Origin of the sequence: Legionella sp. (assembly GCF_965140895.1) — a bacterium.
Lineage (GTDB): Bacteria > Pseudomonadota > Gammaproteobacteria > Legionellales > Legionellaceae > Legionella.
Genome location: NZ_CBCSKT010000113.1, coordinates 1 through 57,671, shown reverse-complemented (window position 1 = coordinate 57,671; position 57,671 = coordinate 1). Strand labels below are relative to the sequence as shown.

Here is a 57,671-nt window from a genome sequence, read left to right as displayed (position 1 = left end):
GTTAGTCGTACTAGAAGCTAAGGCCAAACAAGATAGAAAGACATATCTTGACAAGGAACAAGCACAAAAGAAAAAAGAGGTTACCTCTGAGCCACTTACCGCTAAAGGTGAGGAGGTTGGTAAGAAAACATTGTTTGGAATGCTCAGTGAATTAAAGCTTTCTCAATCAGTGGATAACTTTTTGCAGGATAAATTCCAAAATTATTTAAAAGAGAATTTATCGCCAGAGGTATGGAAGCAGCTACCTAAAGAAATAGGCACTGATAAACTTGATTTGGATCCAAAAAATCTACCTTACACGCCTCTTCATAAAGATAGCGAAGAAGTAGTAATGTACAAACAGCTAATCAACTCGCTGCATTACATGCGTGTTGGTTTGAAAGAGCTTGAAGCATTAAATAACACGGCGGATTCTACGAATATTTTCACGCGTGCTTGGCATCTGTGGGGGGCTTTTAGCGCTTTACTCCAAAATATTAATACGAGTAAATTCCATTTGCTTGAAGCTGCCGGAAATCCTGGATTGAAAGCGATTCTTCACGAAGGGCTTGATTTACTTGAGCCTATAAAAAATATTCCTATCTTGGGTGATTACGTAAAAGAGCCTATGGCGAAAAGTGGGGACTATTTAAACGCTCCTAATGAAGCCTCTCAGATTGATGTGATTCAGGCTTGGAAAGATCAGCAAAAAATTGTAGAACGAGGCTTAGCAGATAGAGCTCCATCTGAAACGACGGTTGCTATTGCCGTGGAAGAGCAAGGACCTGAAGATGGTCCTGAGCCTAAACCAATCTCATATGTGCAATTAATTGCAGAAAAACTATATCAATTGCCTGTAGCTCTTAATCGCCTTAATGGCGTAGATGATGTTTCTTTAGATTCCAAAGAAGAGGTAAACAAGCAAATTAAAAGTTTTGTTGATGGTTTAAATGGCCTGTCATTTGGTCCTGGCACAGCCAATAAAGTATTAAATACCATTGCTAAGTTCCAAATGCAGGTTTCAGAAATTGGTGCTCTAAGCCATGCTTTAGCGCTGGCTCGTTTGAAAGAAATTCGCTCTGAATTTGGTGCTATTTTTATGGAAGCTGCGGATAGTGCCGAGTTTCATTTAGGCTTAAAACCAGGGGCCTACTCTGATGTTGTTAAGGAGCGTTTTGACCGATTCTACGAGGCACTTATAGTCAATGTGTCTACTGAGTTTAAAAAGGACCAGGATGGACTTGCATTGCTCTTGGATCTTTCTGATAGTCAAAAACGTTTAACCAGAGAGGAAAATCGAAAAAAAGACGTTGATGCTACGAACTTTGCTGAAGTGGCTCAAGGAATGTTAACGAGTGCAAATTATAATGAGCTCGCCAAACAAATTAGTGCTTTTGATAATCTTGCAGAGATTAGTGCTTTTGATAATCTTCCAGAGATTAGTGCTGAATCTGACGTTCCTAGCTCTGCACTTACTAATGATTTTCCAGAGTTACAAGAAAAAGCATCAAGAGCTTATGATTTGATCCAACTTTTGTTAGCTGAGGTTGATCCAAAATTTACAGCAGATTTTATTGATAATGCTTATGATGAATCGAACTTACAGGGCTTGTTGGAGCAAGTAATCGCTGTACAAGATCAAGTGTTTAAACCAACAACTACATTTGAACAGTTCCAGCTTTTCGTAAGAGAGTCTGATTTTAAGTCAGAAGAGGATCAGAAAAAGTTTTTAGAATATTATGTAGAATTTCAGCCTTATCTTAGAAAAATAGATTCGCTATATAATTTTAACTCTTATTTAAGGGAGTTGCAGGATCCTGCGGATTTCAAAGCTCAAGGGAAAAAAATCGTTGCGGAAGCTCCTAAATTGCAGGAGCTAATTCAAGGGCTTGCGGATGCAAAAGAGCTAAAACTGAAATTATGTGATGAACGTATTAATCATCTTCATGGCATGATCAAGGCACAACAAGAGGTTATTGGCCCCCAAAAAATCGAAGCATTTAAAGAGAAGTTTTTTAGTAACTATGTAAATGCTAATTTAAAAAGATTAGAGGCTGAACTTGGTTCTCATGCAGAAGCATTTTTTGACTATATTTTGCCTGAAATTTCTAAGAAAAAAGCGGAAATAGTTGCGGGCATTGATATTAACCTTGATATGGAAGCCGTAATCACGCAGCGAATAGATGATGCTTCTAAGATTACTATTAGTGAGCAAAAAGAATCATTCAAGTCAGTATTGTTTGAACAACAGGTGCAAGAGGCAGTTAAAAGATCAGAAGGAGAATCCTTAGGTTTTTATACTGAGGTATTTCTTAAAGAGATACAACCTGATTATAAGCAAGCAAAAACAGTAGCTCTTAATGGCATTGAGTTCAATGAGAAGATGGGAGAGAAGATTGCATCCTCCGTGGGTACGGTTGTTCCTCTTGTGCTTGATATAAATAAAAATATGCAAGAGGCTTTATCTAAGTTAAATAAAACCTTGGATAAAGTTAATGAATTGATTAAGCAAGAACAAGTTTTTGCAGATAATAATCCTTGCAGAGGAACAAAACTGGCTACGTTAATGAAGGTTAACGATGACTTAACGGCACTTGATTTGAGCGGGCAAGAAAATAAAGTCGATTATATAAATGAGGCTAATGCTCAAGCAGAAAAGACTATAACTGAAGCAGTAAGTTATGATGCGATTATCAACATCTATGATGTACTTAATGAATTAAAAGAAAAGATTGCAACTGAATCAATGGCGCCACTGGAAAAAGAAAAACGACTAAAAGTAATTTCTGCGATTCAAGTAGGTTTAGCTGATGAAACTTCATTACCTTCTGAGCGGTTAGAAGTGGCTTTGAGTAGGTTAAGTGCTGCCTCCGAGCAGAATGTATTAAGAAGCGCTAATCATTATTTGGTTGGAGATGCTTATAAAGGACAACTGTTTGATAATCATTTAAACATTACTCTGGCAGAGCAAATGCAAAAAGAGTTAGGTCCTTATACTACTGCGTTTATCCAAAAGGTAAGCTCTGATTTTATGACTAAAAAATCGGAAATAATTAAGGACTTAGCGGTTGATGATAAAACTGAAGAGCAAATTGCAGAGAAGTCTAAAAAGGATTGGGTTGATGTTTGTTCTAAGAATCAGGATGCAAAAGATTTATGTATTTTATTGAGTCAATCTCTAAAAATAATAAGTCAGGTGATTGAGCAGGAACAGCGTATAAGTAACGCAAATCCAGGTAATCCAGGGCGAGCAGAAAAAATCAGGCAATTGGAAAATTATCAACGTATTCTTAAGGATGAAAATATTCCTAGGCATGAAGGGATGCAGCATTTACAAAGACGCAAGGAAGAGCTACAAGACTTTTTGGCACGCGTACCTCAGTATGACTCGATCATTAAAGTACATGACGGCCTTAATGAGATGAAATCCTATGTTAATAGTAAAGAAACTTCGGTACTGATTAAAGACAAAAAAATAGAAGAAATCTCTAAGATGCAAGCAATGTTAGAGGTCGATTCGAAAGATCCTTCTGAGCGTTTGGCAGAGGTTAAGAGTCATGGTTTGAGTGAGAAGTGCCAGGAAGTATTACATCAAAACTCAGATAATCCGTTTGTTAAGTTGATTAAAAAGTTTGTCTCCTTCTTTACAGGACCATCTCAGGAAGAAACGATGATGTCTTCGTTCAAGCAACGCCTACAAGATATTAAAGTTCCTGCTGTAGAAGCGCCAAAGGAGCAAAATAATATTAATCTTGGGATGTAGTTGGGTGCTTGCAACCAATCTTAAGAGATTTATCGGAGCCGTAGCCCCTATTAGCGCAGCGTAATAAGGGCTACAGTTCTGACGCTCATGTGAATGAACGTACATCTAATTTGCTAGCGTTCTCCCCCGAATATTCTCACGAATTACTGCGACTTGACTGCAGTATCTATAAACCTCGGAGTGATATAGGTAAGTTAAGTCTGAATACTGTGGTCAAGCGGTGGAATTCGGGAGGCACGTGCTCGCTGATGACGTGCCTTGATTGTCAATGCTTTTTAGCAAAAAACCATGGGATTAGAACGAATAAAATCAAACCACCCACAAGGAACGATTCAAATAGGAATACATCACCGATAGGAATTTGTGACGGGGGCGCAAAGCCAACCAGCATCGCACTGAGACAACATAAAATACCTAATCCAGAGATAAACCACATCATCTTATTTCCGCCTGGTATTTTATACCCACGTGGCTGATCAGGTCTGGAATATCTCAGTTTAATCGCTGCCGCGAACATAATGACATAAACCAATAAAGCCATTTGCGCGCTTAAATCACTCAACATCCAATAAGCAGCATTGATTGAATTTAATAAAATAAAAACGGTACTTAATATAGTAACAATGATTGCTTGCGTAAATAGAATAGTCGTTGGTGCACCATACTTATTGGTGCGGGCAAATCGTGCCGGCAAAGAGCCATCACGAGCAGAAACAAGCAAACCCTTGGTTGGACCAATAATCCAGGCGGAAACACCACTTAAACCGCCAAGAATGATTAACACGGCAATTATTGAGGTCATCCAAGGCATATGATAAGACTTAAAGAAAACCGCATAAGCGTCAATCAAGCCTGATACAACACTTAGGTTATCATTAGGAACTACGACAACAATGGCTAATGAGCCTAATGAAAGGGTAGAGATGATTAGCATGGTTGAGTATAACAACGCCCTAGGGTAGTCACGTTGAGGGTTTTTTACCTCTTCGGCATGCACCGCAGACATTTCCATACCAATTAAGCCAAATAAAACTGCAGCAAATAAGGAAAGATTGCCTAAAGACTCAAAATTAGGGAACCATGATGAGGGATAGTCGACCGCCATTGGTTTACCTTGCAGTGCCCACATAAGCGCTAATCCAATAATCACCAACATGGGGAGGACTGTTCCTAGTGTCGCGCCGACAATGCTCACAATACTTGATATCTTCATACCAAAGCAATTTAAGAATGTAAACAGCCAAAAGAGTCCAATAACAGTACCTAATAGATAAAACTTATTGTTTGCCAGTTCAGGGGCAATTAAATAAGACAGAGTAGAGGCAATAAAGGCAAGGATGGTGGGGTACCAAACAACGTTGTAGATCCACTGCAACCATATTGTAATAAACCCCGCTCGCTTACCAAAAGCTTCTCTAACCCAAACGTATAATCCGCCGGTATTTGGGTAGGCAGTGGCTAGTTCCGCTGCTACAAGAGCAACAGGAATAAAAAAAGCAAAAGCAGCAATCACATAATAAGAGACTAGTGATAAACCTAGTTTGGCGCTAATCGGTAAGGTACGTAAGCTATCAACAGCAATTACGTTAATCATTACCAAGGAAAAAACGCTCAAAACCTTTTTTGGTTGACTCATGATTAATCCTTAACGTACAAATAAATCATTAGGTTACTTGGGTACAAAGCTATTTTAATTAAGGATTAAGAAAGCAAAAAATTCTCCACGCACCTATCTGAATTCATAGTAAATAAGCAGTCGCGCAGTATAACAGTGGGGGGTAGCTAAGACAATAACCAGGGGGGAAAAACATAGGGGCATATTGAAAAAAGATATTACAGGGGCATAGCTTGGATGCAGCCTCTCATTTTTAGATGTCCCGCAGTTTGTTCTCGGGGCTAAAATGAGAGGCTTTTTCAGGTGTAGTCTGGTTGCTTGCAACCAGATTTTCCATTAAGCGATGTTTCTTAATACGTACTGTAGAATTCCACCATTTTTGTAGTATTCCAATTCGTCAGCAGTATCAATTCGGCATAGAGCTTGAATTTGCTCACTCTTACCATTAGCACGTTCTATGGTCACATTAACCATAGCGCCAGGAGCTAATGACTCAGAAACATCAATACTGATGCGCTCATCACCAGTTAGCTCAAGTGTTTTACGTGTCATATCTTGAGTAAACTGTAAAGGTAATACGCCCATACCAATTAAGTTAGAACGGTGAATACGCTCGAAGCTTTCAGTAATTACCGCTTTAACACCAAGTAAGTTCGTACCTTTCGCAGCCCAGTCTCTTGATGAACCAGTACCATACTCTTTACCTGCAATGACAACTAAGTCGTGATGATCTTTTTGATAGAGCATCGCAGCATCATAGATTGGCATTACATCGCCAGTAGGAATATAACGAGTGATACCACCTTCTTGACCAGGAGTCATTTCGTTACGAATACGAATATTCGCAAAAGTTCCTCGCATCATCACTTCATGATTACCACGACGTGAGCCATAAGAGTTGAATTCTTTCTCACTAACTCCTTTAGATTTTAAATACAAGCCCGCAGGTGAGTTGGCTTTAATTGAACCCGCAGGAGAAATATGGTCTGTAGTTATGGAGTCACCAAAAAGAGCCAATACATAAGCTTGTTTGATTGGCTTAATTGGATCTGGAGTAGCTTTTAAGTTATCGAAGAATGGAGGATGTTGAATGTATGTTGAATCAGCATTCCACTCATAAGTTTTGCCAGTGCTGGTCTTGATTGCTTGCCAGTGCGCATCACCTTTGAATACTTCTGCATATTCTTTACGGAACATGCTGCCAGTAACTTTAGAAACTTCAGCTGCAATTTCTGCATTTGTTGGCCAAATGTCTTTTAGGAATACATCATTTCCTTTGTTGTCTTTGCCAATTGGCTCTTTGGCTAAGTCAATGCAAGTAGTGCCGCAAAGCGCGTAAGCAACAACTAATGGAGGAGATGCCAACCAGTTTGTTCTTACTTGCGGATGCACACGACCTTCAAAGTTACGGTTTCCAGACAGTACAGAAGCAACAACCAAATCATGATCGCTGATTGAATGTGAAATCGCATCAGGAAGAGGGCCTGAGTTACCAATACAGGTAGTACAACCATAACCAACCAAGTTAAAACCTAATTGATCGAGGTACGATTGTAGACCAGCTTGTTTCAGGTAATCAGTAACTACTTTAGAACCAGGAGCTAATGACGATTTAACCCAAGGTTTACGTTGTAAGCCTTTTTCAATCGCTTTTTTAGCAACAAGACCGGCAGCCATGAGCACGCTCGGGTTTGAGGTATTGGTACAGCTGGTAATTGCAGCAATAACTACATTACCATGTTTCATTTCAAAGTCATGACCTTTTACTGGGAATGATTTGTCTTTTTCCTGTTCTTTACCTGATTCTTTTAAGAATGCAGTAAATTCAACAGGTAATGTGTGTAGATTTACTTTATCTTGTGGGCGTTTAGGACCTGCTAAAGAAGGTTCAATAGAGCCTAAATCCAAGTCTAAAGTATCAGTAAATACTGGATCTTCACTGTCTTTGTCGTACCACAAGCCTTGAGCTTTTGCATAAGCTTCAACCAGAGCAATTGTGTGGGCGTCACGGCCTGTTAACTCAAGATAACGAATGGTTTCTTTATCAACTGGGAAGAAGCCACAGGTAGCGCCATATTCTGGAGCCATGTTAGAAATGGTTGCACGGTCAGCAAGTGGTAAATCATTTAAACCTGGGCCATAGAATTCAACAAATTTGCCTACAACGCCTTTCTTTCTCAACATTTGAGTTACGGTGAGTACTAAGTCGGTCGCGGTGATTCCTTCTTGCATCTTACCATGTAACTTGAAGCCAATAACTTCTGGAATTAGCATAGATACAGGCTGGCCTAACATAGCAGCTTCAGCTTCAATACCTCCCACACCCCAGCCTAAAACACCTAAGCCATTGATCATGGTTGTATGAGAGTCAGTACCTACTAAGGTATCAGGATAGGCATATAATTGGCCATCGTCACTGCTGCTCCATACGGTTTTGCCTAAATATTCCAGGTTTACCTGATGACAAATACCTGTTCCAGGGGGAACAACTTGGAAATTGTTGAACGCTTTTTGTCCCCAACGTAAAAACTCATAACGCTCGTTGTTACGCTCCATTTCAATGTCGGTATTAATTGTTAATGAGTCACTAGTACCAAATTTATCAACCATAACAGAATGGTCAATGACTAAATCAACTGGAGATAAAGGAGAAATCTTATCTGGATTACCTCCCATTTTAACAATCGCTGCACGCATAGCAGCTAAGTCAACAACAGCAGGAACCCCTGTAAAGTCTTGCATAAGTACGCGAGCTGGGCGGAATGCAATTTCATGCTGTGATGTTTTTTTGTCTAACCATGCAGCAATTGCTTCAATGTCTTTGGTAGTTACGGTGTTGTTGTCTTCAAAACGTAATAGGTTTTCGAGAAGTACTTTAAGAGAGTAGGGAAGACGGCTAACCCCTTTTAAATTTTTATTTTCAGCTTCTTTTAGGCTGTAGTAGTTATAGGTCTTTCCACCTACGTGCAATTGACACTTGGTGGATAGACTGTCGTGGCCAACTTTCATAAAAAACTCCTGGAATTAAAAGTTGAATCATAGCTCAAATTTTAGAATTTTTCATGTGACTACATCATGAAAACAAATAAAATGTGGGCTTTAAAAGCTGCGAAGGAAATTTTGTTTGGGTTGCAGTTTTCATGTAACCCAAGGTGTGCTTTTTTATGCCACCATGCTTTTGCGTTCTTCACCCGATTTTTTTGATGAGAAAAAGAGTATCATCTCTATTCGCATTTAAATTTAAATGCGAATAGCTCTCCTTACAAAGTTTTACGCTCAAGTAATATTTATTAACGTGGTCTTAATTGTCTTTGCCGTTCGTTTGCAGTGAATAGAGATATCGCTATTACTTCGCTTTGTTGATTTTTTTGTCGACCTATTTGCGAATTGGGGGCTGACTAAGTAAAGGACGAATCATCAGTAGTTGCTCCTATCTTTTTGATAAAAAAAGAGTATCATCTTTGTTAAATGCGAATAGATCTCTTTACAAAGTTTTATGCTCAAGTAATATTTATTAGCGTGGTTTTTTCAGTTCGTTTGCAGTGAAGAGGGATATCGCTACGATGATTCGTAGTAAACGAAGGAGTGTTGGATGCTGGATTTAAATAGTTCATTGTTTATATTTAATAGCCAAGAGAGTATTGAACCGGAACAGATAACTGCAACTCAAGAAAATGAGCTGAAAGACGATGATTCAATTGATCCTGGCACCTTTCTATTTTTATTAGCGCAAGTCACCCCTGAGTTTGTTGAAGAAACCCAAAAAGATTCAGCAAAATCAGATTCGGTAAATTTTATTGACTCAGAGGCTGCAAAAAGTAAATCAGTTCAAGAGCCTAATCCTGAGACGTTGAACACAGAACTTAATACCAATTTAGAAGATAATGTTGCCGTAAGCTGGATTAATTCTGAGTATTATCAAGCCGAACGAAATTCTGGCTCTGTTATTTCAGTTACAGAAGCGGGACAAATAGCGCAGGTTACAGAGTTTTCCAAGAGTCCTATTCCTAAGACACAAATAATTCAAACTGAAGAGCACTCTTTGACGGAGATGCCTTCTGCTTTATTTGCATTGGCATCAGATGCTGAAGTAAAAATTAATGAGCAAGTGCAATTAAGTACGTATAATGTAGAGCCTGAATTAGCTGAGGTGAGCATCGATAAAGTACTATCGAATGATCTTGATGCACACAAACAAGGGGCTACAAGTGTGGCTTTGGCTGAGGATGGTCAGTTCTCAGTCGAGCGCAGCAATGCATTATCAATAACGCCAGCGAACCCTAAGAATCAAAGTGATTTATCCTCCAAAGAAGAAGATATTGAGTATTTTGAATCCTCTGATTTTGATATTGGAAATTTACCTCAAGCTAAAACGGAACAACAACTTTCCGAGTTTATTTTCTCTCGGGCAGAGGTTAACATACTGGAGCACTCAGGGGCAGTTGATCGTTCTGTAGTGAGTCATGTAATTAATAATCCAGAGCCTAATTCGATTGTCAGCTCGAAACAGGTTGAGCGTAGCAGTTCCCCCTCGACAGCTCTTTCTATCCCATTGGATATTGACGATCCAATGTGGTCAAAGCAATTTTCTGAGCATGTAATGTGGTTGGGACAGCAAGGGATTAAAAATGCGACTATTAAAATACATCCTGAAGAGCTAGGGCCTTTAGAGATTAGTATTAAAGTGATTAACGATTCAGCATCGGTAAATATCATCAGTCATAGCCAGCAAGCCCGAGATGTTATTGATCAGTCAGTTTCCCGATTACATACGATGATGGCAGAACAAGGCCTTAATCTGTCTGAATTTAATGTCGACTCTGAAGATGGCTCACGTCAGTTTGCACAACAGCATGAAGGCTTCTCTCAAGAAGAGGTTGGTTACTTAAATGAAACTGAAGAGGAAATACTGTCCACACCGGTAAAAAATAAGATGAGGCCACAGGGTGTGATTGATTATTTTGCTTAGAATGTGGCTGGGCTGAAACGGCCAGTATCCGGAGTAAAATGAACTATATTTGCTGGGCTGTTCAGCCCAGCCTACTCGCGAACAATACGGTTTAACAATTATCTACGACAAGTACGGTTGCATCGTATAACCCGTCCAGTCCAACGATCTACTAAGCAATTTTGACGACAACCATGACCGATGTATCTCCAACCTGTCCAGCGAACACTTCTGTGGCGATGTTGAACTTGAACACGGGGACCAACGTAAACAGGCGCATTGGTATGGTAGCCTACAAAATAAGCAAGTTGTTGTCCGGCTAAGGGTGATGTTGCAGCCTTAGCAGTGTTGTATAGTCCTCCGCCAATTAAGAGTACAAAAGAAAAAAGAAGTATTGATAAAGCCTTACTGTTTTTAGTTTTTGCTCGTTCCATGATTGAGGTCCTTTTTTGTTGTTCTATGAGAATTATAGACTATAAATTGAAATGATTAATTTTTTCACAGGTGATTTTAATAATGACTAAAAAAACAATATTAATAACAGGTTGCTCAAGTGGTATTGGATTAGATGCCGCGCAAGCGTTACAGAAAAGAGGATATCAAGTAATCGCATCGTGTAGGAAAAAGGAAGATCAACAACACCTTATTGCTTTAGGATTGGATGCGGTTCTTTTAGATGTAAATGACTCCGGCTCAATCAAAACCGCTTTTGCTGAAGTGCTCACGAAAACAGGTGGTCACTTAGATGTCTTAATTAATAATGCAGGTTATGGGCAGGTTGGTGCGCTAGAGGATGTCTCTCGTGAGGCATTACGCCAGCAATTTGAAACGAATGTTTTTGGCTTGATGGAGCTTAGTGCGTTAGCAATACCCGTAATGCGTCAACAGGGACAAGGGCGGATAATTAATATTAGCTCAATCCTTGGTATTATAAGTATACCTTTTCGTGGGGCATATAATGCATCCAAGTATGCTGTAGAGGGTATAAGTGATACGTTGAGACTGGAGCTTAAATCTTCGGGCATCAAGGTAATTGCCATAGAGCCTGGCCCCATAGAGAGTCGTTTTCGCGACAATTGTGTTGAGAGCACGTTTACAACCATTCATCCAGAAAAGAGCCATTTTAATGCACAATACACCAAGCTTATTCAGAGCCATAAAGAAACGGGTTCTAATTCATTATTTACTAAAACACCCGAGGCCGTAATTGCTAAGTTGATTCATGCAATTGAGTCTAAACGACCCCGTGCAAAATATCCTGTTACGTTTCCTGCACATGTTATGATTTTTTTAAAGCGGATATTAAGTACAAACATGTTGGATAGATTTTTGTTACGGGTATCGAAAAGTGAATTGGCTCCGGTGGATAAGAATGGATAAAGAATATTGGCACCAAAAATGGCAATCCCAAGAAGTTGGGTTTAATCAATTGCAAGCCAATAAGCTGATGCAACGTTATTTTTCATCATTGAGCCTTGCGCCTGGTTGTCGTGTTTTTGTCCCCTTATGCGGTCAAAGTATTGATATGCTTTGGCTTGTAGAGCAAGATTATCAGGTGGTTGGTATTGAGCTCAGTCAAATCGCGTGTAGCGCTTTTTTTGAAGAAAATAAAATCTCAACTAAGATAGAGGAAACAAATGATTTTATTTGGTATCGAAGTGATAGAGTTAGCATTTTTGCAGGTGATTTTTTTAAACTCAATCGATCAATTCTTGGTAAAGTGGATGCAGTATATGATCGAGCAGCATTAATTGCGTTACCTATGGATGTTCGTAAATCTTATTCTAAACATCTAATCGGATTAATGGATCCAGCAGCAGCGATGTTTTTAATTACAACAGCGTATAATCAAAATGAGATGCAAGGACCACCATTTTCTGTAGATGAGAATGAGGTTAGTGCACTTTATAGCGCTTATTTTGATATTAATCAGTTGTATAGTAAGCCATTCGAAACTCCAGCCCACCTTAAGGATAAAGGGTTATTAAAAGCCACCGAGCAAGTTTATTTATTGACCAGGAAAAAAACTGGTGAATAAGGATGGATGGGCAGAACTGACCCTGAAGTCAATCCAAGCATCAGCTCAATCATTGAATTCTTGATTTATCATATTCAGTGCGAGGCCAATGGGAGCGTATTGCCTCCCTTATTCTATGTCATCACTTCAATCGTAAGCAACATCGAGCTGACCTGATTTTCCTTATTTGTAATATGTTATAAACTCTATAGGATTTTTGGCTCCATAGAGGAAGATATGTTGTATTTTAACAAATTGTGCGTCAGTTAAATGTAACTCATATTTAAATGACTTGTTTTCTAATAAAATGGGTTGTATATCAAGAAAGTTATTCTGAAGTAAGATAGTCAGCAATCATACGCTGTAATTCATCAATATCACTGGCTTTAATATATTTCTTAAATTGCTGATTTATATTAAGCGCATAAATAGATGAATCAATATAATACAATTCAAAGCAGTGCATATATTCCTTTTGATTTCATTACTATTATAGCCATATTACTAGTCGATATTTTTAAACTAGGCGGGCCGATTTTAAAGGGTCTCATTGCTAATTATATCCGATGTGATTATTAACTTGTTTTAAAATATTACAAGACAACTCGTTTCCCTCCTCATCAAAGATGAGTAGATCAACAAGGCCACCAGAAGCTAATTTTTATACAAAAGAGAAGAAAACTTACAAATTCTTTGCTAATATCAGTTTTGAGTTCAGACTCATTAACCATCAAGGAACGTTATACTATGAAAAAAACAACAATGGCTGTAGCTGCCTTGTTAACGGTGTTGGCCGCACCTGTGCTATCTGTTGCTTATGCTGATGAGGCCACTACAGCAGCTAGCTGCAAAACGTGTAAAGGCTGTGCAGGTAAACATGATTGCAAAGGCTGCACAGGTTGCAAAGGCGATGCCGGTTGCAAAGGCTGCAAAGGCTGTGCTGGTGAGAATCACTAATTTTTATTCTTTAAGGGGGTAGTTTACTACCTCTTTTTCTTATGAATACAAGTACTAACGCTATAAGATTACATCAACCATTGATGTAATGGGATTCTTTGACAGTCTTGCTTCTTTTCAAGATTTTGCGGGATATTCAATAGCTTCTTCAAAAAAAATACATGAGCTTGGTGGGTTGGTTTCAGTATACTTAGCATCAAATCTTTATTATCAGGAAGAAATAAAAAGTTATTTTAATGATTTGACTAATTTAATCGATGTTTTAGACATACCTACTGATGATACTGCAATGCTCGTATCTATTGCTGCTCAAAATACGTCTGATCCTACCTTGAAAGAACAAACTGAATTTGTTGATAAAAGGATTTTTCCAAGTCAATTGAACTAGTTAATCTGTACTATACTTTATGAGCACACCACAATAAGCGGAGCTATTGCATGTCCCTTCACGGCAAAAACGTATATAAAAAAGATGAAATTGAGGCCATCAATCATTATTACATGGAGATTATCAACGCAATGCCTAATATTGCTTATTGGGTTGATCTGGAATGTAATTTGAAAGGGTGCAATAGTAATTTTCGCGATTTATTAGGTTTGAAAAAGCTAAAGGATTTTAATGGCACTCCTTATCAAAAAATGATTGAGTTTGGTCATTGGGATGAGGTTCGGATTGAGGCTTTAAAATTAGAAGACATGAAGGTCCTTTTTTCCGGTGAGTCACAGCATCACATCGAAGAAGAACCCATTCAAAATCAAAATGGCAAAGTATTTTATTTTCATACCTCACGAGTACCTATCTTTGATTTACAAAAAGAGGTCATTGGTTTAGTTGTGGTCTTAACGGATGTGAGCATGAGTAAAGCCGTTGCTGCATCGACACCAGCTATTGATGACGCTGATCAAGAGGTACAAGCAGCTATTAAAGAAGGGCACTTACCTACAGTTCTGATGGTTGAGGATAATGTAATTGCCCAAAATGTTGAAAAAGCATTACTTACTTCCCTAAATTGCCATGTGGATATTGCCGAAACCGCGGATAATGCGTTGAAATTGTTCCAACCTGGAAAATATGACTTAGTTTTGATGGATATTGGTTTAGAAGATTCATCAGGCTATATCGTGGCGAAGCAATTAAGACAAAAAGAAAAAGACACGAGATTTCATGTGCCAATTATTGCTTTAACGGGGTATGAGGCCGATGTAGTGAAATACGATTGCCAGCATTATTTTATGGAAGGGGCAATTAGCAAGCCTCTAACCAGTGAGCAAGCGGAGCAAATTATCAAACACTACGTGTATAATTTGGATATTTCCGTTCGTGGTTTGAAGAGCATTTAGCATATGCTATGATGGCATTATTTTAGTGATTGCTTGGGGCTTAACGTACGTCGTTTAGTCTTATGGTTTTTTATTTTGCAAGATCCGTTCGAATCGATCCCGCGGTTAAGCGGCTCGGAATTCAGGTCTTGTGAGAATGTGAAACTGAGAGCTAATTGGAGCGATTTAGGTTGACGATCCAATATGAGCTATTACCCACTTAATGGTGAAATAATCCCCCATGAACGGAAATTCCGAACGTATATTATCTTTAGACGTATTTCGCGGTTTAACTATGGCGTTAATGGTATTAGTGAATAGCCAGGGAACCCACGAAGCTTATCCTTTGCTCGACCATGCGGTCTGGAACGGTTGTACTTTTGCCGATTTAGTCTTCCCATCTTTTTTATTTATTGTCGGGGTAACAACGGTCATTAGTTTAAAAAGACAAGTAATAGCAAATGCTCAAGTCTCTTTAGATGTTTATAAAAATATTTTTAAACGCAGTGTATTGCTCTTTTTATTTGGACTCTTTTTAAATGCGTTTCCTTTGCATTTTGATTTTGCAACCATTCGTATTTATGGCATTTTGCAACGTATCGCGATTTGTTATTTTGTGTGTTCTCTTCTTTATTTAAATACTTCTGTCAGAACCCAGGCTGTGCTTTTCGGAGCTATCCTTCTCGGTTATTGGTACCTGATGGTTTTTGTGCCAGTGCCAGGAGGAATAGGGGATGCATTAAGTATGACCAATAATTGGGTGCTTTATATTGATCAAAAATTTTTAGCACCGCCACATTTTTATAAAAATTTTGATCCGGAAGGTTTATTAAGTACGATTCCCGCAATAGCGACTACTTTGGCCGGACTCTTGACGGGAAGCTTGCTACTTACCTCACTTGGCAAACAAAAAAAATGTGCCTTAATGGTGTTAGCAGGCTTGGTTTTTCTTTTATTAGGCTGGCTTTGGAGTTATAGCTTCCCCATTAATAAAAATTTGTGGTCTAGTTCTTTCGTTTTATGGGTTGGGGGCATTTCTCTTTGGGGCTTTGCCTTGTGTTTTTATGTGATTGACATTCTAGGCTACAGCAAATGGGCTGTGCCCTTTAAAATTTTTGGCATGAATGCGCTGCTTATTTTTATTTTTCATGTATTGTTACTTAAGTTGCAAGCTGTATTCAATGTTACGATGCCTAATGGAACTTCGGAGAATTTGCGAGTAGCAATTTCCGAGTATTTATTTGGTAGTTTTAGCCAAGAAAATGCAGGGCTATTTTATTCGTTAATTTTTCTTTTTTTAAATTTTCTTTTTGCAGCGTTCTTGTATAGACGGAAAATGTTTTTTAAATTATGAGGTTTGTGTTGTTGCAGTACAGAATGAATCCCGCAGTCAAGTCACGGGAATTCGGCCGTTCATTTTTTAACAACATCCAAAGCGATTTGTATTTCCTTATTCGTAGCATCTTTTTACACCTAATCTTTCATAATAATTCACGAGTAATTTCTTCTTGTTTTGTAGTTGCAAATATTAGCCTTATCCAAAATGCATATGCCGTAGATCGCTAATTATACTTATAGAGCAACAATAAATCAAAATTGTTTTTTGCTTCATATATTGTCATCCTATATGATTTAGCTATAATTAAAGGTTGAATTTATTAAACTGAAGTTAATGGAGTTGTTTTAGATGCCAATTTATGAATACCAATGTACAAATTGTCATCATCATTTTGATTTAATGCAAAAAATCAGTGATGAACCTGTTAAGCAATGTCCAGAGTGTGGAAAGGATACGGTAATTAAACTGATTTCTGCAGCGGGTTTCCAGTTAAAAGGAACAGGCTGGTATGCTACTGATTTCAAAAATAAAAGCAGTACTTCGTCAACCACCTCTACAAGCAAAGAAACTACCCCTGCAAAGGCTGATACTAAATCGACAAGCAAGGACTAGGTAGTATTTCAGAATTTTTGGTAATGGTTCCAAATCTTAATAAAATTAAATAGGCGGTTTTTATGCGTACACACTACTGTTTGGGAGTGGATGAATCTAGTTTAGGTAAAGAAGTTACTGTGTGTGGGTGGGTACATCACCGACGTGATCATGGAGGTGTAATATTCCTGGATATCCGCGATCGCACAGGCTTATTACAGGTGGTATACGAGCCAGAGAATCAAGACATTTTTGCAGTTGCAGAAAAACTCCGTTCTGAATTTGTTGTAGCCATTACCGGGATAGTACGCAATCGACCTGAAGGTATGATTAATGAAGCCATGCCTACAGGACGAATTGAAGTTCTAGGCACCAAGCTGGAAATTTTAAACCAATCGCCAACACCACCATTCTTACCGGATGATTTTCAAACAGTAAATGAAGATTTACGCTACAAATATCGCTATATTGATTTGCGCCGTCCCTCAATGCAAGCGAAGTTGCAGTTAAGACATCAATTAAACACCTGTATGCGTAACTACTTGAATCAACAAGGCTTCCTTGATATTGAAACCCCTATGTTGACTAAAGCAACTCCCGAGGGTGCACGTGACTATTTAGTTCCATCCAGAGTGCACCCAGGTGAGTTTTATGCATTACCCCAATCACCTCAGCTGTTTAAGCAACTATTGATGGTGGCAGGTTTTGATAAGTATTACCAAATAGTTCGTTGCTTCCGTGATGAAGATTTACGTGCAGACCGACAACCTGAGTTTACTCAGCTTGATATCGAGATGTCCTTCATTGATGAAATGGACATTCAAAATTTAATAGAAGGTTTATTAAAGCTTGTCTTTAAAGAAATCCTTAATGTTGATTTACCTGAAAAGCTACCTAGAATGGCATATTCTGAAGCAATGCGTCGTTTTGGTAGTGATAAGCCGGATATGCGTAACCCACTGGAGCTGGTGGATGTTGCTGATCTGGTTAAAGAATGCGACTTTAAAGTATTTTCCAGTGCAGCCAATGATGCAGATTGTCGCGTTGTGGCATTAAAACTTCCTAAAGGTAATGAGTTAAGTAGAAAAGAGCTGGATGATTACGGTAATTTTGTAGGCATTTATGGCGCGAAAGGGTTGGCGTACATCAAAGTCAACGATCGCAGCAAAGGGATGGACGGCTTGCAATCGCCAATTCTTAAGTTTCTTTCAGAAGCCGTAGTTGAGGGGATTCTTAATCGAGTTGAAGCCGAAACTGGAGACGTTGTGTTCTTTGGTTCAGACAAGACTCATATCGTAAATGAAGCGATGGGCGCTTTACGCATTAAATTAGGGCATGATAGAAAGTTACTTAGTGATAAATGGGAGCTTTTATGGGTTGTTGACTGGCCAATGTTTGAAATGGATCATGAAAACAATAGGTTACAAGCGATGCATCATCCGTTTACTTCGCCAAAAGAGTTGTCTCCGGAATCATTATGTGCAAATCCTACTCACACTTTAGCTAAAGCTTATGATATAGTAATAAACGGCTATGAAATTGGTGGTGGATCTATTCGTATCCATCAGTCCGATTTACAGAAAGCTGTATTTAATTTACTTGGAATTAATGAACAAGAAGCTCAAGAAAAGTTTGGCTTTTTACTCGATGCCTTACAATATGGGGCACCGCCACATGGTGGTATCGCTTTAGGTATCGATCGTTTAGCTATGTTACTTACGGATTCTACTTCAATTAGAGACGTAATCGCATTTCCTAAAACTCAAACGGCTTCCTGTCTTTTAACCAGTGCACCATCACCGGCTAATAGTGCACAGCTTAATGAATTAGGAATTAGACTTGCTCCAGCTAAATCGACAAAATAGTGTGTTTCGTCATAACACCAGCGCTGCCTGCTGGTGTTATGCCTTTTTTATATTTTTCTTTTCGCTATGCTATTCCAGTTATTCTTTAGCGAACACTGCGCCTGCACAAAAAAAATTCGCATCGGTTGCGGTAGTAGTGCAAAGACCTACGAATTTCAATGAATATTTAACCCAGGAAAAAAATCGCCTCACAGCGGCAATTAAAGAGAGCAAACGGCATCTGCAACCTAAAGATGAAAAAGAATATCAAGCTAAATTGGGGCAGGTATCATCGATACTTAAAATGACAGCTGTCAAAATTGACAGCTTAAATGGGTTTCTCGAACAACAAAATCTAGAGCAAAACACCCTCAATCAACGCTTAAAACATTTACAACAATTACCCATAGCCAAAGAAGGGATTACCATTGAAGAGCGAGTGGCTAAGGTTGAAGTATTGTTGGAGATTAATAAGCAAGCAACGCAGCTAATTAATGATAATTTAGCCCTTGCGAAAGAATTTCATGATGTGCTTACGGAGGAAGGGAAGTATTTAGAGTTTTGGCATGCAAACTTTGTCTTAGAGCAAAAATTGCTGCAAATTAAAGCCATCAAAGATAAATTAAATCAGGATTTAAATAAGCTTTATCAAAGCGACCTGGCAAAGACTAATGGAAAAAGAGCGGTAGTACTCAAGGCTAACGATGCCGACTATGAAACACGACTCTTAGTTAATAACCAAAATATTGCTGCAATTCAATATGAACTGAATGCGTTGAGTGCGCAAAAAATGGTGGTTAGGGCGGATATGATTTATCTTAAAAGCCCGGATAGCAAAAACTTACAATTGGTTACGGATATTTATAAAGATGCACTAAGCCAATACAGTAAAATCGCGAAGTCGCTGCAGCAAATTAGTGTTTTCTTGAATTCTGAAGCGAATGGAATTAAAACACCAGATCTTAAAAAGACAGTAAAAACATTAGTGAATACCTTAGCGCTACGTCTTAATGAAATCGGATTCCAGAAACAAGAAACTTTAAAAAAATTAGCAGATTATCAAACGCAATTAAAACAATTAATTTCTTCCAGGCAAACACTCGCTGAATACAACATTAACAGCTGGCCTATTATTGTTAAAAAAATTGCTGCGATTCCAAGCTTATTTTATAAATACATAAAAACATTAAGCTTGAAAGTTTATGATAGTTATTTGTGGTTAACTCCATTAGTCCAGACAATGTTTTGGGGTGGATTGACTTTGATAGCAGGTTTGTTCTTTATATTGAATCGCTTCTTAAAAATATGGCGCAGCGATAAAGAGCGTTCGCGTTTGGCGGGCTATCTTCTCGATGGATTTTTAGTGCTCATAGAAAGAAACATACCGTATCTTTGCTTCACGGCGATGCTTGTGATGGTATTCTACGTGACGCATATTTCCTTTGCTAATTATCAACTCGTACTGAAACTCATCGCTGTATGGTTTACATTCCGCATTGCCATTTTAATTCCGCGTTTGGCTTTATTAGAGACGCTGTCTGATTCTTCAGGTAAAGATGTTAAACTCTATTATCACTTGAAATGGCTTTTACTGTTTGGTGGCTGGACTACAGCACTGATGACTATTGGCCATTTATTGCCTTTATCCTTATTGCTTCAGGACATATTCAACCGTTTATTCATGTTGTTTCTCTTAGCCGTATCTGTAGTGGGTTGGAAAAACCGAGAAGTGGTGCGCTATCTGATCCATCCATTATTAACCAATAAGAAACGTTACGTGCTTAACGCAATTTCTTTGTTAATTATTTTGGTCCCTATTACGGTATTTTCTACTGCAGTAATTGGTTTGTCAGGATTTATTAACCTGGCTTGGACAATGAGCCAATATCAGGCCAATGCACTTACGGTGTTAGTCACCTATATTATCGCTCGTGGTTTACTTTGTGATGCGCTTGAGCTCTTTTCAGAATGGATGATTTCCTCATTACGCAACGGTTGGTTATGGATCGAGGTCTTTTTAAAGCCGATTGATAGTATTTTGCGTATCGGTATGCTTTTTTTCAGCTTCAGCATGCTCTGTAATTTATTTGGCTGGAATTCTGATTCATGGGTCATTGTTAGTTTGGAGCATTTAGTACAATCTACCATTGTGAATGTACCTGGGATTCATATTACCGTTGCCAGCACGCTTGCATTTTTAATTTTGTTAGCCATTTTCTTTTGGGCGGCAAAATGGACGCGCGAGTTTTGTTATCGCTGGTTATTTAAAAATACTAAAGACGTAGGTATTCGCAATAGCCTTTCTGTATTTAGTCAATATTCAGTGGTACTCATTGGCGGTTTTGTTACTTTGCACGTTTGGGGTTTTGACTTTAGCGGTATGTCCATGATTATAGGAGGACTTGCGGTCGGTATGGGTTTTGGCTTGCGTGATTTTGCCAGTAACATTGTTGGTGGACTGATGTTATTGATCGAGCGACCTGTGCGTGAAGGGGATTTAATTACTATTGGTGAGTATGAAGGCCAGGTGAAACATATTGGTATTCGCTGCATGCGTGTTTCATCTTGGGATAATATGGAAATATTAATTCCCAATGCAGAAACATTTAACAAGCCATTTACTAACTGGACCCACCAGGATGGTATCGTGCGCTCGGTCGTTCCTATCAAGGTAAGCCGTGCCGATGACCCCGTAATGATTCAGCAATTAATTCTTGATGTCTTGGCAATTATTCCTGAAATTGTGCCAGATCCTCCGGCGCAAGTATTTCTTAAGAAAATCGATGAGGCACTCATTGAGTTCGAAGCACGTTATTATGTTAATGTTCAACTACACTCACGCTTTGAAGTGCGCTCGAACGTACTTTTTGCCATAACGGCTCAATTTAAAGCGGCAAATGTTAGACCGCCTGTTGAACCACTTGCTATTGAAATTAAAGAAGGACATGGACAACTTGTTGCAAAGGATTAGCCCCCCAACAACCGAGGCGGAGCTAATCCAACGTTGCGCCAATTTGGTTGGCTTGAGCTTTGCTCAATTGAGTCTAAGTTTGGGCTTAACTATTCCCGAAAACCCAGATCAGCGCAAAGGTTGGATAGGGCAAGTGATTGAACTCGCTTTAGGTGCGAATGCATTTAATCAGTCTTTACCCGATTTTCAAGAGTTAGGTGTTGAACTTAAAACTTTACCTATAGCTGCATCTGGAAAACCTACAGAATCTACCTTCATCACCTCAATTCCTTTATTGACCATTTATCAACAAGAGTGGCTTACATCGCAATGCTATGCCAAATTACGACGCGTGCTCTGGGTTCCTGTTGAAGGAGACACCGATATTCCATACTCGCAAAGACGAATTGGCCTGGGATTCTTATGGTCACCTAGCGTAGAAGATGAAACAATCTTGGCTGCTGATTGGAATTATTTAACGCAACAAATCAGTACTGGATATCTTGAAACATTGGATGCCAGTGTGGGCGAGTATCTGCAAGTGAGACCCAAAGGGGCTAGTGGTAAATCCCTCTGTTATGGATTTGATAGTGAGGGAAATAAGGTAAAAACATTACCTCGAGGCTTTTATCTTAGGACTCGATTCACAGAAAAAATATCTCTTTAATGGCCACTTAATAATCTGTCGATATAACTGAACTTATTTTGGTTGAGGTTAGTTATTATGCGGTTTGGTATTAAGGCGATTGAAAGAAGATAAGGGGGGTTACGAATTGCAATTTGATGGCAAATTTGTACGTTATATTAAATGCCGTGTAGTTTTTTCTTCTTGTGAAGTACGTCCATTTGCCAAATATTGGGAAGCAAATTCCTAATATTAGCATCAAGGCTGGGCTGTAAAAGCCCAGCATCAGAATTAGCGCACTCGATATTATCTGGTTTTTTCAACCTAGCCTATTGTGCTCTCTTAAGCTGATTTGGGATGAGAAAAACTGGAGGAAATCACTTCGGGTATCATCCCTTTGACATAATCAACCGGCTGCTGAATTTTTGATTTCAATAAATCGCGACAGTAGGGGCTGGTGGCAAAATAACGTAGAGATTGCTCAAAGCCGGCTAAAGGATTAATGGATAAGGCTTCGGTTTCTACCTGAATTTGCAGCGGTTTGAGCTTATCTGAAATTTCAGGCGCTGAGGAGAAGAATCGACCATAGAGACTTTGACCCACGGCAAATACTGCACTAAAACCTGTTTTGACTTCTTCTTCTGCAGTAACTTTAGGCCAAGCCAGCATAAACTGGAGAGGGCACAGGGGAGCCAATAAAGTAATTAATCGTTGCATTTCTGTGGTATTTAACTTCTCGGCATTATTGCTTTTCCCATCATAAATGTCTTTGCCATCTTTGAGAACCCAGTTGTAAATTTCTTTCATTTCTTGCAATTCGTTATAGAAATCAGTAGTGCTAAATTTTTGTAGAATAAATCCTGCGGCACCTAAATAAAGAAAAGCAGATAAAAAGTAGTTTGCAAACTCTGGCAGAGGTAATAGCATTCTGACTGTAGTAAATATCCCCCAGGTCTGAAGTCCTGTACTCATGCCTTGAAATAGATACATCTGATTCAGAGTAAACTCAAAATCATCAATGCGTTTTTTTAATACGTCTAATTGTTCTTTATTGGATGGATTAAATGGTTGGGACATAAATCGTTGTAAATTTGCTTCATGTTCTTCTCTTTCCTTTTTGATTTCATCCATTCCCATAGCATTAACTTTGCCCATGATTGTACTCCTCCGAAAGATTTTTAAGTTACCTCCCCATCCTACCTGAAACATTTAGAAAAAAGCCATCGATTTTTAATGATTAACACCAAATTATTCTTGCAGTTTTTCATGATTCGCATCAAATTGTGATCGCTGTATAATCAGACATATTATTTAAATTTATTCCATATGATTTTTTATGACTTACTCTAAGATAATTACGGTAAACCCCTTGAAAATAGAGTCCGCTTTATTTGACTTTCAGTGTTTGGAGCTCTTGGCGGAATTTTTTAAGAATGCACAAATAGGAACTTTGTGGAATAAGGAGCATTGTTACGAGCATACGTATCAAAATATTAAGTATCGATTTTGTTTTACACATTCATTGTTAAAGTCGGAGCAGACTGAAGGGCAATTTGCCATTTTTGATACAACACAAGATCCTCTGGGTAAAGGATTTTATGGGGCGGTATATCCTGTCTTGGGTACAATACAATTTAAAAAACATCAGCCTGTTTTAAACCGTAATGCCAAGGAAGTAATTAAAATTGAAGATCATATGCACCATGAACGAAGAGCATTAGTTGAGGCGGAGTATCAATTTTTAAGACGTGCTGACTATCTGCAAGTGAAACCACCAGTTTTTGTTTTTGAAGATAATAGTAAAAAAAGTTACTTGCTTATGGATAAGGCAGAAGGATGTACTTTAGAAGCACTTTTGTGGGATAAGGGTCGCCATGGCCGACTCACAGTAAAAGAACGATTCGACATTACTTTTGCTATTTTGCATGCGGTAAAATCACAAGTCACAGATAAGCGGATCGTGCATCGCGATTTGAAACCTTTAAATATGCTTATCGATATGAAAAAAAGCCCACCCCAAATTGCAATTATTGATTATGGGCGCGCTATGTCGAAGGGTAATCAGGACGCACGTGTTGTGGGAACACCCGCGTATCGTTCGCCTGAGTCCTTTATAGCTCCGGTAAAATATTCTGAAAAATCAGATGCTTATGCGGTTGGGAGAATATTGAGCTATGTCTGGGGTGATTCTTATACCAATTATTATCTAAATAATAGAAGATCTTGGTCTTGGCCTGAGACGAAGCAAATGGCGAAGAATCATCATTTATTTACCTGTACTGGTGCCCATCTGTTTAAAAGTGATGAGGCGATCATTCGAAATTGTCTAAATGGATTATTGCAGGAGGAGCCTGATGCTCGTTCCTCACTGGAGGAGGCGATTGAATTGTTTTCAACAGTTTCCCGTCCAATGTATCAGTTAGAAACAATACAAACTTTTTCAAAAGTAAAACTGCATCATTATGAGCATCGGCTTAGACTAATTAATAAATTGTTACGTGATTTAAAGGAAAAGGAAAGGGACTTAGTAGCGCGAGGTTTTATTGAAATAGCAGGTCGTGTTAAAAGATTACATAATAAACTTACCGAATATACTAATGAATTTATGAAAAACCCGGATCCTTTACTTCTTCCCTTATACAGTCAGCGTTGTTTCGCTAAAATAGATAAACATCGACCGTTCTTTCAAGATAATCGCGATCTTCAATGGTTAATTAGTGAGATTGCTGCTGTGATTGGACTTTTAGTAGTGGGGTATGGACTTGTGGTAGGAGTTAATTATCTTTTTACGAAACGATGGGGATTATTTTCTCAGCCTCAAACGGATCGGATTACGGAAAATATTAAAAATAATATTCATGGTCTATTAGATTTGACAAATTGATATAGGATTACTAATCTTGAGTTGTGCACTGCCGCATAGGGAGAAATAATGAAAAACGTTCACTTTGATCAAAAAGAATTTAGTAATATGGAATTTCCGTTACAAAAATTAATGGATCTAAATATTAAAACGATGCAAAGCTTTTCCTATATGAAACCTGGTGAGCTTTTTAGCATAAAAAAACCAGAAGAGCTCTTAGAACGAAACATGAATATGTTTATTCGTAACAGTCATATGGCCCTTGATTACATGCGTGATACTTTTAGTATTTTAGAAAATCATTGGATAAAAGTATCTCATCGCACGGAAGAAACTGCGAAAGACATAATGAACCAAGCAAGTTCAATAGCAAAAAAGGCGAGTTCAACAGCAAGCAAAGCAACCCCAAAGCCTGCTAAACCTGCAGCTAAGAAAACTGCTGCTTATACTAAATCTGCTGCAAAACCAAGCACTAAAACTGTTGCTAAAGCAGCTGAGAAAAAAAGTGAGAAAAATGCTGATAAGCCTGTAGTTCAGCACAGCAAATCCGCAATGCCTCATTCTCCACAAGCTATGAAACAAGAACCACGGGTCGCTGATGAGAAAGCAAAACATCATCAAGCAGAAAATATAGAACATGGTCATAGTGCTTCAAAAGTAAGTCCAATGCGTGATAAGGGGCTGGGATTACTTAATAAGGGAAGAAATGCTCCTAATTGATGTGGTTTGACGGCCATTAAGTTAAGTAGGTTGGGGCGATGCCCGACATCGGCATTTACCTGGTTTAATTGGATAAACCAATTAAGGTACTTAATAAACTCTTGAGGGGGAGGAGGGTGCTCCTCCTCTCAAAAACAGATTTTAATAATTATTGTAATTGCTCAGGTTGGCCTCGGTAGAATGTACTCCAATTTGTTGATTTATTTTATATCAAGGTTCTTAGTTTGTTCATAATAGATTTCGTTACACAAAATAAAAAACAGTGGCTATGGCATGAAAAGGTTTAAAATAATTCAATACGGTCTTATTTTGATGGAAAAGTGTTGTTTTTTTTAAGTTCTTTTGTTAATGCATGCAATAAAGTAGGGTATTTAAAATCAAAGTGATACTTTGTAAGGCGAGCTGGAATTACGGATTGCCCAGATAAAAGTAATTCAACACCCATCTGGCCTAAAAGCATTTGAATTAGCCACGCTGGTACATGAAGAAATGCTGGTTTTTTTAATACTTCTGCAAGAGTCTTATTAAAGGTTTTTTGAGATACTAGTTCTGGTGCTACCAAGTTTACTGATCCTGTGATTTCAGGATGGCTGATAAGAAATAAAATGGCATTAACTAAATCACTATGATCAATCCAGGCTAGCGGCTGTTTTCCGGTGCCGATTACCGCCCCCATTCCAAATCGAGCGGGCAATTCCAGTTTTTTTAACATCCCTTCACCCTGTTTGAGTACAACACCAAAGCGCATGATGGTTACGGGTATATCATACTGCATTCCTTGAAGCGCTGTTTGCTCCCACTGGCTAACCAAATGATTGGAAAAACTACGTTCCGATGCGTTGAGATTGCCTTCTTCAGTATAGGCCTCATGTGCATTGGCTAATTCTTTTTGTAAACCATAAATGCCAATAGCACTGGCATTATATAAATGAGGTTTTTTCGAGGCATTTTTAGCCCATAGAACAAATTGTTTGGTTGGTTCAAGACGGCTGGATAATAATTTATTTTTGATTTTAGAAGACCAACGGTGGTCGGCAATATTTTCACCTGCGAGATTAACTATTGCATCAAACTCCCCAGGATTTAACTGTGATAACTCATCCCAAGTGGTTGCATTTACCTGATTATTAAATATTTTTTTTATCTTATCTTTATTGCGGCCCACAACCCATAAATCATGTTGGCCTCCCTGTAATTCGGCAATTAAAGAGCGTCCAACTAATCCTGTTCCACCACCAATAATGATTTTCATAAATTGAATTCCTTTAAAATCATGTCGTGCGCATGAGAGGTAATGATATAATAATTCTCTGGTCAAAAAAACAAAAACGAAGATGGCGAAACTCTATTTTTATTTTGCAGCAATGAATGCTGGGAAAAGCACCGTACTCCTACAATCAAGTTATAATTATCACGAACGTGGGATGCAAACTTTACTGTTTACTCCGGCAATTGACGATCGTTATCAATCAGGTACGGTCCATTCGCGTATTGGTTTATCTGAAAAGGCGCTTGTTTTTAATGCGTCTGATGATTTGTATAAAATGGTAACCAACTTACAGCAAAAATACGCTTGTATTTTAATTGATGAAGCGCAATTTTTAACCCGTGACCAAGTTTATCAATTAACAGAAATTACTGATAAATTAGGTATTCCCGTTTTAGCTTATGGTTTGCGGACTGATTTTCGTGGTGAGTTATTTGAAGGCAGTCAATACTTACTCGCTTGGGCTGATGAACTGGTTGAAATTAAAACAATTTGCCATTGTGGACGTAAAGCCACTATGATTTTACGACTTAATGAGCAGGGCGAAGCGATTACTGAGGGTGATCAGGTGTTGATTGGCGGAAATAACTTATATTCATCTACTTGCCGCAAACATTTTAAAGAACGATTACCTCATGCAAATTAAAAAATTCAAGAAGAATTAACAGCTTAAGTTATTAGGAGCGCTATGAAAGCACAAACTATATCATCATTTGGTGATTATTCCGTTTTTAAAACAGAGGAAGTTCCTATTCCTAAAGTTAAGGCAGGTTATATAGGTGAGGCTCATAAGTTAATGGAGTCTGGGAAGGCTATAGGTAAGATTGTGGTTGAAATTTGATATATTTGCCTGAAACTGACTTTCACTCGAATTATTGCGGCTTGACCGCGGTAATTCGGCCTTTATAAGTCAAGATCTACTTATTCTGCCAACCCGACATTTTAATTTGCTTTTTCCCACAATACCATCTAAATTTATGTCTGTAGTACGCAATTTAATCTTATTTTAATCTTATGGAGAAAAGGAAATGTCCAAAGACAATAAATTTAAGAATGAATCACAAGATGCGCGACGCCATGATCAACAACATGCTTCTCATCATCCTGATAAAATGAAAAAGCATGCCGAGAAGCCAAAATCAGATAAAAGAAAGTAGAGCTTAGTGTTGCTTGGTTTCTCTCGAATTACCGCGGCCTGTCCGCGGTATCTATCAATTGGATGTTCAAAAATGTGTAACTCACCGCAGAACTAGTTCGAAACTCTATACCTTGGTTTTTATTGAAGAAAAGTGTAGCCTCATTTACGCGAGCAATTTGCTTTACCTTATGCTGTTGAGTCCTTGCGTGCCTTTAAAAATCAAGAGATAGCACATGAGCCTGTCTCTGTTGCGGCGGTTGAGCCTTTGAATGTTTCCGGATTTATTTTGTCCGGACCACGTGTTTCTGCAATTTCCGGTGAGATGATTGTTTTTAAATATTAGGAACCCTTTGTTATGGAACAAAGACAGATAGGTAAAAATGGACCTTGGGTTAGCCCAATAGGGCTTGGTTGTATGGGGATGTCGACCTCTTATGGCCCCGCGAACGATACACATTCCATTGAAGTCATTCATCGTGCGCTGGAGTTAGGTGTCACGCTTTTGGATACGGCGGACATGTATGGTTGGGGGCATAATGAAGAGCTTATTGCTAAGGCAATAAAAGGCAAGCGTAATCGCATAATTTTGGCGACTAAAGTGGGATTTGCTAAACAAGCAGGAGGGGGGCCACGAGACTATATTATTAATGGCTCGCCTGCTTATATTAAAAAAGCCTGTGAGGCTAGTTTGAAACGGTTGGCAACGGAGGTCCTTGATTTATATTATTTACACCGGGTTGATAAGCTGACGCCCATCGAGGATTCAATTGCAGCGATGGCTGAATTAGTAAAAGAAGGCAAGGTGCGTTATATCGGTATTTCTGAGGTAAAACCTGATACTATTCGACGTGCAGCTCAAGTTCATCCCATTGCAGCGGTACAAACAGAATATTCGCTATGGGAACGTAATCCTGAGCATGAAATTATACCTACCTGCCAGGAGTTGGGTATTGGTTTTGTGGCATATAGCCCTTTGGGACGTGGATTTTTGACCGGCGCAATCGCGAATATGTCTCAATTAGCTGCTGATGATTTTCGTCATTTATTGCCTCGTTTTCAAGGTGAAAATTTTAATGCGAATCAAGTGGTTATTATGAAATTAAACGAAATGGCCGCAGCAAAGCAATGTAGCTTAGGCCAGTTAGCCTTGGCTTGGATTTTGGCTCAGTCTACTAAGGTGATCCCCATTCCTGGGACGAAACGTTTAAGTTACCTGGAGGATAATTTAGGGGCTCTTGATCTGGTGTTGTCCGAAGAGGATTTGCAATTATTAGAGCAATTGGTTCCGGTAAATGCAGTGAAAGGGGATAAATATCCTGATGCATTTAAACGGGAGGCTTAAGTTACGGAAAGTTTACAATTTATACGAGGAGAATGCTTTCACTCGTAGACGATATACACAATGAAGTATCAAGGAATTTATCTGGGAGTATAGAAAATGTCTTTATTAAAACGGTTTAAAAAGTTTTACCAGTCATCAGCAGAAAATAGAATTCAAATCCATGTATTTTTAGGATTTGTGATTATTCCTATAATTGGAATGGCACTGTTGTATATATTTGTGCGGACATTTTGGTTGTAGAAGTAACCAGAGGTGTTCACAGATCATCGTCATTGTGAATGAAGTGAAGCAACCCAAGGCTCTGTGTTTCGAACTCATGGGTTGCTTCGTTGCAATGACGGAATTTACATACCTCGTGAACGCCTGGTTTTTATGAACCTACAGTTTCAAATAAGAACCAAACCCTTCTTTCGGTCTCGTCAATATAATTTTCTAAAAGACTAGTTGTTGCCACATCCTTTTTTTCGCTGCAAATTTCATGAGCAGCTCGCATGCGGGTTAAAAAGCTTTTATTTTCCAACATTAAATCACGCAGCATATCTTCAGCAGAGAATACTGAGTTGACGTCTTTAACATGTTGTAATTCTTTAATTTGACCGATTGAATGAATGGTTTCTTCACCTAGCTTGCGTACACGCTCAGCCAATACATCAATCATCGCAAAAATCTGATCGCTTTGCTCATCAAGTAATAAATGGTAATCACGGAAATGACGGCCAGACATATGCCAATGATAATTTTTCGTTTTAACATATAAGGCAAAAGTGTCTGCTACGAGTGGGTTAATTACTTGGGCAATAATACGTCGATCTTTCGGTGCCAGATCATTAGGCGTAGCAAGTTTAATTGATTCCATTTTTTTCATGTTAACCTCATATAAGTGGTTTGTGTCAATATCCTTATTATCTTGCCTGTATAACATACAAGTTCAATATAAAGTGTAGACCAATAAATGAGAACAATGTTTTTTTTTAGTCTGGTGTGGCCCGTATTAGACGAAGTCATAATACGGGTATTATTAAATTTTTTACTTTCCGGCCGTTACCGTAATGGTCGAAGCAGTCCCACGACCAAAAGTATTCGGATCATACATCGCCTCAGCAAACACCGGAGGAACGGTATACGTACCAATGTTGACTGCTTTAATTTTATAAACTAATTCCGTTGCGGTACTACTCAAACCACCAAAGAAATTAACTCGGTCTTCGCGTACATCGAAATAATCCATATTATTTAGTTTTACAGAATCACGCACCACTTCAAAACCACCTGGCAGTAGATCTTCAATAACAATGTTGGTTAAATAATCTACTTCTAAAGTGCGAACCTGAATATGAACTTCAATTTCACTACCTAAGGTGGTAGAGGTGATTGCATGCCCCTGAGCATCGCGGTATTCCCTAAAGATTTCAAGGCCTGATTTCTCTGGCTCTTTAGGAAGAACCGTATTAAATCCTGATTGTATGAGCTGATAAAAGAACAGTTCTTTAGCCGGATTTTCAAAACGAATGTGCTTGGTATCTGTACCCAAAGAAGCCTTTTGGTAATTGGCATTATTAACCGGTACAGGAATCTGTTCATTATTAGCCAAGATTTTGCTCATCGATAAGTTTGAGGACGTATTAATCGCCGTATTTTGAGGATAGGCTCCCAAAGCCAGACTGACATATCCTGATAATACGGTATTAATCTCATTATTATTAATCGCATCAATCAAGCGCATTAACACGGTGTCGCTTACTTGAGGCAATAAATTGGGGAAATGCTTGGCCACAATATAAAGGTATTGTGCATCCGCAATATTGCTGTCGTAGAAGTCTGTATCAGAAGACAGATCAAGCTGTGGTTTGTATCGGCCAATCAGTTGATTTGCTTCTTCATGACTTTGCAGCAGTTGATAGGTGCCTGCAAGATAAACCGCAGTAATGTCATTATTCCATTGCTTGGCATAATTCTGCTCCAGATACAATTGCAAATTTGTAATGTAGTTTGTTGTAACAATTTCATTACGCGTCAAAATGTAGATTGCATAAGCCTGAATTCGTGCTGCATTCAAATCCTCAACATTTTGGCTTGCCAGTGTTTTTAAGTAATTAATCCCATTAAAAAAGAGATCATTAGGCACAGTAAACCCTTGAGCTTTTGCTTCAGTTAAGAAATGCATTGCATAAACGGAAGCAAAATCATTTCCTAGGTTATCGCCAAGGCCGGGCCAATAACTGAATCCACCACTAGACATTTGACGTTGGCTTAGCATTTGTATGGTAGCATTAATTTTGCTCGTGATTTCTTTCGTTTCACTCGTAAAACCCGTTTGATTGTTCATTGCTAATAAGGGCATGACCTTGCTGGTTAATTGCTCTGTGCAACCATAAGGATAATTATCTAAATACCGTTGTAATCCAAATACCAGAATTAATGGGCTGGTAGATATAGTGGCATTTACATTACGGTACTCGGGATAAAAGCTTTGCATAATATCCAAAGTTTTTTGCGCATCTTTAGATTTACCACTATCAATATAGGTCATTAATGGCGTTGCTGGTCTGACACTCAAAGTGGCACTCATACTGCCCGATTTGTCCGCTGCTGTTGCCTTAAATCCTACGGTTGCAGAACCTAATAATGATTTGGCTCTTAATTTGAAGTGAACCGTTTGCTCCTTACCCTCAGTAATGTCTAAAGTTTGCGAGGAGGCACCAATAACCTCAACTTCAGGTGAGGTGGTTAAATCCACGTTAACTGAAGCATGTTCTCCGGAACCTTTGATGTTATTGGCAATGGATGAAGATATTTCAAACTCATCACCAGGGGCCACAAAGGTTGGCACGTTAGGGTTTATGATAAAATCACCGCGAATTTCCGCAGAGGCATCCTTAGAGCCGACTGAATCAGTTGATACAGCCACGGCCATTACTTTAATACTGCCATTAAAATAATCTGGAACTTGATAAACAAGCTGACGTGGGGTGCTGTCGGCATCCTGAAGGCCAGACCAGAACACTACAGGCAAATCAGTTTTACGTTTGAATGGGTTGAGGCGACTTGCCATATTTTCTTCGCCATCATCACCACCAATCGCTGACAACTCTCGAGATTGAATAAATTGAGGAATAATCTGATCCACAGTTTGTTCGGTCAATACTTCAAGCGCTTGTTTTTGGAAGAAGAAGGCAAGCGGGTCAGGGGTTGAGTAACGGGCAACCTGTAAAATTCCTTGGTCCACTGCGAACACAATGATTTTTCCGGGCTTATCGGTACGGTACTCAATAGTCAATGGCTCACCAGGACGAGAAACTGCTGCCGTTTTTAAGTCAATTGTAACATTATGATTATCATGATTTACCGCAAAATGTGCAATGCTGTAGCTTAACGGGCTAATAAAGAGTTCCGGAGAATTCCAGTCACGTATAAAGGCCACATTTATGTACCCATTTCCTTGAAAATCAGCAGGGATACGGATGGTTTGCACTGAATTGGTGGTATCAGTTTTAAACCATTGAGCAGCATAAACTTTATCTCGCTCTATAGTGATTAATCCGGAACCGGTATAGGGTGCAGTAATCTGAATTTCGATGTCATCATTGGCATGATATTCAGATTTATTTAGTTTAATTGATAATTCAGCATTTTTTGCCAAAGGCTGTTGGCTGGCACCCACAATACTGAGTTTTAATTGGCTAAGTACGGCATCGTTTTTTCCAAGAACACTTAGTGAATAGTCACCAATGGTTTGTGTTGGTAACGTATAGTTTGTACCGTGTTTGCCAATAGTAAACGGGGTGGTGCTAACAATACTGGATTGAATTATTGATTGATATTGGTAAGTACCATCAGGCTTTTTAATCAAAGTCGTAACTGGATGTAAGGAAACCAATTGTATTTTCAAGTCACTTACGTCTACATTATTCAACTCAGGATTTACGGCAATATAATTAACTGAGCGAGCCGAATTTTGTTTGATAAATGATAGATCGCCATCGGCTTTATGGCCTACAAAATAGGGCAGCGGGCTGACTAGTGTTTGAACCTGACTGGTTACACTACGACCACCATCGGCTTCAAAGCCTTCTGCAAAGAACGTTAGTTGATAGGTTGCTTGTTCAAAACGGCCAAGATTTAAATCAAACTCAGCCTCACCTTTATCATTGGTTTTGGTATTCGCCAAGGCTTCAGTAAATACTTTGGCTGGTTTTTTCGGATCGATTAAGGGATCAGCAAATACATAGTCTGGGTATTTGGAAAATTGTACTTTTTGGGGGACCAGCAGAATTTTACCACTGATTGTTCGATTTGCAGCAGGGGCTCCATAAAGATTCCACAAGCTTACTTCACCCTTAAGGTTTTCCGGAGAACTCCAGCCTGTAGCTGGCTTCGGTGATAAGCTGGTGTTAATTCGCATTCTATCAGGTAAAAACTCAGAAAATTTCAGAGAAGTAGAGCCTAATATATTTTGTGGGTGATTATCCTTAACCAAGAACAAATTCACTGTGTATTGGCCGGTAGGAGCATTTGCATTGGTAGTAAAATCAAGGTTCATGTAGCCTAAATCATTTAGGGTAATTTTCTCATCTTTAACGGTGGTACCGCGTGGATCAACAATGGTGATCTGCAAGGGTAAGCCTGCGGGTTGGGACTGTGCAAAGGTTTGTTTCACAATCATGCCAATATGTGCTGTGTCCCCCGGTCTGTAAATACCGCGATCAGAGAACAGAAACGCTGTTAAACTTTGCATGTCTTGGCTGTAATAAGTATACAGCCCACCAACGTCAAATTTGGAAAAATTTAGCTGACGATTGGTATTATTAAACGGAATAAATGAAACATCATTATTTAGTTGTGCTAGATATACTGTAGGTTCTCTATCTTCAATAAAGTCCTTTAGGGTTGGGAAGTTTGCACGTCCTTGGACATCAGTAACTCGAGATAGAATAGGGAGGCCATTTTTACCCAAAACGGTTACGATGGCGTTAGCTACTGGACCTCCTTGAGTAATGGAGTTTACAAACACATCATGACTGCCGTTATTATTATCTTTAACTAATAGGGCAAGGTCTGTAATGAGTATTAAGCGACTGGCTTTGACATCCAGAGGGATGTTACGGGCTGTATCCCACTCAGTTGCTTGTAAGAGGAATAATCCTTGAGGGCCTGAAGTATTTGTTTCTGTAGCAAGATATTTACTAAAGTCTAAGGCAGTATATTGCTGTTTCGCTAAGTCAGAAGTATCAAATTGCTGAACATCACTAGAAATTTTACTAATGTTTTGTTGATTAAATGACGGATTAATAAAGTAGGGGTTATTAAAGTCACCTTGAGTCTGCGTGACGAGTTGGTTTACATTGTCAGGCAGCACACGTGCAAAATCAAATTTGACTGCAGACACGCCACGCACTAACACGGATAGTTTCTTTTCACCGCCTAAAGCAAGTAGAGAACCTTTATGTAAGAAGCTGATTTCTCTAGGTAGGACTGGAACAGGTATTACGCTAACATATCCATTACTCAGGCTAAAGTTGCCAAATCCCTTCATGCCCTTATCGATTTTAACGAAAATGTAGCTGGGCGTTTTTGCCGTGAATTTAAAGCTATGCAATGTTGAATAGTTTTGCTCAGTTGGTAGAGCTTCTTTGGTCAATGGAGTGGCTAATGCCAAAATATCTTGGGTTACTTCCCCTGGATTTTGCCATTGATAATTTTCTTTTGCAGGTTCAGCGGCAGTAGCGGGACGATCTTTAGGTAATAAGTAGAAATGCACTGATTTATTAAATTCGCTTTCATTAATACCTAAAGTTGTTTCAACCGTCAGAATTTGTTCAGGGCGGTCTTTTTCATTTCTGATAATAGAAGCTGATGCGGAGGTTACTTTAAGGAAGCCATTTGCATCGGGGATTAAGATTTTATCAGATAACTCTTTATTTAATGTTGCTGATTTAGTTAATGAACTTATGTCTTTATTTAGTGCTAATCGTAAAAAGCGGGCAACATCTTTAATATTAATGGTGTCTGAGTTTAAGTAAGCAATTCGTTTATGCTGATCATAAGTGTAAGAGAAGGGAAGCGATTCGGTGGTGTTCCCTGTTTTTCCTTTTTCTTGGGTTTGGAATGCTAAAGCCGTATTTTTTTCTAGACTTTCAGGGTTTACGGGGAAGTTGAATTCAATAGTAGCAACGGCTTTTCTTACTTCTACATGCACCGGGTCTTGATAGAGTTTAAACTCAGCGATTTTAGCGATGAGTGGTTGGGTAGAAAATGAATAAGTAAGAGATTCCATATTCGCTGTAGCTGCAAAAAAGTCTGGTGCAAACTTAATTGTATATTTTTGTCCTGCAGGCCAGTCTTCAGTAGGGACAAAGGTTAATTGGCTATCGCTGCTCCAGTTCCAGGTACCTGGAATTGTTGGTAACATTTCAATACCTTTGGTTATGGTCTGGCCAACTAAGCTTAAAGGGGCAACAGATTTATTAATAAATCCATTCTTATTTTTTACGCCAAAATCAATAACTAAATTTCCTGGAACCAATGTTTCTTCATTTGGCGTAATGGCAGGAGGTGTAATCTCTGCGATGGTGTATATTGGTTGAGGCTGGTTTTTATACCAATGCGCCGTATATCCCGCAGCGCATAAGACGAGCAGGGCGAGCAAACTTCCCCCCCAGAATTTTTTGGGGGACGTCTTCGATTTATTTTTTAGATAACTCAGCCAGGGAGGGCTATTCCAATTTAATTTGCCAAACACAGCAGAGAAAGCATTTAATATTTTTTTGCTCATAGTAGATCCTGGCTGTTAATCGAGCTTTGGCTCGATGGAAAGTTTTCATTTAAGGAAATATGCCTTTATCAGTTATCTTCGCGTAGACGCATAGTTCCAATTAGTTCTAAGTTTTACTTAACTTCTTAATTCGGGAGTTTAAGGCTACGTTGAAATCCTCACCGAAGGGAGGGACAACTTTTTAAATTTAATTAGGAGTGCCAAATGGACTTTATTTCCTTTTTATAATTTCTTTTTAAGATTGGCGCCATTTTACTCTTTTTGGTGCATAATAACGAACATGAACAAAAATTTAAAACGCTTAAGCATAGTCCTTGTTTTGCTGTTTGTCAGTGGGTTTGCACTATTATTTTTTTTACCCAAACCGGTTTTATTGGATGGCACTAGTTTTTCCAAGGCTGTTTATGATGATCATCATCAATTATTACGGCTCACTTTAAGCCGAGATGATAAATATCGTCTGTTCACCCCCTTGCCAAAAATTGCAAAACACTTAATCGATGCAACCTTATTGCAAGAAGACCAGTATTTTCGTTTTCATTATGGAATCAATCCATTAGCAACAGCAAAAGCAATTTGGCAAACCTATGCGGTCAAATCCAGGCGGGTAGGTGCTTCAACTATTACTATGCAAGTAGCGCGGATGCACTATGGAATCAACTCCAAAAAAATATCGGGAAAGTTGTGGCAGATTATTCGCGCAATTCAAATTGAAATGCATTACAGTAAAGATGAAATTTTAGAAGCTTATCTAAATATGGCCCCTTATGGTGGCAATATCGAAGGTGTTGGCGCAGCAAGTTTGGTCTATTTTGGTACATCTATAGATAAACTCAGTTTACCCCAGGCATTAACTTTGAGCATTATCCCCCAAAATCCTGGAAAAAGAACACCCAATAATCAAGACTTGAAAACGATACGAGCGCATCTTTTTCAACGTTGGTTAGAGCAACATCCTGAGGATAAGAATAAAAAGGTAATGTTTGATTTGCCTTTAGTTATGCAAACAAATCGCTCTTTACCATTTGCCGCTCCACATTTTGTGAATAAAGTTTTGTCTGATGTTTCGAAACAGCAAGATATTGTGACTACTTTGGACTCACGTTCACAAACTATTATTGAACGGATTACACGAAATTACTTAGCAAGAAAAAAAGGTTTAGGCGTGCACAATGCTGCGGTTCTATTAGTAGATACTCGTGATATGGGTATTAAAGGTTTAATGGGATCTACTGATTTTTTCAATCGTGAAATAGGTGGGCAAATTAATGGTACTGAAACCAAACGCTCCCCTGGCTCTACTTTAAAGCCGTTTATTTATGGATTGGCTTTGGATCAAGGATTAATCCATCCCAATACGGTTTTAAAAGATGTGCCTCATAGTTTTAATGGCTATAACCCAGAAAATTTCGATTATGACTTTATGGGACCAGTCAAAGCTCGAGATGCTTTAGTTTTAAGTCGTAATATCCCTGCTATTTATCTTTCCAGTCTATTAAGTAAGCCTTCACTGCATCAATTATTAGAGCAAGGGCAGGTGAGTCATTTGCGCTCAGAATCCTACTATGGTTTATCGTTAAATTTGGGTGGGGTGGAATTAACCATGCGCGAGTTGATTGGTTTCTATGCTATGTTGGCTAATGATGGGGTTTGGTATCCTTCGCGTTGGTTACAAAAAGAAACTAAGCCTAAGGGGAAACGCCTATTAAGCTCTGAAGCCAGCTATTTAGTTTTAGATATGTTGCAAAGTACACCGCATCATGATGTAACTTACCGAAGTTGGTCGCAATTACCGGTTGCTTGGAAAACGGGGACTTCTTCGGGATATAGGGATGCATGGAGTGTCGGTGTTTTTGGTCCTTACGCTCTGGCGGTTTGGGTTGGTAATTTCGATAATAAAGCAAACCCTGCTTTTATTGGAAAGGACATCGCCGCCCCCTTATTTTTTGAGTTAATAGATGCCCTCAAACAAGAACGTGGCCCTTTGCAGCCTTTAGACAAACATCCTGAACACATGAATCTTAAAAAGGTTGAAGTTTGCAGCGCTTCGGGAATGCTACCCACACGTTTTTGCAAGGATAGGGAATGGACTTGGTTTATTCCAGGAAAATCTCCTATTAAATCCGATACAATTTATCGTGAAGTAGCAATTAATAGTAAAAATGGATTGCGCACCTGCCATATTGATGCAAATACACGGTTTGAGGTGTTTGAATTCTGGCCCTCTGATTTATTGCATATTTTTAAACGGGCGGGGATACAGCGACATACACCGCCATTTTTTGAGGCTGAGTGCCGCTTATCTGGTAATGTTGGAATTACGCCGCAAATCACTTCACCTCAAGCGGGTATTAGTTACATTGTTCGTGCGAATTCTCAACAAAACAATACGATTCCATTTACGGCAGTTACTGATGCAGGAATTGCTCATGTTTATTGGTTTATTAATGAAACCTTTGTTGCTAAAACAAAAGCTGGAAAATCGTTTTTATGGCATGCCCTGCCAGGGAAGTTTGTGGTAAGAGCTGTCGATGATCATGGCCTTTCTGATGCTCGGGATTTGCTGGTTCAGTTGGATAGTTAATTACTTGCGCGCAATGGCTCGCAAACGTTCACGTAAAAGACTGCTAAACTTAGCAATAGGTATGTCTTTAGGTACGGCAATTAATGGACAAAAAAACGCAAGGATCCAAGACACGAGGGAAGCCTGTTCTTATTGATTTAGCATTGCAAGGCGGGGGTGCTCATGGAGCTTATACATGGGGAGTTCTAGACCGCTTGCTTGAAGAGCCTCGGGTGAAAATAGAAGGTATTTCAGGGACTTCAGCAGGTTCAATGAATGCTGCGGTGATGGCCAGTGGTTTTACTAGTAATGGCCCAGACGGTGCACGTAGGGCTTTGCGGGCATTTTGGTATCGAGTTTCAGAGGCTGCTCGCTTTAGTCCGTTACAAAGAGGGTGGTTGGACATTGTTTCTGGAAAGTGGACAATGGATTATTCTCCTTCCTTTCTTACTTTTCAGTTAGCTAGCCATGTGTTTTCACCCTATGATCTTAATCCGATAGCGCTCAATCCATTACGTGACATCCTCGCAGAAAGTATTGATTTTTCATTACTGAATGAATCTCCCATCAAATTATTCATTACGGCAACCAATGTGCGTACAGGCCGTGGTAAGGTATTTAAAAATAAAGAAATTAATGCCGATGTTTTATTGGCATCAGCCTGTTTGCCTTTAATGTTTCAAGCTATTGAAATTGATGGGGAGGCTTATTGGGATGGAGGATATACCGGTAATCCCACTATTACGCCTTTAGTGCAAGAATGCGAGTCCAGTGACACAGTCTTGGTGCAAATTAATCCTGTAGAACGTCCAGGAACACCGAAAACCGCTCGTGACATACTCAATCGCCTTAATGAGGTTGCTTTTAATGCGACCTTGATGAAAGAGTTACGGATGATCGCTTTATTACGCAAAACCATTAATTCGGATGCTGGAGAGCGAGATCGTTGGGCAAAAATGCGTATTCATCGAATTACCAGCGCAAAAATGGTTAAATTAGGCTATTCCTCCAAGCTTAATGCCGAATGGGATTTTCTGCGCATGCTTTTTAAAGAAGGACGTAAAACGGCAGATGCTTTTCTTGTAAGTCATGGCAAAGCATTGAATAAGTATTCTACTTTTGATTTGGATTCGTTTCTTTAATTTATGCCTAATATTGATTAAAGGTAGTTTTGTAACATAATTCTTGCTGATATGGAGTAAATAAATGGTTGAATGGATCATCAAATTGCTTTTAGTCATATCAGGCTCAGTAGCAGGTTGGTTTGTGGCTCGTGATGCCTTAAATTTCGCAATTGTTGAAATGGTTATTGCTGTTTTACTATTTACCATTATTGTTTTTATTGCCGCCTTTTGGTCTACAATAAGAAACTGGTTTAAACATAAGGAATAACAAATGAAACAACATGCCTCAGCATTTTTAGCACTAGTAGCAGAATCTAAAAAACATATTAAGGAAATTAGTCCCAATAATTTAAAGGAAAAGTTGGATAAACATGAGGATATGTATGTGATCGATGTACGTGAAGATCATGAGTGGACTACAGGGCATATTCCTACAGCCATCCATTTAGGCAGAGGAATTATTGAGCGTGATATTGAGAAAAAAATCCCTGATCAGCAACAGCAAATAATCCTTTATTGCAGTGGGGGATTTCGCTGCGCTTTAGTTGCTGAAAGTTTGCAAAAGATGGGGTATTCTCAAGTGTATTCGCTGGATACTGGATTGCAAGGTTGGATTGATTCGGATTATCCGGTTGAGATGTAGCATCTTAGAAATCCCATCGTCATTGTGAACGAGGTGAAGCAAGCAAGAGTTCATTGCTTCGAACTCTTGAGTTGCTTCATCAGCCATTTCTCTAATTATCTATTCGTCTGCATCTGTGTACTATCTGTTACCGCAGACCAATCAGTGTTATTTTCACTACTTTTCTCCATGTAGTTCTACGATTTTTGTAGGTAATTTAATTTATCACTAATCATCTTGATAAAAGGCTTGATTCTTATTTTAAGTGATCCTTGAAGTTCGTGGTCCGCATCGCTAAAAAGCCAGGATAGGTATTGAGAGGACATCGCATTATTTTGTATCGCTTTTGTTTTTAAACGATGTTTGACCTGGTTATATAACAGCTCTTGCTGATACGATTCAGAAATAATTTCATCGGTAAGTACTTGCGAACAATAACTTTTTATCCAGTCATTATCGCTGATTCCTTTTAAGAAAATACGCATTTTGCGCAGATTTTTAGTTACTTCTTTATTCCAGACTGCAACACTATTACATGTATGGGTAAATTCTTCATGGCTGATATCGTGTACGGCATAGCCAAGCCAATAAGCGAACAAGACTAAATTGACATTAGCTGAATAGGTATCCTGAAATATATGGCAAGCCTCCTTAATGTTGGCATCATTATAAATTGCTAGTGAAAAGTTCCAAAAGGGATTTTCTGGTGGTTTTACTGAAGAGTTGTTGAACATCGAATGTTCCTAATTTTCATTATAACGGTATTAGTCCTATGGCTTATTTGTCTTCTTTGCCTGGACTTTATATTTTATACTAAAAGATAATTTATAAAATTATGAATAAATTTTTTTTATGAAACAACAACGAATTAACTATTTTTTCGTTTAATTAAAGAGGACAGGCTATGGCAACGAAGTCGCGTATAATTGTTGGTATTAGTGGTGCCTCAGGTATCATTTATGGAATAAGATTATTAGAAGTATTAAAAAAACTTCCTGTAGAAACACATTTAATTGTCAGTAAATCCGCCCAATTAATTAGAGAATACGAAACTGAGTTAAGTGTTTCTGAATTAAAAGCAATGGCAGATGTTTATTATCCATGGAATGATATTGGCGCCAGTATTGCTAGCGGTTCGTACAAAACTTTAGGAATGATTGTTGCTCCTTGTTCGATGAAAACGCTTGCTGAAATTACTCATGGAATTAGCTCGAATTTAATTGGCCGAGCTGCGGATGTGATTTTGAAGGAACGAAGAAGACTGGTATTAATGACTAGGGAATCACCTTTACATTTAGGTCATTTACAAAACATGGTTTCAGTAACTCAGCAAGGGGCTATTGTTTGCCCAGTAGTGCCTGCGTTTTATAATAAACCTGAAACAGTTGATGACATTATAAACCACAGTATAGGCCGAGCCCTTGATTTATTTGATCTGGACGCTGGTATCGTAAAACGTTGGGATAAAAATAATACGGTAAGAGATGATGTGTAAAAATTTACACAATCAGCATCAAAAAATAACTTGGCAAATTAGAAAAACCAATTAGACTATCCATATATTTTTCGGAAATAGCGAGAACCTGATGTTTACTGGAATAATCGAACAAAAAGGGGTAATCCTTAGTAATCTTCGTAAGGGAAATGCTCATCGTCTTATTATTTCCTCTGCATTTGAACAAGTGCAGGTGGGAGAAAGTATTGCAGTCAATGGCATTTGCTTAACTTTATTGCCGTCTACGGCCAATCATGAATTGCATTTTGATGTTTCTCCAGAAACCTTAAATGTGACAACGCTAGCCGATGCGGTGGCAGGAGACTCTGTAAATTTGGAGCGAGCTATGCTTTCCTCAACACGTTTTGGTGGGCATTATGTCAGCGGGCATGTGGATGCCATTGCAGCAGTTCGAGCAGTTAACCAGGTTGAGGAGTACCTTGAGGTTGAATTGGCTGGCTTTGGGGAGGTTGCAATGGCCTACTTACTTCCCAAGGGTAGCATCACGGTTGAAGGGGTTAGTTTAACAATCAATTCAGTAGGGGATAGAAGTATTAAATTAATGCTTGTTCCACATACTTTGGCAAATACCACTTTAGATGCATTAAAGCCTGGGCAGCAAGTTAATATAGAGTTTGATTATTTGACGCGTATTGTGGCGCACCAGCTGCGTGTTTCTGGGCAATTAGCTGGTAAATAGAAAATAAACAACGTTCCTATGTTAACTAAGGAGTGGTCTATATGAAAAAAATTATATTAGGGGTTCTTTTGATGGACTTGGCCGTAACCAATGCCTTTTCTGGTGGCATGATGAGTGCTGGTTCGGCAATCGCGGCCGATCAGTCCATTGTGCTACAATCAGCCTTTTTTGGGGGCTAGGAGGAGGCTGGGGTTCGGGCAGTTTTGGTAATCAGGATGTTTATGGCAAAGGAACATCCTATAGCCCGCCTTACGGAATTCATACGGCCCAAGTCGGATCGGCCGCCGGATCAACCCGCCTTGAGCTGAACTCTCAATCGGCCCTGGCGCCCGTGATACAAGCCGGATATTTTCAGCATTTTTCCGGGAGCAATCTGTTTTATCTCTCAGGTGCAATGATTGTCCAGTTCAATTAATTTGCTTAGGGATTGTTGCAAAAATGCAACATGAGTATTTTATTAAGTAGGTTGTGCATAATTCGGTTATTAATAAATAAAAAAGTTAATATTTTATCATAGGGCCTTTATGCAAAACACTAAAAAGATAAAGTAATCGTTTTTCTTGGAGATTAATTTTTTTTAAATTTACCAAGTCAAGACTGTTTTTTATTTTTTTCTTTGATAAGATACACCGATTGTTAGCTTTCAGGCTTACAAAATATCCTGTGGATATCTCCATTTTAGTCAAATCATTATAATCTCCAAAATTTTCCGTTTTCTTTATTAACCTCTTTATTTTATAAGGCTTTTAGGGTATTTACTCTATTCTCAGGATTAAGTTAGTTATCCACAAAAACTGTGGATAACTCTGTGTATAGGGTGTAAAAGTTCTTGTATTATCAGTCACACTGATGCCTGTTTCAGAACTTATCAATGTACGTTGTACGTTTTCGAGAGGGAGAGAACGTTGATTAGTAGCTACGATTTGGTTATTTAATTGTTTCCTATGGTCTCATTAGGAGAGCGTGTTCCTCTTCTTCTTCCTGCTCTAGCGCTGCATTTTGTTCTAGAGCTAGTCCTGCATTTTGCTCTTCAACTAGCTCAACATGTTGTTCTTGAACTAGTTCAGCATTTTGCTCTTGAACTAATTCGGTATCTTGCTTCTTCACGTGCCTTACATCGTGTTGGATAAAGAATCGATTTTGATACTGGTTGGGGCCGATTTGAAAAACTATTCCATTATATTTTTTAATTAAAAGTTTCTTGGCAACTGCTTCCGTAGCTGAATTTTCTGGAGACAATGCATTATCTGGTGAGAGATGATTCCATAGCTTGTAAAAGCTACCTGCAGTATTGGGCGCTGTGCAGAAAAAAAGATTTAGGCTGCGAAGCAGAGCGGCATTTAGTTTAACATTGGTCGCTACATTTTCTTGTGGTAGTTCCAATAACATTCCAATGACTTGCGTATTGATTTCAACTTCTTTGCTTGAATGCTCCTCTGCATAAAAGCGAGTAATGATGTTTAAAACGAGCTTATCTATAGCTGGGATTTCTTTTTGTAATGTTTTAAGCGCTTCACGATTCCCAATAAGTGAACGCACTAACTGTATTGGCTCTGGTTTCAGTATATATTTTACTTGAGGATTAAAATGATGGAAGACACAGAGATCCATAAGCCGTTGCACATCTGCACTGATTGATGTTTGCAGAATATAAGACAATAATTTTTTATAAGTATACTCACTTTCAGGTTGTATGTTTGTAAAATACTGAAGAATCATGGATTCGAGCCATTGCTGATTTTTAGGATATTGTGCTTGTTTTGAGTTCAATGAATCAAAAAGTTCTATGATGGCACTTACCTGGGTAATTAGTGGGTTTGCTAGCAATATAGCAATTTGCTTTCCAGCCCATACTTCTTCAATTCGGGATACTAGCCTAGACTCTGGGAAAAGTGTTTCGATTTCAAATTGTGCTTGCTCTTTTAGTTTAAGAACCTCGTTAAACTTATCAAAGGCACCTCCTTGCTCCCAGTTAGGTATGTGCTCTGGTAAACGTGTAATCGCATCAATTGCATTTTGAGCGATGTTATAAATTTTTTGGTTACGACTTAATAAGGAGTCAATCTCTATTAGATTTTTATCACTAATAGAATTTCTTTTAATATACAATGAACTTAAGGTGCTGTTTTTTCCAAGCATGCGTATTATGTAAGGGACGCTATGATCGCTGATTTTATTATTACTTAAGTCAAGAAAGATAAGCGCAGTATTAACTTCTAATTCTTTAAACAATGCTCGAGCACCGTGATCATCAATCGTTGCGCTGTCAAGTTTGAGTGAACTTAGTTGTGAATTAACTCTTAATCCTTTGGCAATTGCCAGGACTCCTTCACCACCAAGAGCATTTCTGCTAAGTGTCAGAGCTATTAATACATTATTTTTTTCTATTAATTCTCCTACATACAATGCCCCCAGTTCGCTAATCTGATTTTTACCCAAATTTAATGAGGACAATTTTTTATGGGCTTCTAAAGCCTTTGCTAATTCTTTGATATTTGCATCGCTAAGCTGAGTGTTCCATAGATCAATCTGAAGTAGTGTATTGTTATTAACTAAAGCTGTAGCTAAACTCAGAGTTCTATCGTCAGTCATGAGCCAGCTCGGTTCAAAATTTTTAAAAGAAGGATCATTGTTGGCTACTTTTTGCAAGTCATCTGAAAAACTGGGCATATTTTTTCCATTTAAAAGTTATATGTAATCGCTCAGAGGGCATAAAAATACATAAATGAGCTCCCTCTCTGTTTTGGGATAATGTTTCCTATAAAGAATTCAAAAAAAGCTTATATTCCGTTTCATAGCCAATACAATTTGGCAAATTTGCTACCGAGTTGATGTGATAAGTAAATGTTGCTTCTAAGCTTGCTACTTGCGGGGGACTGCGATGAACATGGCAATAGTTAATGCCAAAGTTTTTCGCGCCATGTCCATCGCTAATAACCGAGTCACCAACCATTAGGATGTAGTTTTTGTGGTAGTTGTGAATGGGTTGATTATGACTACTAGACAGTTTCTCTAAGGCAATGTCGAAAATTTCCTTATTGGGCTTAGCGAAGCCAACGTCATCAGAAATTACAAAACAATCAAACCAATTTTCAAGGCCAAATTTTTCTTTTTTTCTAAGTTGAGATGCTGCGAATCCATTGGTAATAATACCTAAAATGTGGCCTTTTTGATGTAGGAATTCAATGGTTTTTCGAACATCAGGAATCCACTCAATGTGCTCAATCAGATGATGTTCATAAGCCTCGGCTACTTCATTAGAGGAGCTTGTGCATTTTATGGCTTCGTTTAATTGTTTAAAACGTAAAAATCGCACATCACTTGGCATGAGTCCATTTTCCTGAGCGCCAACGCGTGACCAAAGTTCATTATTCAGTTTTTTAAAGTGCTGTTCGAAGAATGGATAAGGGGTCGTTGGGTAAAACTGGCCATGAATTTTACGTATACCGATTTGTTCTGCCGCTGAAAAATCAATTAAGGTATCATCTAAATCAAACAAAATAATTTGATACAACGTCTTACTCCTCGTATGGCTGTTCTATTAGGGCAGTGGGGCTGCTTTTAGAACCACAAATGCAAATACCAGTCTAAAAGCTTTTGTCCCCAAAATAATACGGCTAATCCTGAAATGCATAAAAAAGGGCCAAATGCGATTGTAGTATCTCTTGATTTATCGTTCAAGTATAAATATAAGAGTCCAATTACTGTACCCGCAATTGATGAGCATAGGAGAATTAATGGCAATAATTTCCAGCCAAACCAGGCACCAAAAGCGGCAAACAATTTAAAATCACCATTTCCCATCCCAATTTTACCCGTAGCTAAATAAAATAGTTTAATTAGTAACCACAAAACAAGGTATGCGCCAGCGGCACTAAGCACTGCGTCAGGTAGTGAGGTAAATAAGTTTTGCGTATTCGCAATTAAGCCTAACCATAATAAGCTTAAAGTTAAACTATCGGGCAGCAATTGGTGATCTAGGTCAATAAAAAACAGGCAAATTAAAAGCCATATGGCACTCAGTGCAAAGGCTAATTGCCAGGTAAAACCAAAATGCCAACCTGCATAGAGTGACAGCAGCATAGTGCCTAGCTCAATTAATGGATAGCGGGGTGAAATAGAGGCTTTACAGTAATAACAACGACCTCGAAGTATTAAAAAACTTAATATGGGGATATTTTGCCAAGCTTTTACCATGCTGTTACAGGAGGGGCAAAATGAGCGAGGAAAAAATAAATTCAATGTGGTTTTTTCTTCATTTTTTATGGCCATTAATTCATTGCATTCACGCAGCCATTCATTTTTGAGCATAAAGGGTAAACGGTAAATGACTACATTAAGTAAGCTACCTACTGCAAGCGAAAGTAAGGCTATAGCTACGTAAAGAAACCAGGAATGGTAGGTAATGAGTTCATGCATTATTTTGTTTTTCCTTTTAAATTACCGAGCCTAATTTAAATAAAGGCATATACATAGCCACAATCAGCCCTCCCACGAGAATCCCAATGATGGACATGATAATCGGTTCTAATAAACGACTTAGTGCATCCACCGAATTATCTACATCTTCTTCATAAAAGTCTGCAATTTTACTTAACATTTTTTCCAATGCTCCTGATTCTTCCCCAATAGCGATCATTTGCATGACCATATTGGGGAATAGGCAAGTATTTTCCATGGCCTTACTCATGGATACTCCAGTAAAAACCTCATTTTTTATATATTCTATTGCGTTAGAATACATTCTGTTTCCTGTTGCACCAGCTGCCGATTTGAGGCCATCAACTAAGGGCAAACCTGCTGCAAAAGTAATGGATAACGTTCGTGAGAACCGCGCAATAACGGTCTTTTCTATAATTGAACCAATAATCGGTATTTTTAATAACAGCCCATCAATAGTTAATGCGAAGGCTGGCGAATGCTTTTGCGCATAAATAAATGCATAAATACTCAGACCTAAAGACGCAAAAATACAGTACCAGCAGGATTGGATATATTGAGATATTTTAATCACCGCCAAGGTTAGGGTGGGTAAATCAGCACCAAATGATTGAAATAAGGTTTCAAATTGAGGAACAACAAACATAAGTAAACCTACTGTGACAACAACCGCAACGCTTGCAATTGCAATAGGATAGCTTAGAGCTTTTTTTATTTTCTTTTTTATGGATTCAATTTTTTCTTTATAGCAGGCAATCTTATTGAGCATAATATCTAGCGTGCCTGATTGTTCGCCTGCTTTAACTAAATTACAAAATAGGCTATTAAAATACTGAGAATGTTTCATTAATGCTTCAGATAGGGTTAAACCAGTCTCAATATCATGCTTGATCTCATTAATTAGTTCCTGAAGATGGGGATTTATTTGTCCTTTAGCGACAATATCTAATGCGTGCATTAACGGTATTCCTGATTCAACCATGGTTGCGAGCTGACGGCTGAATAGTGCGATCTCTGCTGAAGTTAGCTTTTTGTTGAATTGATTAAAAATAAATAGATTTCGCTTCTGAACTACCTTATTAACAATAATGCCTTGTTTACGTAGGCCGACTTTAGCGAGCGTCATATCCCGGGCTTGAATAGCTCCAGAGATTTTTTGTCCTAATGTATTTTTACCTCTATAACGAAATGTTAGCAGGGGGCTAGTATTTTTTTTCATCTGAATCATTTATTCAACGGTTACCCGATTGACCTCCTCTAGGGTAGTTATTCCTTGCTGTACTTTTTCTAAACCTGATTGATAAATGCTGGTCATGCCTTCTTTTTGGGCTTCTTTTAGAATCTCTAATGAATTAGCACCAGCCATAATGAGTTCAGTTAGGGTGTTTGTCATCGGCAATACTTCAAATAATCCTATCCTGCCACGATATCCTTCAGTACATTGAGAACAGCCCACGGCCTTATAGATTTGGTCAGTTTCATTAAGACCCCAAGCTAGTAAATTGGCTTTATAAAGATCGGTTCGTGGGGTTTTGCATTGTTCACACAGTTTTCGTGCTAAGCGTTGCGCGATAATGAGGGTTATTGAACTCACAATATTAAAGCTTGGAATACCTATATTGATTAAACGTGTTAATGATTCTACAGCACTGTTTGTATGCAATGTTGATAAGACCAGATGTCCTGTTTGCGCTGCCTTAATTGCAATTTCAGCGGTTTCTAAATCACGAACCTCACCAACCATAATAATGTCAGGGTCTTGTCGTAAAAAAGAGCGTAAAACATTAGAGAAATTGAGGCCTACTTTGGGGTTGATATTAACTTGGTTAATGCCGTTGATTTTAATTTCAACAGGATCCTCCGCTGTAGAGATATTAACTTTTTTAGTGTTAAGCAGATTTAAGGCCGCATACAGGCTTATGGTTTTCCCACTACCAGTGGGACCTGTTACCAAAATCATTCCTTGGGGGCGTTTTATTGCCCGTATAAAAGATTCATGTTGTTTGGAATTAAATCCTAAAGCTTCAATGTGTAGTTTTGCTGTATCCAGATCCAGGATTCTTATAACTATCTTTTCACCGTTTGTAGTTGGGCAGGTGCTTACACGAAAATCAATGGGATGTTTATTCGGTAGATTTATTTTAAAACTACCGTCTTGGGGGATGCGGCGTTCTGAAATGTCTAATTTCGCCATTACTTTAATTCGTGCAGTAATTCGCGCGGATAGCTTGACTGGAGGGCTGGCTACCTCATGCAAAATGCCATCATGTCGATAGCGAATACGGTATTCTTTTTCAAATGGCTCAAAATGGATGTCAGAAGCTTCTTGCTGAATGGCTTTAAATAGAATTTGATTAACAAATTTTACAATAGGGGCGTCATCGCTATCTATTGGATTGATAGTAAATTCATAGTGTTCGTCATGAGGAGTCGGGGCATCGAATGTGGACAATTCCCGATGGTGCTTAAGGCTTAATAGATGGGATAGCAAAGTAGTCAATTTATTTGCTTCTACTGCGATCGCATGGGTATTCAAACCGGTATGGAATTGGATTTCTTTTAAGGCAATATGATTACCAGGATCTTCGGCTGCCAAATACAAATGAGTTCCACGGCAGAAGAGAGGTACCATGGAATGACGATGCACCAGGGTTTCATCCATCAAGGATAAGGGCAGGGTACTGACCTCAATACAGTCTAGATCCAACATGGGAACTCTAAAGCTTTGAGCGGAGGCTTCAGCAATATTGGTGGCAGATAAAATATTATTATTGATAAGATATTGGGTTAAGGACATTTTTTCTGTAGCGGCTTGTTTGGAATAGGTTGCTGTTTCTGTTTTACCTAAAAACTGTTCCAAAGCAAATTGTTGTCCGGTCCTATTAAATTCCATTAATTAATTCCTAACCATTTTTCTATATAAAAAAGGAAAATGGATTGTTTGCGGGTGAAACTCGTTGTATTGTAGTTTAATTCAGGATTAACCTTTTTAAAAGGCATTACTTTGTTGATTAAACAGCAAAAAAGATACTATCGGGCATTGAATAAATGGTTTCAATCACCTCTCGGTCTTTTTGTTGCGCATGAGTTTTCTATTAATTTGGAAGCAACTGGTCAGCATCTTTATGGTGACACCTTAATCCAGCTGGGGAATTGTGGCGAAAATCTGTGGTTAAAAAAACTGGATTTTGAACACCAATGGATTGTTTCTCCTTTTGCCTTATCGCATCAAGTTCACATTGAAAGCGAGTTAAATCATTTGCCCTTAAATGCAAATAGTATTGACTGTATTGTTGTTCCGTTAAGTTTAGAACCATTTAATATGGGCTCCAGTTTAATCGATGAGATTGATCGGGTGCTAAAACCTATGGGGCATGTTATTTTGTTTTGCATTAACCCATGGAGCCTGTGGGGTGGTGCCATAAAATGTGGTTTATTGACTTGTTATAATGACCATAACATAAAAATGCGCACTCCCTTCAATTTAAACCGTATGTTCATTCAAAGAGGCTACATGCAGGTTTTTTTAAATAATTTTTGCTATATCCCTCCTGTAAATAGTGCCACACTGATTAAAAAATTAACTTTTTTAGATGAAATTGGTAAGATGCTCTGGCCGTGTCCCTCGGGTTTTTACTGTTATATTGCGCAAAAGTATCAAGTAATACATCCTTCATTAACGCTTAGGTCTATATCCCAGCCAATTAGTGATTATCAACCAGCGCTACAACCAGTTACTTTGACCTCTACAAAGTGAAAAGTAGTAGATAGATGGATTATCTATACCCAAAACATTCGTATTTTTGTATAATTCGCCCAGCGTTTAGAACAGGCTCATTTTATTATGAAGAAGAAAACTTTATTCAGAATTACTTTTGCTAATCAAGAAGCAATTTATGAAATATATGCATGCTCTATTAAAGAAAGTGATTTATTTGGCTTTCTTGAAGTGGAAGAGCTGGTATTTGGTGAACAGACTACATTAGTTGTCGATCCTTCTGAAGAGCGTTTAAAGTTGGAATTTAGTGGTGTAAAGCGTACATTTATACCCATGCCATCGGTTTATCGCATTGATGAAGTAGAAAAGCAAGGAATAGCTAAAGTGAAGGATAATCCTGCCTATGGTAGTACGGTCAGTCCATTTCCTGGAAAAGGAAAAACCAAAGAGTAAACAACTCCTGATACATAACCCTATTTTTACCGAGAGACACATAAATGACTATTCCTAGTAAAATTAAAGAAGTATATGAAAAATCTACTTGCTTGTTTACAACTAATGAAGTTGAGGCCGCTTTAGATCGAATGGCGATTAACATCCATAAGGAATTGGAGGATGAAAACCCTGTATTGATATGTGTTATGGTTGGCGGACTAGTTCTTTTAGGCAACTTGCTTCCTCGTTTGGATTTTCCTTTGGAAGTAGACTATGTTCATGCGACTCGTTACCGCGGTGCAACCGTTGGTGGTGATATTCATTGGAAAGTAAAGCCATCAGTTAATTTAGCTGGAAGAACAGTTTTGGTGGTTGATGACATTCTTGATGGAGGCATCACTCTAGCTGCGATTATAGATGAAATTAATCAATTAGGTGCAAAGAAAGTATACAGTGCGGTACTGGTTGATAAATACCGTAAGCGTGTTGAAAATGGCCTGCAATCAGCTGATTTTGTTGGGTTGCAGATAGAAGATCATTTCATTTTTGGTTATGGAATGGATTACAACGAGTATTTACGCAATGCACCAGGGATTTTCGTTGTTCATCCGGATCATGAATAAGCGATCAACACGCCTTGGCCGAATTTCCGCGGCGTGACCGCGGGAGCCGCTGAGGGGCTATAACACGTTCCCATCATTCAATATATCATCGAACAATCCTGACGGGTCTTCTTCTGGCGAGCTGGGTTCTTCCCCAGGATTTTTGGGGGCTCGAGGAGACATCTCATCTGTAAAAAAGTTCCAAAAAACTCGTTCGGGTTCGAGAATAAGTTTAGGTTTTGGAGAAGGTAATGTAATGTTAGTCTTCTCTAGCTCCTTTTTTGCCATGTTTCTCACATCTTCAGTAGACGCTTTTTCATAAATATGAGACAAGCAATCTAACATTTTAAGGTAAGGCTGATTAATTTTATATTTTCGCAGTTCAGGTGTAGGTCAGTGACCTCAGAGGAGGAATTTGGATTGCGTTCAACCTCTTTATTGCAACTGTTTCAAATGGCTTTAAAGAGCAATATAAGCCTGTAATTTCGGAGTCTAAGGTGACTCGTTAAAAGCACGCCATCCCTCGCTGAGTTCGGGATGACGTAATTACAGTTAATGCTTTTTCGCAAACACTGAGCGCAAATGAGAGCTGATGGTTTTGATTGCATTACGACAAGCAGGGGTATCTGCTAAATCATTGAGCATCAAAAAGTCATGAATCGTACCATGATGGCGAATTCCAGTTACAGGAACTCCGGCTGCATTGAGCTTATGCTCATAGGCTTCGCCTTCATCACGTAAGACATCACACTCGCCATTAATAACTAAAGCTGGAGGCAAGCCTTTTAATTGCTCAACAGTCGCTTGTAAAGGGGAGGCGGTTATTTCTTTTCTTCGTTCTTTATCGGGCAAATAGTTGTCCCAGAACCACTGCATTGCTTTTTTAGTAAGCCATGGGCCCTCAGCAAATTCAGTATACGAACTATTTTCAAAGTTGGCATCAGTTACAGGATAAATGAGTACTTGATAGTCAATTTTAGGACCGCCACGTTGTTTCGCCAGCAGGGTCATTGCAATTGCCATGTTCCCACCAACGCTATCACCAGCAACGGTTAATCGTGATGCATCCAGATTTAATTCTTTACCATGTTCAGCAACGTAGTTCATTGCAGTATAGCCTTGCTCAATTTGCGTAGGGTATTGAGCCTCAGGAGCTAAGCTATATTGCACAAATACAACAGCAGCATGTGCACCTACAGACAATTCGCGTACTAGTCTTCCGTGTGTTTGATAATCACCAAAAACCCAGCCCGCACCATGATAAAACATGATTACCGGCAAAGGCTCTTTAGCACCTTTAGGGCGAACAATACGAATATTTAGCTCACCTTTAGCTCCTTGCTTGATCACGTGATCATCAACATCTACTGCAGGTTTATCGGTTGATAATTCCTGTAATTTATCAAATATTTCTCTGCCTTCTTTTACAGGAAGATCATAAAGCGGTTTCCCTCCGGCTTGTTTGATTTTTTGTATAAATGCCCAAGTCTTGGGTTCGATGCGTTTACTTAAATCCATTTTTCACACCTCGTAGTTAAAGTTAACATTAAAAAGCGTAACAAAAGCATCTTCAAGATCAATTATAGAACAGATTGGATTCTTTGTTGTGTTTATTTTGGGCTGGTCAGGTCGTTAGCAGGTTGGCTGGGCTGTTAAGCCCAGCATTGGGAGTAGTACTATATGTTTTCTGGTCTTTAACAGTCCAGCTTACGCCGCCATTAAGCGAGCGTTTACATAAGACTATATTAGCGACGAATATGCTGTCTTAATTTTAATGGAGTTGGGAATTCATCTTGAATTGCTACAGCATAAACATCGGGAACACCCGTGTCATAGTTACAAACGCCATGCTCGATAAGAACGCCAGGGGCAATCATACTGTTTAAGATGTCATTTGCGTTTTCTACCGCTTCTTCCTCAGAATCAGCCTCAACAGGCGCCATTATAAAACCCCAGTTTTCATCAGTGCCAAAATCGCTGATTTGGTAAGCAGCATAAATACCATAAACTTGCATTGACATTGAAAAACCTTCGGCTTGAATCGCACTTAGATCAGGGCATACTTCTGAACTAGCAAAAGTAGTTCCAGCAAGAATTAAGGCACTGGTAAAGGCAGCTAATTTTGCTTTAAACATATATATTACTCCTGTATTGTTAAAAAAATCATTTTCTGGATAAAGCAACATGGTGGTTAGAGTACATTGTCACTTAGATTGGTGTTAAGCCTTTTATCGATGTTCCGCGGCTTGGCTGCGGAATCCAGAGTTGTGGCAAGATCCTTAGATCCCGCGGATAAGCTGCGGGACGTGGGCGGGCACACGTTATTCTAAGAGTTAACGTACTCTATGTTTATCCATTAAATTGCTAGTGTTTAATGTACAGTAACTGTATTTATAGTCAACAAACTTTTTTTACTTCAACGAGTTAATGGGCATCTTTATTAATCACATGAGAGACAGCAGTTTGACTGAGTATTTTATTCGTAAATGCAATTGCAAGGGCGGAAACAATAAGTGTTAAATGAATAACCACTTGCCACATAATGCCGTAATTATCTAATTTGGTTGGATCAATAAAGGTACGTAATAGATGAATGGAAGATATCCCTATTAGGGCGAGTGCTAATTTTACTTTCATCCCTCCTGCATCTAAATGCCCTAGCCATTCAGGCTGGTCTGGGTGGGAGTCTAGTCGTAGGGGAGAAATGAAGGTTTCATAACCACCCAAGATAACCATAATGAGCAGGTTGGCAATCATCACAACGTCAATTAAGTCTAATACGCCTAGCATAATAAGGGTATCATCGGCTTTATTGATGTGAATAATAAGTTCTACCAGTTCGCATAAAAAACGGTAAACATAAGCAGCCAGGATGCAAAGAAGCCCTAAATACAAGGGTAATTGAATCCATCTGCCCATAAATATAAAACGACTGATGATTGTTCTGATGGAATCCATTTGCTGCACCTCTATTTTTAATTGAGGGCGGTATCATACTGTGTTTTATTGAGTTTGTTAATGGCTTGATGTGAGTCCGCAGCCCGTATTAGACGAAGTCGTAACACGGGGAATAGGGCGCACAACTATTTAAGGCGTCATTCGTGATGCGAGGAGGTTCTGTTCTGAGTTATAATCCTCGGGAAGAAGTCCTGTCTTATCGCGTACACTGGGGAGTTGAGTATTCTCTGATAACCATTTTTGGGATGCCTCTATGTTGTTTTTTGCTGCTAGGTGCAAAAGAGTTAATTCATTTTCCCCAATTCGTTCTTTAGATAGGCTGTCTATATTAAAACCAGGAAGTGCTTTATCGTTACCTATAAGAACTGCGCGCATGGCTGCGGTTCTTTTGTTGACATCTAGCTCCAGTTCATCGATCCCCGCATTTAAACAAGCCACAATGTCGTTTTTTGAACCAGAATCCGCTGCGTAATGCAATAGGGTTCCTTTTTCATCGAATATTTTTTTGATTCGTTCATCCTTGAGCAATCGAATTAAGCTTGAGGTTTGTCCGGCGCGAATTGCTAAATGAGCGGGTGTAAGTCCCTGTCCATCTCTTGCTAGAAGTAGTTTGCTTTTTGCGGTAATCAATTCTCTCAATAGGGTGTTAAATCCGTATACCGCCATGTAATGGGCAATGTTTCGTTTTTCTGAGTCTGTTTTTTGCAATACCTCAGGATTATTTTCTTTTAATTTCCGATAAATATCGGCCCTGATTAGTAGTCTTTTCTCTTTTTCGGAAGGTTGTTGCTCTATCATATTTAGAGTTAAGGCTAAATGAATAGGATAATTTCCCTCGCGATCAGCGATGTTGTCTGCACTATTGGCTAATAAAAATTGTACAACGGCTAAATTCCCATCGCTTGCGGCTATGTGTAGCGGAGTTCTTTCATTAATTGGATCTTTATTGTTGATGTGTTGTTCTAAAAATTCTTTATATCCTTTTAATGTAGCCCATTGTATGGGGGGCAAGCCCGCAAGATTACTATTGGGGGTATTTATGTCACTCTTGTGTAGAGGAAATAAATCTAAGAAATCTTCCGCCAATTTTTGTAACAATTGATATTCATCTTTGGGTTCAGATGCATTATAGGTACTGAAAAAATGATCAGAACACCAGTGTCTAAGTGCAATAAGCTGTGCTTCATTTTCATAGGCCGGCGTTAGATTTAATTCTATAGCTAACTGAGAATAATTTTTAGGCATCTTTAGCTCCTTTACTTGAGGTATTTGTTTTTTCTCTCCATGTTAGGTTAGCCTTTGTCTGTATATTGTCTTGGGGTTGCTCTATATTCATTTGGGTTCCTGCTAAAAAGGAATAATGATTTCCAGCAGCCATATTGGTATATGCGTTTGAATGTTCCATCGCATTAACCATTCCCCTAACAAAATTATTAATGTCTTTTAGAGGCATATAAGCATAAAATCCGATTCTATTTTTAACTTGCGCTAAATTATCCTGTATTTGAAGCACGTGTCCATAATTTTCTTTCAATTTGTGCGTTAAAGTTTCAAATATTTGCTGTTGTTGATGAATATAAGCTAGCTAGGCCTCATCGATTAAGATTTATCAGGGTTGTTTTGAAAAGGGCTAGTGCTGAATTTAACCTGGTCAAATTGATTTGATCTTATGCTTGATGCAGCGGGTTCTCATTTTCCCATGCTGCGAAGCAATCCAGGAGTTCGAAGCACTGAACCCTGGGTTGTTTCGCTACGCTCGCAATGATGGTTTTATTGTTTTGTTAAACCAGAATACATATTGACCTAGTTATATTCTAGTACTTAGCTGTTGCATCACTAGCAGGGAAGGTTTCTTTTAATGTCTCATCTAATTCCTTCTCTCGAGCTTTTTGTTTTTCTTTTCTGGTGCTTTCAGGTTGATGGGCTTGATTTCTTTTCCTGTGTGTTTGAGTACTTTTGTTCATAATAGTCTCCTTTTTGTTAATTATAGCAAATTGGAGATTTTATGCCTGTCGGTTGGCACTGAGCGTAGCTGGTTTGATCCCGTATCGCTAAGCTAATATGGGCTAAGTTTCATCTTATTTAGTTAATTCCAAACGTGCAGGGACTGCTTCATCATCACTTTCTACACTTATAAAGCGATAAAGATCATGGGTAACTCCATTTTTATCATAAAGATGGAGTTGTTTTTGATAGGATTTATTTAGTTGATGGCCAATATAACTTACGGTAACCACTAAGGCAACAGGCCAGCAAACAACTGTGGCGGTAATGATAAATGCGATGCCGCCAAAGTTAAATGTTAATGAATCCCACAATTCAGTATGCGCTTCATCACGCTCTTCTCGTAATAGGCTCAGTAATTGTTGATGATGGGCATCATTTAGGATTTCACCATTAACCAGTTCACGAGCTATTGCAATTTGGGATTTTTTGTATTTTTTATATTCTTCCGCAGTATTATATAGGGCGTTACCTAACATACTAAACAAAGCCACTCCGGCAATGGCAAGCGGGCCGGTATAGATCAGTGTTGCCGCAAAGCTGATGGCTAAGATATGTGCGCCTAAAATATTAATCGCATAATAAGAACACTGAGCTTCCCATTCATCTTTTAGCAAATCCATTTGTCGTTGAATCACTAGAAGTTCAATAGGTTCAGCTTCTATTTTTTGTTCGGTTAATTCCTGCATATGTTTTTTATAGTTCGCCGCCTCATAAAGCCATTGGGTTAAGAGTAATAAGGCATCAAAGATTAAAAAGGTAAGAATTACGGGGGATACTGATGAGATTGGAACATGGAAAAAATTAGGGTACGTAGTTAATAAGCCGACTAGAGACCAAACTAAATCGCTTGCCATGGTAAAGCCACGTTTCTCTAGTTCTTGTTTGAACACTTTAGAAACGGATAATTCTTTTTCAATTGAGGCCTGAATTATTTGCTTAATTCCAATAATAAGGTTA

Annotated in this window: 49 protein-coding genes and 1 pseudogene (1 of these 50 running past the window's edge); 28 read left to right on the top strand and 22 right to left on the bottom strand. The window is 38.7% G+C overall.

What is annotated here, in order from left to right:
• A protein-coding gene (locus tag ACQY7T_RS11800) for a hypothetical protein (RefSeq protein WP_428413669.1) crosses the window boundary here: on the top strand, nucleotides 1-3,742 show its 3' portion. The gene continues 2,075 nt to the left of window position 1, outside the view; the window shows 3,742 of its 5,817 coding nt (coding positions 2,076-5,817); its start codon lies beyond the left edge, outside the window; it ends in the stop codon at nucleotides 3,740-3,742.
• Between the two features lie 265 nt (nucleotides 3,743-4,007).
• Here ACQY7T_RS11800 and ACQY7T_RS11795 read toward each other — a convergent pair whose 3' ends face one another.
• Nucleotides 4,008-5,378: an amino acid permease gene (locus ACQY7T_RS11795; protein ID WP_428413667.1), complete on the bottom strand. Its 1,371-nt coding sequence runs from the start codon at nucleotides 5,376-5,378 to the stop codon at nucleotides 4,008-4,010.
• 315 nt (nucleotides 5,379-5,693) lie between these two features.
• Complete coding sequence (gene acnA / locus ACQY7T_RS11790) at nucleotides 5,694-8,366, bottom strand: aconitate hydratase AcnA (RefSeq protein WP_428413665.1); 2,673 nt, start codon at nucleotides 8,364-8,366, stop codon at nucleotides 5,694-5,696.
• 583 nt (nucleotides 8,367-8,949) lie between these two features.
• On the opposite strand from acnA, the gene ACQY7T_RS11785 reads away from it, so the two are divergent.
• The gene (locus tag ACQY7T_RS11785) at nucleotides 8,950-10,326 is read left to right on the top strand and encodes a flagellar hook-length control protein FliK (RefSeq protein WP_428413663.1); all 1,377 of its coding nucleotides are present in this window, start codon (nucleotides 8,950-8,952) and stop codon (nucleotides 10,324-10,326) included.
• Nucleotides 10,327-10,424: 98 nt separating this feature from the next.
• Here ACQY7T_RS11785 and ACQY7T_RS11780 read toward each other — a convergent pair whose 3' ends face one another.
• Entirely contained in the window at nucleotides 10,425-10,739 is a 315-nt protein-coding gene (locus ACQY7T_RS11780) for a hypothetical protein (RefSeq protein WP_428413661.1), read from the bottom strand.
• Nucleotides 10,740-10,821: 82 nt separating this feature from the next.
• On the opposite strand from ACQY7T_RS11780, the gene ACQY7T_RS11775 reads away from it, so the two are divergent.
• Nucleotides 10,822-11,685, top strand: a complete 864-nt coding sequence (locus tag ACQY7T_RS11775; protein WP_428413659.1) for an SDR family NAD(P)-dependent oxidoreductase — start codon at nucleotides 10,822-10,824, stop codon at nucleotides 11,683-11,685.
• A complete protein-coding gene (gene tmpT, locus ACQY7T_RS11770) occupies nucleotides 11,678-12,343 on the top strand; it encodes a thiopurine S-methyltransferase (protein WP_428413657.1) in 666 nt (221 codons plus the stop codon). The genes ACQY7T_RS11775 and tmpT overlap by 8 nt, the downstream gene beginning before the upstream one ends.
• Before the next feature lie 307 nt (nucleotides 12,344-12,650).
• Here the strand turns inward: tmpT and ACQY7T_RS11765 are convergent, their stop codons facing one another.
• Entirely contained in the window at nucleotides 12,651-12,788 is a 138-nt protein-coding gene (locus tag ACQY7T_RS11765) for a hypothetical protein (protein ID WP_428413655.1), read from the bottom strand.
• 281 nt (nucleotides 12,789-13,069) lie between these two features.
• Between ACQY7T_RS11765 and ACQY7T_RS11760 the strand changes: the two genes are divergently transcribed.
• From ACQY7T_RS11760 to mutH, 8 genes are all read left to right on the top strand, one after another.
• Complete coding sequence (locus ACQY7T_RS11760) at nucleotides 13,070-13,279, top strand: hypothetical protein (protein ID WP_428413653.1); 210 nt, start codon at nucleotides 13,070-13,072, stop codon at nucleotides 13,277-13,279.
• A gap of 88 nt (nucleotides 13,280-13,367) precedes the next feature.
• Nucleotides 13,368-13,667: a hypothetical protein gene (locus tag ACQY7T_RS11755; protein WP_428413651.1), complete on the top strand. Its 300-nt coding sequence runs from the start codon at nucleotides 13,368-13,370 to the stop codon at nucleotides 13,665-13,667.
• A gap of 50 nt (nucleotides 13,668-13,717) precedes the next feature.
• Entirely contained in the window at nucleotides 13,718-14,620 is a 903-nt protein-coding gene (locus tag ACQY7T_RS11750; RefSeq protein ID WP_428413649.1) for a response regulator, read from the top strand.
• Nucleotides 14,621-14,840: 220 nt separating this feature from the next.
• A complete protein-coding gene (locus ACQY7T_RS11745) occupies nucleotides 14,841-15,953 on the top strand; it encodes an acyltransferase family protein (RefSeq protein ID WP_428413647.1) in 1,113 nt (370 codons plus the stop codon).
• A gap of 333 nt (nucleotides 15,954-16,286) precedes the next feature.
• On the top strand, nucleotides 16,287-16,550 hold the full coding sequence (locus ACQY7T_RS11740) for an FmdB family zinc ribbon protein (protein WP_428413645.1): 264 nt from the start codon (nucleotides 16,287-16,289) through the stop codon (nucleotides 16,548-16,550).
• A 62-nt stretch (nucleotides 16,551-16,612) separates the two neighbouring features.
• Nucleotides 16,613-18,394 carry an aspartate--tRNA ligase gene (gene aspS, locus ACQY7T_RS11735; protein ID WP_428413643.1) on the top strand — a complete coding sequence of 594 codons (1,782 nt, stop codon included), beginning with the start codon at nucleotides 16,613-16,615 and terminating at the stop codon, nucleotides 18,392-18,394.
• Complete coding sequence (locus ACQY7T_RS11730) at nucleotides 18,369-21,344, top strand: mechanosensitive ion channel domain-containing protein (protein ID WP_428413641.1); 2,976 nt, start codon at nucleotides 18,369-18,371, stop codon at nucleotides 21,342-21,344. The genes aspS and ACQY7T_RS11730 overlap by 26 nt, the downstream gene beginning before the upstream one ends.
• Nucleotides 21,319-21,990 carry a DNA mismatch repair endonuclease MutH gene (mutH, locus tag ACQY7T_RS11725; protein ID WP_428413639.1) on the top strand — a complete coding sequence of 224 codons (672 nt, stop codon included), beginning with the start codon at nucleotides 21,319-21,321 and terminating at the stop codon, nucleotides 21,988-21,990. The genes ACQY7T_RS11730 and mutH overlap by 26 nt, the downstream gene beginning before the upstream one ends.
• Nucleotides 21,991-22,290: 300 nt before the next feature.
• Here the strand turns inward: mutH and ACQY7T_RS11720 are convergent, their stop codons facing one another.
• The gene (locus tag ACQY7T_RS11720) at nucleotides 22,291-23,103 is read right to left on the bottom strand and encodes a hypothetical protein (RefSeq protein WP_428413637.1); all 813 of its coding nucleotides are present in this window, start codon (nucleotides 23,101-23,103) and stop codon (nucleotides 22,291-22,293) included.
• Nucleotides 23,104-23,284: 181 nt separating this feature from the next.
• On the opposite strand from ACQY7T_RS11720, the gene legK1 reads away from it, so the two are divergent.
• Both legK1 and ACQY7T_RS11710 read left to right on the top strand, forming a co-directional pair.
• The gene (gene legK1, locus ACQY7T_RS11715; protein WP_428413635.1) at nucleotides 23,285-24,832 is read left to right on the top strand and encodes a Dot/Icm T4SS effector kinase LegK1; all 1,548 of its coding nucleotides are present in this window, start codon (nucleotides 23,285-23,287) and stop codon (nucleotides 24,830-24,832) included.
• Between the two features lie 48 nt (nucleotides 24,833-24,880).
• A complete protein-coding gene (locus tag ACQY7T_RS11710) occupies nucleotides 24,881-25,531 on the top strand; it encodes a hypothetical protein (RefSeq protein ID WP_428413633.1) in 651 nt (216 codons plus the stop codon).
• 304 nt (nucleotides 25,532-25,835) lie between these two features.
• Here ACQY7T_RS11710 and ACQY7T_RS11705 read toward each other — a convergent pair whose 3' ends face one another.
• Nucleotides 25,836-26,783 carry a TIGR01777 family oxidoreductase gene (locus ACQY7T_RS11705; RefSeq protein WP_428413631.1) on the bottom strand — a complete coding sequence of 316 codons (948 nt, stop codon included), beginning with the start codon at nucleotides 26,781-26,783 and terminating at the stop codon, nucleotides 25,836-25,838.
• 82 nt (nucleotides 26,784-26,865) lie between these two features.
• Here ACQY7T_RS11705 and ACQY7T_RS11700 point away from each other — a divergent pair, with 82 nt between their 5' ends.
• The 4 genes from ACQY7T_RS11700 (at nucleotide 26,866) to ACQY7T_RS11685 (ending at nucleotide 29,278) form a co-directional block, all read left to right on the top strand.
• Nucleotides 26,866-27,444, top strand: coding sequence for a thymidine kinase (locus ACQY7T_RS11700; protein WP_428413629.1), 579 nt, complete (start codon nucleotides 26,866-26,868; stop codon nucleotides 27,442-27,444).
• Between the two features lie 42 nt (nucleotides 27,445-27,486).
• Nucleotides 27,487-27,639 carry a hypothetical protein gene (locus tag ACQY7T_RS11695; protein ID WP_428413627.1) on the top strand — a complete coding sequence of 51 codons (153 nt, stop codon included), beginning with the start codon at nucleotides 27,487-27,489 and terminating at the stop codon, nucleotides 27,637-27,639.
• Nucleotides 27,640-27,826: 187 nt separating this feature from the next.
• Complete coding sequence (locus ACQY7T_RS11690; RefSeq protein WP_428413625.1) at nucleotides 27,827-27,955, top strand: hypothetical protein; 129 nt, start codon at nucleotides 27,827-27,829, stop codon at nucleotides 27,953-27,955.
• A gap of 336 nt (nucleotides 27,956-28,291) precedes the next feature.
• The gene (locus ACQY7T_RS11685; RefSeq protein ID WP_428413623.1) at nucleotides 28,292-29,278 is read left to right on the top strand and encodes an aldo/keto reductase; all 987 of its coding nucleotides are present in this window, start codon (nucleotides 28,292-28,294) and stop codon (nucleotides 29,276-29,278) included.
• A 370-nt stretch (nucleotides 29,279-29,648) separates the two neighbouring features.
• Here the strand turns inward: ACQY7T_RS11685 and ACQY7T_RS11680 are convergent, their stop codons facing one another.
• Together ACQY7T_RS11680 and ACQY7T_RS11675 are read right to left on the bottom strand one after the other, a co-directional pair.
• A complete protein-coding gene (locus ACQY7T_RS11680) occupies nucleotides 29,649-30,143 on the bottom strand; it encodes a Dps family protein (RefSeq protein ID WP_428413621.1) in 495 nt (164 codons plus the stop codon).
• Between the two features lie 162 nt (nucleotides 30,144-30,305).
• Nucleotides 30,306-36,050 carry an alpha-2-macroglobulin family protein gene (locus tag ACQY7T_RS11675; RefSeq protein ID WP_428413619.1) on the bottom strand — a complete coding sequence of 1,915 codons (5,745 nt, stop codon included), beginning with the start codon at nucleotides 36,048-36,050 and terminating at the stop codon, nucleotides 30,306-30,308.
• A gap of 280 nt (nucleotides 36,051-36,330) precedes the next feature.
• Between ACQY7T_RS11675 and pbpC the strand changes: the two genes are divergently transcribed.
• The 4 genes from pbpC to ACQY7T_RS11655 all read left to right on the top strand — a co-directional run bounded on the left by pbpC (nucleotide 36,331) and on the right by ACQY7T_RS11655 (nucleotide 40,380).
• Nucleotides 36,331-38,634: a penicillin-binding protein 1C gene (gene pbpC / locus ACQY7T_RS11670; protein ID WP_428413617.1), complete on the top strand. Its 2,304-nt coding sequence runs from the start codon at nucleotides 36,331-36,333 to the stop codon at nucleotides 38,632-38,634.
• Between the two features lie 83 nt (nucleotides 38,635-38,717).
• Nucleotides 38,718-39,755, top strand: coding sequence for a patatin-like phospholipase family protein (locus ACQY7T_RS11665; RefSeq protein WP_428413615.1), 1,038 nt, complete (start codon nucleotides 38,718-38,720; stop codon nucleotides 39,753-39,755).
• A gap of 64 nt (nucleotides 39,756-39,819) precedes the next feature.
• Nucleotides 39,820-40,005 carry a hypothetical protein gene (locus ACQY7T_RS11660; RefSeq protein WP_428413613.1) on the top strand — a complete coding sequence of 62 codons (186 nt, stop codon included), beginning with the start codon at nucleotides 39,820-39,822 and terminating at the stop codon, nucleotides 40,003-40,005.
• 3 nt (nucleotides 40,006-40,008) lie between these two features.
• Complete coding sequence (locus tag ACQY7T_RS11655) at nucleotides 40,009-40,380, top strand: rhodanese-like domain-containing protein (RefSeq protein ID WP_428413611.1); 372 nt, start codon at nucleotides 40,009-40,011, stop codon at nucleotides 40,378-40,380.
• Between the two features lie 176 nt (nucleotides 40,381-40,556).
• Here ACQY7T_RS11655 and ACQY7T_RS11650 read toward each other — a convergent pair whose 3' ends face one another.
• Nucleotides 40,557-41,093, bottom strand: a complete 537-nt coding sequence (locus ACQY7T_RS11650) for a TIGR02444 family protein (protein WP_428413609.1) — start codon at nucleotides 41,091-41,093, stop codon at nucleotides 40,557-40,559.
• Nucleotides 41,094-41,263: 170 nt separating this feature from the next.
• Between ACQY7T_RS11650 and ACQY7T_RS11645 the strand changes: the two genes are divergently transcribed.
• From ACQY7T_RS11645 to ACQY7T_RS11635, 3 genes are all read left to right on the top strand, one after another.
• Entirely contained in the window at nucleotides 41,264-41,854 is a 591-nt protein-coding gene (locus tag ACQY7T_RS11645; protein WP_428413607.1) for a UbiX family flavin prenyltransferase, read from the top strand.
• A gap of 91 nt (nucleotides 41,855-41,945) precedes the next feature.
• Nucleotides 41,946-42,554, top strand: coding sequence for a riboflavin synthase (ribE, locus tag ACQY7T_RS11640; protein ID WP_428413605.1), 609 nt, complete (start codon nucleotides 41,946-41,948; stop codon nucleotides 42,552-42,554).
• 41 nt (nucleotides 42,555-42,595) lie between these two features.
• On the top strand, nucleotides 42,596-42,733 hold the full coding sequence (locus ACQY7T_RS11635) for a hypothetical protein (RefSeq protein ID WP_428413603.1): 138 nt from the start codon (nucleotides 42,596-42,598) through the stop codon (nucleotides 42,731-42,733).
• A 763-nt stretch (nucleotides 42,734-43,496) separates the two neighbouring features.
• On the opposite strand, the gene ACQY7T_RS11630 is transcribed toward ACQY7T_RS11635, so the two are convergent.
• The 5 genes from ACQY7T_RS11630 to pilB all read right to left on the bottom strand — a co-directional run bounded on the left by ACQY7T_RS11630 (nucleotide 43,497) and on the right by pilB (nucleotide 49,887).
• Nucleotides 43,497-45,224 carry a hypothetical protein gene (locus ACQY7T_RS11630; protein ID WP_428413601.1) on the bottom strand — a complete coding sequence of 576 codons (1,728 nt, stop codon included), beginning with the start codon at nucleotides 45,222-45,224 and terminating at the stop codon, nucleotides 43,497-43,499.
• An 88-nt stretch (nucleotides 45,225-45,312) separates the two neighbouring features.
• Complete coding sequence (locus ACQY7T_RS11625; RefSeq protein WP_428413599.1) at nucleotides 45,313-46,068, bottom strand: HAD family hydrolase; 756 nt, start codon at nucleotides 46,066-46,068, stop codon at nucleotides 45,313-45,315.
• A gap of 47 nt (nucleotides 46,069-46,115) precedes the next feature.
• On the bottom strand, nucleotides 46,116-46,976 hold the full coding sequence (locus ACQY7T_RS11620; protein WP_428413769.1) for a prepilin peptidase: 861 nt from the start codon (nucleotides 46,974-46,976) through the stop codon (nucleotides 46,116-46,118).
• 13 nt (nucleotides 46,977-46,989) lie between these two features.
• Nucleotides 46,990-48,213 carry a type II secretion system F family protein gene (locus tag ACQY7T_RS11615; RefSeq protein ID WP_428413597.1) on the bottom strand — a complete coding sequence of 408 codons (1,224 nt, stop codon included), beginning with the start codon at nucleotides 48,211-48,213 and terminating at the stop codon, nucleotides 46,990-46,992.
• 9 nt (nucleotides 48,214-48,222) lie between these two features.
• Nucleotides 48,223-49,887 carry a type IV-A pilus assembly ATPase PilB gene (pilB, locus tag ACQY7T_RS11610; protein ID WP_428413593.1) on the bottom strand — a complete coding sequence of 555 codons (1,665 nt, stop codon included), beginning with the start codon at nucleotides 49,885-49,887 and terminating at the stop codon, nucleotides 48,223-48,225.
• A gap of 111 nt (nucleotides 49,888-49,998) precedes the next feature.
• Here pilB and ACQY7T_RS11605 point away from each other — a divergent pair, with 111 nt between their 5' ends.
• From ACQY7T_RS11605 to ACQY7T_RS11595, 3 genes are all read left to right on the top strand, one after another.
• Nucleotides 49,999-50,751 carry a methyltransferase domain-containing protein gene (locus ACQY7T_RS11605; RefSeq protein ID WP_428413591.1) on the top strand — a complete coding sequence of 251 codons (753 nt, stop codon included), beginning with the start codon at nucleotides 49,999-50,001 and terminating at the stop codon, nucleotides 50,749-50,751.
• Nucleotides 50,752-50,838: 87 nt separating this feature from the next.
• Complete coding sequence (locus tag ACQY7T_RS11600; RefSeq protein WP_428413589.1) at nucleotides 50,839-51,165, top strand: DUF1820 family protein; 327 nt, start codon at nucleotides 50,839-50,841, stop codon at nucleotides 51,163-51,165.
• A 44-nt stretch (nucleotides 51,166-51,209) separates the two neighbouring features.
• Entirely contained in the window at nucleotides 51,210-51,770 is a 561-nt protein-coding gene (locus ACQY7T_RS11595; RefSeq protein WP_428413587.1) for a hypoxanthine-guanine phosphoribosyltransferase, read from the top strand.
• Between the two features lie 57 nt (nucleotides 51,771-51,827).
• Here ACQY7T_RS11595 and ACQY7T_RS11590 read toward each other — a convergent pair whose 3' ends face one another.
• From ACQY7T_RS11590 to ACQY7T_RS11555, 8 genes and pseudogenes are all read right to left on the bottom strand, one after another.
• Nucleotides 51,828-52,082, bottom strand: a complete 255-nt coding sequence (locus ACQY7T_RS11590) for a hypothetical protein (protein ID WP_428413585.1) — start codon at nucleotides 52,080-52,082, stop codon at nucleotides 51,828-51,830.
• A 219-nt stretch (nucleotides 52,083-52,301) separates the two neighbouring features.
• A complete protein-coding gene (locus ACQY7T_RS11585; RefSeq protein ID WP_428413583.1) occupies nucleotides 52,302-53,267 on the bottom strand; it encodes an alpha/beta hydrolase in 966 nt (321 codons plus the stop codon).
• A gap of 227 nt (nucleotides 53,268-53,494) precedes the next feature.
• On the bottom strand, nucleotides 53,495-53,884 hold the full coding sequence (locus ACQY7T_RS11580; RefSeq protein WP_428413581.1) for a DUF4949 domain-containing protein: 390 nt from the start codon (nucleotides 53,882-53,884) through the stop codon (nucleotides 53,495-53,497).
• Nucleotides 53,885-54,173: 289 nt separating this feature from the next.
• Nucleotides 54,174-54,707, bottom strand: coding sequence for a TIGR00645 family protein (locus ACQY7T_RS11575; RefSeq protein ID WP_428413579.1), 534 nt, complete (start codon nucleotides 54,705-54,707; stop codon nucleotides 54,174-54,176).
• A gap of 129 nt (nucleotides 54,708-54,836) precedes the next feature.
• Entirely contained in the window at nucleotides 54,837-55,952 is a 1,116-nt protein-coding gene (locus ACQY7T_RS11570) for an ankyrin repeat domain-containing protein (RefSeq protein WP_428413577.1), read from the bottom strand.
• Nucleotides 55,945-56,220 carry a hypothetical protein gene (locus tag ACQY7T_RS11565; RefSeq protein ID WP_428413575.1) on the bottom strand — a complete coding sequence of 92 codons (276 nt, stop codon included), beginning with the start codon at nucleotides 56,218-56,220 and terminating at the stop codon, nucleotides 55,945-55,947. Before ACQY7T_RS11565 ends, ACQY7T_RS11570 begins: the two co-directional genes overlap by 8 nt.
• 301 nt (nucleotides 56,221-56,521) lie before the next feature.
• Nucleotides 56,522-56,671, bottom strand: coding sequence for a hypothetical protein (locus ACQY7T_RS11560; protein ID WP_428413573.1), 150 nt, complete (start codon nucleotides 56,669-56,671; stop codon nucleotides 56,522-56,524).
• 114 nt (nucleotides 56,672-56,785) lie between these two features.
• Nucleotides 56,786-57,671, bottom strand: a pseudogene (locus ACQY7T_RS11555) (hypothetical protein); the annotation flags it as partial.

What these genes read in the sequence shown, in the direction of transcription:
- ACQY7T_RS11765 (WP_428413655.1), bottom strand. Translation starts at nt 12,788, where the DNA reads ATGCACTGCTTTGAATTGTATTATATTGATTCATCTATTTATGCGCTT.
- ACQY7T_RS11615 (WP_428413597.1), bottom strand. Translation starts at nt 48,213, where the DNA reads ATGAAAAAAAATACTAGCCCCCTGCTAACATTTCGTTATAGAGGTAAA.
- ACQY7T_RS11680 (WP_428413621.1), bottom strand. Translation starts at nt 30,143, where the DNA reads ATGAAAAAAATGGAATCAATTAAACTTGCTACGCCTAATGATCTGGCA.
- pilB (WP_428413593.1), bottom strand. Translation starts at nt 49,887, where the DNA reads ATGGAATTTAATAGGACCGGACAACAATTTGCTTTGGAACAGTTTTTA.
- ACQY7T_RS11785 (WP_428413663.1), top strand. Translation starts at nt 8,950, where the DNA reads ATGCTGGATTTAAATAGTTCATTGTTTATATTTAATAGCCAAGAGAGT.
- ACQY7T_RS11750 (WP_428413649.1), top strand. Translation starts at nt 13,718, where the DNA reads ATGTCCCTTCACGGCAAAAACGTATATAAAAAAGATGAAATTGAGGCC.
- ACQY7T_RS11745 (WP_428413647.1), top strand. Translation starts at nt 14,841, where the DNA reads ATGAACGGAAATTCCGAACGTATATTATCTTTAGACGTATTTCGCGGT.
- acnA (WP_428413665.1), bottom strand. Translation starts at nt 8,366, where the DNA reads ATGAAAGTTGGCCACGACAGTCTATCCACCAAGTGTCAATTGCACGTA.
- ACQY7T_RS11635 (WP_428413603.1), top strand. Translation starts at nt 42,596, where the DNA reads ATGAAAAAAATTATATTAGGGGTTCTTTTGATGGACTTGGCCGTAACC.
- ACQY7T_RS11630 (WP_428413601.1), bottom strand. Translation starts at nt 45,224, where the DNA reads ATGCCCAGTTTTTCAGATGACTTGCAAAAAGTAGCCAACAATGATCCT.
- ACQY7T_RS11580 (WP_428413581.1), bottom strand. Translation starts at nt 53,884, where the DNA reads ATGTTTAAAGCAAAATTAGCTGCCTTTACCAGTGCCTTAATTCTTGCT.
- ACQY7T_RS11740 (WP_428413645.1), top strand. Translation starts at nt 16,287, where the DNA reads ATGCCAATTTATGAATACCAATGTACAAATTGTCATCATCATTTTGAT.
- ACQY7T_RS11570 (WP_428413577.1), bottom strand. Translation starts at nt 55,952, where the DNA reads ATGCCTAAAAATTATTCTCAGTTAGCTATAGAATTAAATCTAACGCCG.
- ACQY7T_RS11755 (WP_428413651.1), top strand. Translation starts at nt 13,368, where the DNA reads ATGGGATTCTTTGACAGTCTTGCTTCTTTTCAAGATTTTGCGGGATAT.
- ACQY7T_RS11585 (WP_428413583.1), bottom strand. Translation starts at nt 53,267, where the DNA reads ATGGATTTAAGTAAACGCATCGAACCCAAGACTTGGGCATTTATACAA.
- ACQY7T_RS11660 (WP_428413613.1), top strand. Translation starts at nt 39,820, where the DNA reads ATGGTTGAATGGATCATCAAATTGCTTTTAGTCATATCAGGCTCAGTA.
- ACQY7T_RS11650 (WP_428413609.1), bottom strand. Translation starts at nt 41,093, where the DNA reads ATGTTCAACAACTCTTCAGTAAAACCACCAGAAAATCCCTTTTGGAAC.
- ACQY7T_RS11575 (WP_428413579.1), bottom strand. Translation starts at nt 54,707, where the DNA reads ATGGATTCCATCAGAACAATCATCAGTCGTTTTATATTTATGGGCAGA.
- aspS (WP_428413643.1), top strand. Translation starts at nt 16,613, where the DNA reads ATGCGTACACACTACTGTTTGGGAGTGGATGAATCTAGTTTAGGTAAA.
- tmpT (WP_428413657.1), top strand. Translation starts at nt 11,678, where the DNA reads ATGGATAAAGAATATTGGCACCAAAAATGGCAATCCCAAGAAGTTGGG.
- ACQY7T_RS11600 (WP_428413589.1), top strand. Translation starts at nt 50,839, where the DNA reads ATGAAGAAGAAAACTTTATTCAGAATTACTTTTGCTAATCAAGAAGCA.
- ACQY7T_RS11705 (WP_428413631.1), bottom strand. Translation starts at nt 26,783, where the DNA reads ATGAAAATCATTATTGGTGGTGGAACAGGATTAGTTGGACGCTCTTTA.
- pbpC (WP_428413617.1), top strand. Translation starts at nt 36,331, where the DNA reads ATGAACAAAAATTTAAAACGCTTAAGCATAGTCCTTGTTTTGCTGTTT.
- ACQY7T_RS11700 (WP_428413629.1), top strand. Translation starts at nt 26,866, where the DNA reads ATGGCGAAACTCTATTTTTATTTTGCAGCAATGAATGCTGGGAAAAGC.
- ACQY7T_RS11685 (WP_428413623.1), top strand. Translation starts at nt 28,292, where the DNA reads ATGGAACAAAGACAGATAGGTAAAAATGGACCTTGGGTTAGCCCAATA.
- ACQY7T_RS11690 (WP_428413625.1), top strand. Translation starts at nt 27,827, where the DNA reads ATGTCCAAAGACAATAAATTTAAGAATGAATCACAAGATGCGCGACGC.
- ACQY7T_RS11720 (WP_428413637.1), bottom strand. Translation starts at nt 23,103, where the DNA reads ATGGGCAAAGTTAATGCTATGGGAATGGATGAAATCAAAAAGGAAAGA.
- ACQY7T_RS11675 (WP_428413619.1), bottom strand. Translation starts at nt 36,050, where the DNA reads ATGAGCAAAAAAATATTAAATGCTTTCTCTGCTGTGTTTGGCAAATTA.
- legK1 (WP_428413635.1), top strand. Translation starts at nt 23,285, where the DNA reads ATGACTTACTCTAAGATAATTACGGTAAACCCCTTGAAAATAGAGTCC.
- ACQY7T_RS11665 (WP_428413615.1), top strand. Translation starts at nt 38,718, where the DNA reads ATGGACAAAAAAACGCAAGGATCCAAGACACGAGGGAAGCCTGTTCTT.
- ACQY7T_RS11645 (WP_428413607.1), top strand. Translation starts at nt 41,264, where the DNA reads ATGGCAACGAAGTCGCGTATAATTGTTGGTATTAGTGGTGCCTCAGGT.
- ACQY7T_RS11795 (WP_428413667.1), bottom strand. Translation starts at nt 5,378, where the DNA reads ATGAGTCAACCAAAAAAGGTTTTGAGCGTTTTTTCCTTGGTAATGATT.
- ACQY7T_RS11780 (WP_428413661.1), bottom strand. Translation starts at nt 10,739, where the DNA reads ATGGAACGAGCAAAAACTAAAAACAGTAAGGCTTTATCAATACTTCTT.
- ACQY7T_RS11710 (WP_428413633.1), top strand. Translation starts at nt 24,881, where the DNA reads ATGAAAAACGTTCACTTTGATCAAAAAGAATTTAGTAATATGGAATTT.
- ACQY7T_RS11655 (WP_428413611.1), top strand. Translation starts at nt 40,009, where the DNA reads ATGAAACAACATGCCTCAGCATTTTTAGCACTAGTAGCAGAATCTAAA.
- ribE (WP_428413605.1), top strand. Translation starts at nt 41,946, where the DNA reads ATGTTTACTGGAATAATCGAACAAAAAGGGGTAATCCTTAGTAATCTT.
- ACQY7T_RS11760 (WP_428413653.1), top strand. Translation starts at nt 13,070, where the DNA reads ATGAAAAAAACAACAATGGCTGTAGCTGCCTTGTTAACGGTGTTGGCC.
- ACQY7T_RS11560 (WP_428413573.1), bottom strand. Translation starts at nt 56,671, where the DNA reads ATGAACAAAAGTACTCAAACACACAGGAAAAGAAATCAAGCCCATCAA.
- ACQY7T_RS11595 (WP_428413587.1), top strand. Translation starts at nt 51,210, where the DNA reads ATGACTATTCCTAGTAAAATTAAAGAAGTATATGAAAAATCTACTTGC.
- ACQY7T_RS11775 (WP_428413659.1), top strand. Translation starts at nt 10,822, where the DNA reads ATGACTAAAAAAACAATATTAATAACAGGTTGCTCAAGTGGTATTGGA.
- ACQY7T_RS11695 (WP_428413627.1), top strand. Translation starts at nt 27,487, where the DNA reads ATGAAAGCACAAACTATATCATCATTTGGTGATTATTCCGTTTTTAAA.
- mutH (WP_428413639.1), top strand. Translation starts at nt 21,319, where the DNA reads ATGGACAACTTGTTGCAAAGGATTAGCCCCCCAACAACCGAGGCGGAG.